42 protein-coding genes and 2 pseudogenes are annotated in these 57,671 nt (G+C 45.5%); 17 read left to right on the top strand and 27 right to left on the bottom strand.

Annotation, left to right across the window (positions count from 1 at the left end; translation table 11 throughout):
• Positions 1-337: 337 nt before the first annotated feature.
• Both RH949_RS13735 and RH949_RS13730 read left to right on the top strand, forming a co-directional pair.
• Positions 338-691: a PadR family transcriptional regulator gene (locus RH949_RS13735; protein ID WP_044207592.1), complete on the top strand. Its 354-nt coding sequence runs from the start codon at positions 338-340 to the stop codon at positions 689-691.
• A 335-nt stretch (positions 692-1,026) separates the two neighbouring features.
• Positions 1,027-1,572 carry a cofactor assembly of complex C subunit B gene (locus tag RH949_RS13730; protein ID WP_446353815.1) on the top strand — a complete coding sequence of 182 codons (546 nt, stop codon included), beginning with the start codon at positions 1,027-1,029 and terminating at the stop codon, positions 1,570-1,572.
• Between the two features lie 166 nt (positions 1,573-1,738).
• Here RH949_RS13730 and RH949_RS13725 read toward each other — a convergent pair whose 3' ends face one another.
• From RH949_RS13725 to cobU, 15 genes and pseudogenes are all read right to left on the bottom strand, one after another.
• Complete coding sequence (locus RH949_RS13725) at positions 1,739-3,397, bottom strand: ABC1 kinase family protein (protein ID WP_446353813.1); 1,659 nt, start codon at positions 3,395-3,397, stop codon at positions 1,739-1,741.
• A gap of 310 nt (positions 3,398-3,707) precedes the next feature.
• Positions 3,708-4,274: pseudogene (locus tag RH949_RS13720) on the bottom strand (AvaI/BsoBI family type II restriction endonuclease); the annotation flags it as partial.
• Positions 4,274-5,674, bottom strand: a complete 1,401-nt coding sequence (locus RH949_RS13715; protein ID WP_006101338.1) for a DNA methyltransferase — start codon at positions 5,672-5,674, stop codon at positions 4,274-4,276. The pseudogene RH949_RS13720 and the gene RH949_RS13715, both read right to left, overlap by 1 nt.
• A 195-nt stretch (positions 5,675-5,869) precedes the next feature.
• Positions 5,870-7,453 (bottom strand): B12-binding domain-containing radical SAM protein, encoded by a 1,584-nt coding sequence (locus tag RH949_RS13710; RefSeq protein ID WP_446353811.1) that lies wholly within the window; start codon positions 7,451-7,453, stop codon positions 5,870-5,872.
• Positions 7,401-7,601, bottom strand: coding sequence for a hypothetical protein (locus tag RH949_RS13705; protein ID WP_446353809.1), 201 nt, complete (start codon positions 7,599-7,601; stop codon positions 7,401-7,403). The genes RH949_RS13710 and RH949_RS13705 overlap by 53 nt, the downstream gene beginning before the upstream one ends.
• Positions 7,598-9,133, bottom strand: coding sequence for a DUF4335 domain-containing protein (locus RH949_RS13700; protein WP_446353807.1), 1,536 nt, complete (start codon positions 9,131-9,133; stop codon positions 7,598-7,600). The genes RH949_RS13705 and RH949_RS13700 overlap by 4 nt, the downstream gene beginning before the upstream one ends.
• 100 nt (positions 9,134-9,233) lie before the next feature.
• On the bottom strand, positions 9,234-9,824 hold the full coding sequence (locus RH949_RS13695; RefSeq protein ID WP_446353805.1) for a DUF3038 domain-containing protein: 591 nt from the start codon (positions 9,822-9,824) through the stop codon (positions 9,234-9,236).
• Between the two features lie 220 nt (positions 9,825-10,044).
• Positions 10,045-14,052 (bottom strand): TIR domain-containing protein, encoded by a 4,008-nt coding sequence (locus RH949_RS13690; RefSeq protein ID WP_446353803.1) that lies wholly within the window; start codon positions 14,050-14,052, stop codon positions 10,045-10,047.
• Positions 14,053-14,695: 643 nt separating this feature from the next.
• Positions 14,696-17,161 (bottom strand): endonuclease MutS2, encoded by a 2,466-nt coding sequence (locus tag RH949_RS13685; protein ID WP_446353801.1) that lies wholly within the window; start codon positions 17,159-17,161, stop codon positions 14,696-14,698.
• A 178-nt stretch (positions 17,162-17,339) separates the two neighbouring features.
• Positions 17,340-17,558, bottom strand: a complete 219-nt coding sequence (locus RH949_RS13680) for a hypothetical protein (protein WP_006101415.1) — start codon at positions 17,556-17,558, stop codon at positions 17,340-17,342.
• A 323-nt stretch (positions 17,559-17,881) separates the two neighbouring features.
• Positions 17,882-20,473: a tetratricopeptide repeat protein gene (locus tag RH949_RS13675; RefSeq protein ID WP_446353799.1), complete on the bottom strand. Its 2,592-nt coding sequence runs from the start codon at positions 20,471-20,473 to the stop codon at positions 17,882-17,884.
• 139 nt (positions 20,474-20,612) lie between these two features.
• On the bottom strand, positions 20,613-20,795 hold the full coding sequence (locus tag RH949_RS13670) for a hypothetical protein (RefSeq protein WP_052307484.1): 183 nt from the start codon (positions 20,793-20,795) through the stop codon (positions 20,613-20,615).
• 272 nt (positions 20,796-21,067) lie between these two features.
• On the bottom strand, positions 21,068-22,942 hold the full coding sequence (locus tag RH949_RS13665; protein WP_446353796.1) for an adenylate/guanylate cyclase domain-containing protein: 1,875 nt from the start codon (positions 22,940-22,942) through the stop codon (positions 21,068-21,070).
• Between the two features lie 551 nt (positions 22,943-23,493).
• The gene (locus RH949_RS13660; protein WP_006101466.1) at positions 23,494-24,105 is read right to left on the bottom strand and encodes a hypothetical protein; all 612 of its coding nucleotides are present in this window, start codon (positions 24,103-24,105) and stop codon (positions 23,494-23,496) included.
• Between the two features lie 54 nt (positions 24,106-24,159).
• The gene (gene cobU, locus RH949_RS13655; RefSeq protein WP_446353794.1) at positions 24,160-24,744 is read right to left on the bottom strand and encodes a bifunctional adenosylcobinamide kinase/adenosylcobinamide-phosphate guanylyltransferase; all 585 of its coding nucleotides are present in this window, start codon (positions 24,742-24,744) and stop codon (positions 24,160-24,162) included.
• Between the two features lie 167 nt (positions 24,745-24,911).
• On the opposite strand from cobU, the gene RH949_RS13650 reads away from it, so the two are divergent.
• The 3 genes from RH949_RS13650 (at position 24,912) to hpsU (ending at position 27,763) form a co-directional block, all read left to right on the top strand.
• Positions 24,912-25,631, top strand: coding sequence for a hypothetical protein (locus RH949_RS13650; protein ID WP_006101385.1), 720 nt, complete (start codon positions 24,912-24,914; stop codon positions 25,629-25,631).
• Between the two features lie 394 nt (positions 25,632-26,025).
• Positions 26,026-26,982, top strand: a complete 957-nt coding sequence (locus RH949_RS13645) for a glycosyltransferase family 2 protein (RefSeq protein WP_446353792.1) — start codon at positions 26,026-26,028, stop codon at positions 26,980-26,982.
• A gap of 172 nt (positions 26,983-27,154) precedes the next feature.
• On the top strand, positions 27,155-27,763 hold the full coding sequence (gene hpsU / locus RH949_RS13640) for a hormogonium polysaccharide biosynthesis acetyltransferase HpsU (protein WP_446353946.1): 609 nt from the start codon (positions 27,155-27,157) through the stop codon (positions 27,761-27,763).
• An 88-nt stretch (positions 27,764-27,851) separates the two neighbouring features.
• Here hpsU and RH949_RS13635 read toward each other — a convergent pair whose 3' ends face one another.
• From RH949_RS13635 to RH949_RS13620, 4 genes and pseudogenes are all read right to left on the bottom strand, one after another.
• Positions 27,852-28,664: a Uma2 family endonuclease gene (locus RH949_RS13635; protein WP_006101473.1), complete on the bottom strand. Its 813-nt coding sequence runs from the start codon at positions 28,662-28,664 to the stop codon at positions 27,852-27,854.
• 318 nt (positions 28,665-28,982) lie between these two features.
• Positions 28,983-30,263, bottom strand: coding sequence for an ABC transporter substrate-binding protein (locus RH949_RS13630; protein ID WP_446353789.1), 1,281 nt, complete (start codon positions 30,261-30,263; stop codon positions 28,983-28,985).
• A 214-nt stretch (positions 30,264-30,477) separates the two neighbouring features.
• Positions 30,478-31,122 (bottom strand): pyridoxamine 5'-phosphate oxidase, encoded by a 645-nt coding sequence (gene pdxH / locus RH949_RS13625; protein ID WP_446353787.1) that lies wholly within the window; start codon positions 31,120-31,122, stop codon positions 30,478-30,480.
• Positions 31,123-31,177: 55 nt separating this feature from the next.
• A pseudogene (locus tag RH949_RS13620) lies at positions 31,178-31,878 on the bottom strand (RRXRR domain-containing protein).
• A gap of 349 nt (positions 31,879-32,227) precedes the next feature.
• Here RH949_RS13620 and RH949_RS13615 point away from each other — a divergent pair.
• The 3 genes from RH949_RS13615 to RH949_RS13605 all read left to right on the top strand — a co-directional run bounded on the left by RH949_RS13615 (position 32,228) and on the right by RH949_RS13605 (position 35,134).
• Complete coding sequence (locus RH949_RS13615; protein ID WP_006101442.1) at positions 32,228-32,596, top strand: LapA family protein; 369 nt, start codon at positions 32,228-32,230, stop codon at positions 32,594-32,596.
• Positions 32,597-32,783: 187 nt separating this feature from the next.
• Entirely contained in the window at positions 32,784-33,584 is an 801-nt protein-coding gene (locus RH949_RS13610; protein ID WP_006101577.1) for a segregation/condensation protein A, read from the top strand.
• A gap of 383 nt (positions 33,585-33,967) precedes the next feature.
• Entirely contained in the window at positions 33,968-35,134 is a 1,167-nt protein-coding gene (locus tag RH949_RS13605; RefSeq protein WP_446353784.1) for a sugar phosphate nucleotidyltransferase, read from the top strand.
• Between the two features lie 195 nt (positions 35,135-35,329).
• Here the strand turns inward: RH949_RS13605 and speA are convergent, their stop codons facing one another.
• Positions 35,330-37,429 carry a biosynthetic arginine decarboxylase gene (gene speA, locus RH949_RS13600; protein WP_446353782.1) on the bottom strand — a complete coding sequence of 700 codons (2,100 nt, stop codon included), beginning with the start codon at positions 37,427-37,429 and terminating at the stop codon, positions 35,330-35,332.
• A gap of 190 nt (positions 37,430-37,619) precedes the next feature.
• Here speA and RH949_RS13595 point away from each other — a divergent pair, with 190 nt between their 5' ends.
• Positions 37,620-38,327: a hypothetical protein gene (locus RH949_RS13595; RefSeq protein WP_446353780.1), complete on the top strand. Its 708-nt coding sequence runs from the start codon at positions 37,620-37,622 to the stop codon at positions 38,325-38,327.
• A gap of 96 nt (positions 38,328-38,423) precedes the next feature.
• Here the strand turns inward: RH949_RS13595 and aroH are convergent, their stop codons facing one another.
• Together aroH and sppA are read right to left on the bottom strand one after the other, a co-directional pair.
• Positions 38,424-38,819: a chorismate mutase gene (gene aroH, locus RH949_RS13590; RefSeq protein ID WP_006101418.1), complete on the bottom strand. Its 396-nt coding sequence runs from the start codon at positions 38,817-38,819 to the stop codon at positions 38,424-38,426.
• A 235-nt stretch (positions 38,820-39,054) separates the two neighbouring features.
• Positions 39,055-39,879, bottom strand: coding sequence for a signal peptide peptidase SppA (gene sppA / locus RH949_RS13585; RefSeq protein WP_006101454.1), 825 nt, complete (start codon positions 39,877-39,879; stop codon positions 39,055-39,057).
• Between the two features lie 297 nt (positions 39,880-40,176).
• On the opposite strand from sppA, the gene RH949_RS13580 reads away from it, so the two are divergent.
• From RH949_RS13580 to RH949_RS13570, 3 genes are all read left to right on the top strand, one after another.
• A complete protein-coding gene (locus RH949_RS13580; RefSeq protein ID WP_006101365.1) occupies positions 40,177-41,277 on the top strand; it encodes a DMT family transporter in 1,101 nt (366 codons plus the stop codon).
• Positions 41,278-41,423: 146 nt separating this feature from the next.
• Positions 41,424-42,704: a peptidoglycan-binding protein gene (locus RH949_RS13575; RefSeq protein WP_446353777.1), complete on the top strand. Its 1,281-nt coding sequence runs from the start codon at positions 41,424-41,426 to the stop codon at positions 42,702-42,704.
• Positions 42,705-43,008: 304 nt separating this feature from the next.
• Positions 43,009-44,241: a DUF1501 domain-containing protein gene (locus tag RH949_RS13570; RefSeq protein WP_446353775.1), complete on the top strand. Its 1,233-nt coding sequence runs from the start codon at positions 43,009-43,011 to the stop codon at positions 44,239-44,241.
• 295 nt (positions 44,242-44,536) lie between these two features.
• Here the strand turns inward: RH949_RS13570 and petL are convergent, their stop codons facing one another.
• Complete coding sequence (gene petL / locus RH949_RS13565; RefSeq protein WP_044207473.1) at positions 44,537-44,638, bottom strand: cytochrome b6-f complex subunit PetL; 102 nt, start codon at positions 44,636-44,638, stop codon at positions 44,537-44,539.
• Between the two features lie 85 nt (positions 44,639-44,723).
• On the opposite strand from petL, the gene aroB reads away from it, so the two are divergent.
• Positions 44,724-45,818 carry a 3-dehydroquinate synthase gene (aroB, locus tag RH949_RS13560; RefSeq protein WP_446353773.1) on the top strand — a complete coding sequence of 365 codons (1,095 nt, stop codon included), beginning with the start codon at positions 44,724-44,726 and terminating at the stop codon, positions 45,816-45,818.
• 128 nt (positions 45,819-45,946) lie between these two features.
• Here the strand turns inward: aroB and RH949_RS13555 are convergent, their stop codons facing one another.
• Entirely contained in the window at positions 45,947-46,513 is a 567-nt protein-coding gene (locus RH949_RS13555; protein ID WP_006101593.1) for a hypothetical protein, read from the bottom strand.
• Between the two features lie 732 nt (positions 46,514-47,245).
• On the opposite strand from RH949_RS13555, the gene RH949_RS13550 reads away from it, so the two are divergent.
• Entirely contained in the window at positions 47,246-50,443 is a 3,198-nt protein-coding gene (locus tag RH949_RS13550) for a PAS domain S-box protein (protein WP_446353770.1), read from the top strand.
• 120 nt (positions 50,444-50,563) lie between these two features.
• Here RH949_RS13550 and recQ read toward each other — a convergent pair whose 3' ends face one another.
• From recQ to RH949_RS13535, 3 genes are all read right to left on the bottom strand, one after another.
• The gene (gene recQ / locus RH949_RS13545) at positions 50,564-52,693 is read right to left on the bottom strand and encodes a DNA helicase RecQ (protein WP_446353944.1); all 2,130 of its coding nucleotides are present in this window, start codon (positions 52,691-52,693) and stop codon (positions 50,564-50,566) included.
• 53 nt (positions 52,694-52,746) lie between these two features.
• The gene (locus tag RH949_RS13540; protein ID WP_446353768.1) at positions 52,747-54,021 is read right to left on the bottom strand and encodes a DNA cytosine methyltransferase; all 1,275 of its coding nucleotides are present in this window, start codon (positions 54,019-54,021) and stop codon (positions 52,747-52,749) included.
• 144 nt (positions 54,022-54,165) lie between these two features.
• Positions 54,166-55,227, bottom strand: coding sequence for a DNA cytosine methyltransferase (locus tag RH949_RS13535; protein WP_446353766.1), 1,062 nt, complete (start codon positions 55,225-55,227; stop codon positions 54,166-54,168).
• A gap of 240 nt (positions 55,228-55,467) precedes the next feature.
• On the opposite strand from RH949_RS13535, the gene RH949_RS13530 reads away from it, so the two are divergent.
• The 3 genes from RH949_RS13530 to RH949_RS13520 form a co-directional block, all read left to right on the top strand.
• Positions 55,468-56,658 (top strand): AAA family ATPase, encoded by a 1,191-nt coding sequence (locus tag RH949_RS13530; protein ID WP_446353764.1) that lies wholly within the window; start codon positions 55,468-55,470, stop codon positions 56,656-56,658.
• The gene (locus tag RH949_RS13525; RefSeq protein ID WP_446353762.1) at positions 56,652-57,272 is read left to right on the top strand and encodes a DUF4276 family protein; all 621 of its coding nucleotides are present in this window, start codon (positions 56,652-56,654) and stop codon (positions 57,270-57,272) included. The genes RH949_RS13530 and RH949_RS13525 overlap by 7 nt, the downstream gene beginning before the upstream one ends.
• A 75-nt stretch (positions 57,273-57,347) precedes the next feature.
• Positions 57,348-57,671, top strand: a 324-nt coding sequence (locus tag RH949_RS13520) for a DUF2442 domain-containing protein (RefSeq protein WP_446353760.1), incomplete at its 3' end; no start/stop codon positions are given.

Here is a 57,671-nt window from a genome sequence, read left to right as displayed (position 1 = left end):
AATGCGATCACGCACTCAGGTTGCACACTAAGGGGACGATTTTCCCTGGATCTGGACTTGGAAGCCTCGATGTTTTTGGAAAAATACTCCATGACTTAGCTAAAATTGATGGAGATTATTCAGTGCTGTTGCATCTGCCGTAACCAAACTAACGAGTGCATTAGACGACCTCAATACTTTGAGGTTATAAAGTACCAGAGGAATGAGCAAGCCGAGATTGCTCATTGCTGATCGATACATTGCACCGAACTTTTTCAGGGTGTTGAAACCATGGTTAGTTTTAGGAAAACTATCCCATGCAAATCTGACTTACTGGGATATTCAGCGGACTATGCAGATGAAATTTGAGGATATCTATCAGTTTTTTCAAGACCCTCCTCCCAACTATCTCAACAAGGAATTAGCCGTATGTTATGTGTTGTCTGTCCTCATAGAAGGGGAATCCTATGGCACTCACTTGATCCAACAACTCGAACACGAATACCCAACCTATCGACTGTCTGATACAGTTCTTTACAGTGCCCTCAAGTTTCTGGAAGAAGCTGGGGCAATTACTGGGTATTGGAAAAAAGTGGAAGGACGAGGACGCCCCCGTCGTATGTATCAGATCTCTAGCGATTGGCGGGATAAAGCCCGCGAACTAGCAGGGTTTTGGCGTAGGTATATTACTCAGGAGAAACAAGCAATATAGCACATTTCGGCAGAATTACACCATCAGTGACCACCCAAACCAACTCAAGTCCGGTGCAAACACGGGTTTGTCGGGAAAACTGATGGTCTGCTTCTGCCGTCATGGATTGGGTTTCTGGCGTTTAGGAGTTATCATTGTCAATGACAGAGATAGCTGTTGATCCTTTTATGGCTCAACGGTTGAATCATCATTGGTTCACCTTAGTATGAATGGCAGAAAAAATAAAGTACCAGTAAGGGAAGCTGTATTGATTTCAGCCACACTGCATAGGTACATAATTAAACAGCTAGTTCCTAAGGTGGTTAGCTAAGAATATCTGTTGTTGGTCAATATCTGTGAGTACACCCATTCTGTCTTCCACATTCCTGCTGACTCTATTGTTAGCAGCAGGTTTGTTCTTTTTCATCCGTGCTTCGGTTAAAGACCGAACTCAAAAAGTTCAACTCATTGCCCAAGAACCTGAATCTTCTCTGCTAGAACGATTGCAGAACTATTTTGATCAAAGGGCATACCGGGTAGCTGCTGTTGACCCAGCTACGGGTCAAGTGACATTTCAGGGTTTTGTCCGACCCAGTTGGTTTCTAGCTATCTTTTTAACGGCACTTGCTGCCTGCGGTATTCTTTGTCTATCATTAGTTCTCTCTGTACTCTACCCAGACCTATCCCAGGTTTTCCTTGGGTTAGTTTTTCTGGCTCCTGTGGCTGGCATTTTTTACTGGAAAGGTGCGGGACGCGATGAACAGGTGTTCCTAAAAGTTGAACCTTTGCCGAATCCACAAACGGATATGCAAAGCTTAGTTACTGTTATCGCCCATCGCGATGAACTTGCCCAACTCCAACAAGCCTTGAAACTTCAACCCTCTTCGGAGGCGGGGGATTAAGGGAAGCTGGGGGAGTTATCAGTGATCAGTGATCAGTGATCAGTGATCACTGATCAGTGATCAGTGATCAGTGATCAGTTATCAGGAGCAGGGGGAGCAGGGGGAGAAATTTTCTATAGCTTATTACTCTTTGTCTATTCCCTGTTGACTGTTAACTGTTAACTGTTCACTTCAATCGTCCTGACTTGAGGATGCTGACAATTAACCACAACCCTAAAAAACTGGCAACACCGAACAGGATATTACTTATTAGCGAAAGCTGACTCGTTCGCGCTCCTGTCGAGATAATCGCTGCGCCCATAATCAAAGAACCCACCAAAATACTAAATGAAAGCCGATTGGCTGAATCATCAAGACTGCGGCGCAGAGGGTCAATATCTCGAATTGTAATATTCCACTTTAAAGTTTCTGACGTTATTCGGTCAAGCAGTAACTCCATCTGGCGGGGAGATTGAAGCGAGAGACTTTTAATATCCAGAGCGGTTCTGAGAAAGGTTTGCAAGGGATTTGAACCCAAAAGCTGACGCCGAAATAAATCGGTCATCAGGGGTTTGATTTCGTCGAGGAGATTCACCTCTGGATTAAAAGTACGAGCCACCCCTTCTAGGTTGGCGAGACACTTGGAGTATAATCCCATATTGCTGGGTAAGCGGACTCGGTTATTTCGGGCAAGTTCCAAGATTTCATAAAAGATCTCACTGAAGTTGATTTGTGAGATGCTGAGGTTGTAGTATTTTCTCAACATGCGATCGTAGTCATTTTCCAACCGTGATAAGATAACGGGTTGACCTGACTCAGATAGTTGCAGCGTTAACTGGGCGCAGCGTTGAGCATCTAAATCCACGATCGCGAGTAACATTTCGGTTAAAATTTGTTGGGTACGTGGGTCTAAACGCCCAACCATTCCGCAGTCCAAAAGCGCCACGCGACCATCCTGGAGGTAGAATAAGTTGCCCGGATGAGGATCAGCATGGAAAAAACCATCCACATAGAGTTGCTGAAAAAAAGCACGAAATAACAGCGTAGTAATTGCTTTGCGCTGTTCCTTCTCAGTTTTGCTATCCGCGCCATTTTGCTCTACCGGAAACTGGGCTTCGAGAATGGGTTTACCCTCTAACCATTCCATCACCATCAGTTTCTCCGTCGTCAATTCCCAATAAATAGCGGGAACCATGATTTGCGTTGGGTCAAACCAGCGACTTCTGGAAAGATTGCGCCGTAATTGGTCAGTATAGCTGGCTTCTTTGGTAAAATCGAGTTCGGCTTCCAGGGCGTTGGCAAACTCCTCCGCCAAAGCCACCACATCATAGTCTTGTCCAAAATCGGTGCGCGAGACTAAATCGGCTAAACTTTTAATTATCGCGATATCCTGAGGAACAACCTTATCAATTCCTGGACGCTGAACTTTCAGCGCTACCTCCTGACCATTTTTTAAGGTAGCTCGATGGGTTTGGGCAATAGAACCAGCAGCAACGGCTCTGGGATCAATTTTGGCAAAGGTTTCTTCTAAGGGTTGTCGTAGTTGTTTTCGCAGCAACACTTCAACCTCACTCCACGCCACAGGGGGTACTCTAGCTTGGAGTTCCGAGAGAGCATTAATGTAATCGGCGGGTAACAAATCGGGACGAGTACTCAGCAACTGTCCCAGCTTCACATAAACCGGTCCCAATTCTGTTAGCACGTTACGCAGCACCTCTGGGGGAGGCAATTGTGGTTTGTCAGCCTTGCTACCCGTCAGCAGTCTTCGCATGTACTCCCAACCATTGCGGAAGACGACTTCTAGAATTTCGCGTTGTCGTGAGCTGTTTTGAGTTAAGGAGAACATAGTTTATACCGATAGGCTTGGAACAGAGGTTAGTCTAGGAGTCAGGTCAGTGGTACTCTAATCCCTCAACTGAAGGATACTGTATTTAATATAAGAAATAATTTAATCATTGCAGGAGTTTCGCTATCTGGCAATCCGTCTACTGGATTAAGTTGGGAATAGTAGGTTGGGTAGAGTGTAAGCGTTACCCAACAAAATCTTTTATGAGTTGGGTTTTTTTCTCAGATTTCAAAAGAAGGTATGCGGTTTTAGTCCATGAGTCATAAATGCTTGATTGATGCGCTGTAGTGTTGAACGAGCTGTTTTGCTCATTACTTTTCCAGCTTAGTCCTTTTAAGTGCAATTCAATATCTGAGTCTTCATCAGTCATTGACGCCCACCGATTCATGCTTGAATGCAGCCATTGATAAGATTTACCTGCAACTGTCAAAGTAGATAGCAGCATTCGTGTTAACTTACGTTGTGCTAAGACTCCACCAACATTTCGCATTGAACCGCCTAGGGTATCTCCTCGTATGAGCAGAAATCGAAAGACTAATTCTTCAATGAACTTTGCGCCTGCTGGCTCAAGAAAATTTTCAATCAATCCCCGAATCGCTGCTATTTTATCGTGAATATCTAGATATCTCGCTGCTTTATCCGAAACCCCTGCTGCTGTTAATAGGGCTGGTTGTATGTCCTCAAGATCAACCAATTCCATAGGGGTTTTGATTCTAGATGCAGCCGCTTTTAAAACTCTTGCTTGCTCAACAAACGGTGTAGCACGTCTATTCTTCTCTAAAGCTAAAGCGACAAAACCGGCTCTTACTGCTGCATAAGGAGTCACTAAATCATTACTGGCATTCAAATGCTGATAATAGGGCTTATCCGTTGTCATCAGCGTTTTCTCCACACATAAATACATTTCCGCAACGGTTCTCGCCCATGAGCGCCCATTTGTTGACTACTATTACCTTTACCATTGGGTAACACGAGGATAGTTTCCACAAAAAAGCCCAATTTTTCGGCTAAGTCTGAAAGAATAAGATCTACGGAAATACTCGCTCCAGCATAACGAACATTATCATTTACCATGATCAAGGGAGCATTGGATTGCAACACTCGCGCACATTCAGCGATTGTACAAGCCATTTCATAGAAGTAACCGCGAACCATACGCGGAATTCCTTTGTTATTTAAAATCCCTTGGGCTTTCTGGTTATCTAAATAGTTCAGGATAGCTTGTAATAATTCCTGTTGATCCGCCGCCGCGATCGCGGATTTCCAGTGAGGGTTTATCTGAAGTAAATCTTTGGGGCGATTTTCCACAGTACAACTTAGCATTTGTTGCCTTAAGTTGACTAATTCTTGCTGATTGATTCCCAACAATGCTAATTCTAAGGCATAGGTTCTGGTATAATCATAGCGATTACAATAGGGCGGTGATGTGACAATGGCATGGTAGGAACTATCCGGTAAGGTTGGCATTAAATCTAGACACGAACCCTTATCAAGCTTAATCTCACCTCGTTTCTGTTCTACCGAAAAAAGTTCAAGCTGTTCATGTTGAGGCTGCAAGTCAGCCACAATTTGATCAAGTTTACTGCAAATTGCTTCAGCAAAACTGAGAATTTTTCCTTTATTAAAAACCTTCTTTCCGGCTTTTCGGTTTGAGCGATAATCCCAGCGCAAATATTGACCATCCTTGCGCGTGTAACTCACGGATTCTAAAATACAAAGTAAGGCAAAGCGTAAAATAGCCTGAACTCGTTTATTCTCACCTTGCCATGCGCTCATGTATTGTTCAATCGCGTTTCGAGTTGCTTCGGGATAAGCTCCTTTAGTAATTCGTAGTTCGGGAAGAGAACAAATATTCTTAACGTTTTCCCAAGGTCGTGTCGTTGACCAATGGGTTAAAATAGCGATATCATCAGTGGTAATTTCTGAGGCTAATAGTTTCCGAATTGTAATGATTTCCTGACCAATCGGCAGTAATTCAATGCCTTGGGCATTGATGCCTATTTCACTCGCGACAAATAGGGCTGTACCACTCCCAGCGAATGGATCTAATATTGTACTGTTAGTAATCCCATAACGCTGCAATAGATAGTCCACTAAAGCAGCAGAAAACGCTTCTTTATATTTGTACCAACGATATATGGCGCGAGTTTTATTGGCTTGATAACTAACCAATGAACGATTAAGCTGATCATCGACAATTAACTTGCCATCGAAGTGTTTTAATAATTTAGAGTCTAGGTGTTCAATTTCACCTAAGCTGGGTTGAACTGATACCATTTGCACTATGTACGGGTAAGCAAATTTTCATGTATAGAATTACGGGGATACTTTAGGACATCAGTTGCTCCCCTCTCCCCCGCATGGGAGAGGGGCTGGGGGTGAGGGGTTTAGTTGACACCAATGACAGACGTGCGCCCGATTCAATCGCCAAATCTAATCTACAATTTTAGCTATACCACGCCAGTAATTAATCTAGCTGACTAATTCTTTTTGTTTCACTTCAGCAGAAAGCTTGGCTTTTTCGGCTAAATACTCCGCTAATTGTGCTTCAATATTATCCCGAACAATTTGACGGTACTCCAGAAAATGTTCTAGATGAGCGCAATTGACGATATAACGCTCAAAAATGCGGGGATTTTTCCGCAAAATCGAGAATAATTGACGCCAAAACTGGAACCGAGTGTAACGCTTGACTCCCTGTCGCCACATAATAATTAATAGCGCCCGCAGAGTCATCCAGTCTGGTATCTTAAATTTACGTTTATGCGGCGTGGGTTGCATCTGGAGGAAATGGCGATGCACTCGCCCCAAATAGCGGTGCGGTTCGTACAATTCCCAGAAACAACTGACATATTCGCGAGCGAGTTCTTCTACAGGACGAGTGGGGATAAAATTAATTAGGGTTCCTTGGTGAATATTGGCTTCCTTATCTTCTTCTAACAGACGCTCCTCTCGCTTGAGTCGATGCCATAAAGCTGTATTGGGCAGAGCCTGAAGCATACTCACCATAGCTTGAGGAATGGCTGTGGCTTCTACAAACTCGATGATGCGATCGCCTGCTCCGGGTTTTTCCCCATCAAAGCCAATAATAAAGCCTGCCATCACCCGCAGTCCAGTCTTATTTATTGTTTGTACGGCTTCCATCAGGGAGTTGCGAGTATTCTGGAATTTTTGAGTCAGGGATAAACTCTCCGTATCCGGTGTTTCAATTCCCAAAAACACACCCGTAAAGTTAGCCGCTATCATCAGATTCAGCAATTCCTGATCCTGTGCCAAATCGACGGAAGCTTCTGTGCTTAAGCGGAACGGATAGCCGCGTTCCGCCATCCAGGGACCCATTTCTCGCAGTAATAGCTTGACGTTCCGCTTATTGCCAATAAAATTATCATCCACTAGGAAAATCGAACGCCGCCACCCCAAGTCATAGAGTCGTTGTAATTCGGCGAGTAGTTGTTCTGGGCTTTTCGTGCGCGGCTTGCGCCCATACAGGACAATAATGTCACAAAACTCACACTGAAACGGACAGCCTCTAGAAAACTGTACCGACATATCACTGTAGTCACTTAAATTCAGTAAGTCATAGCGAGGAATCGGGGTATTGGTGACATCCGGCTTTTCTCCATCAGAACGGAGTACACCAGAGGTTTCTCCTCGTTCTAGCGCTTCGACAAATTTGGGTAAGGTAATTTCTCCCTCATCCAAAATTAGAAAATCGACCCCCGCTTGTAATGCTGTCTCGGGTACAGAGGTAAAATAGGGACCTCCGGCTGCAACTGTCTTCCCGCGCCGCTTGGCTTCACGAATGATGTGCAGCAAATCAGGTTTCTGCACAATCATCCCGGAGACAATGACTAAATCTGCCCAATCCCAATCGGCTTGAGTTTCTAACCTTGCATTCCGGTCTACCAAACGAAATTCCCACGTCTGAGGCAAGATCGCTGCCACTGTAATCATACCCAAGGGTGGCAGAGTTACCTTGCGTCCAACCAGTTCGATGGCTTTGTCAAAAGACCAGAAGGATTTGGGAAACTGGGGATAGAGGAGTAAAACGCGCATTGTAGTTTAGGTAGTGGGCAATGGGAATCAGGGAATTCTCCGGTTTAGGGTCTTCCACTTCCCAATTCCCAATAGTATACGCCTTGATGGGCGATCGCGATTCTTCCGGTGGGGGTAAAGTTGGTTTTCCCCCAATCCATTCTTTCATTGCATCTCCTCCAAAAATGTCTCAACTTGACCATCCGGATTCAGGACAACCCGAATTGTGGGATTCTTGTCTCCTTGAATGGGTGAAACAAAGGGTTTACCTACTAACGGAATACCAGTTTTTTCAATGTGAACTTGTGAGGCTTGTCCCAGAGGAATAATCCGTTCAATGGAACCATCTGGCGCAATAAATAGCTGATACTCTAGCACTTTTGTCAAGTCCTCTGGCGGTTGCCATCGCTGTTGCAGATAGTTTCTCGCCTGTGCGACTTGGGGAATCGTATCAAAGAGTCTACCTGTGGCTGCATCATTATTACCCAACGTGTTTGGCTCTGTATCTGTTGAGGGAGAAGGACGACGGGTGATAACGGGCAGACGATTTGTCGATTCTGGGCGTTCAGGTGTAGCCGGAGTGACATCGAGAGGAGGAAATATGGGTAGAGGTGGGGGTGTTGTTTGCGCTTGAGGACGAGATGAACCTTGGGTAGTGCTAGGAGGCGGCGCTGGAGGGCGACTAGGCTGGGTAGGGAGTGAAGTTGACGGAGAGGCTGGTGTACTTGGCGCAGGTTGAGCCGGAGGGCGCTGGGGTGCGGGTGCGGGTGACGAACTCCGAGTTGATGGTGCTGGGGGTTTAACGGGTTTGGGGGGAGGTACTGTGGGCGCGTTGGCTAACGAGGGTGGTACCGTTGGCGTCGGAATTGGCGAAGGTGGCGAAGGTAAGGGGGATGGTGTTGGTGTGGGCAGTTCTTGAGCCAGGTTGGAGGGAACTTCTTCGGCTGAATCTGAGGCTGAACTGAGGCTTGCGGTTTCCTGAGTTAATTGGGATTGATTGAACCATCTCACACCCGCCGTCGTTACTCCTACGGCTAACACAACGGCGGCGGCGGCTTTTGTCCACAGGGGTAAAACTTTGGCTTTACCAGCGCGATTCAGATTGGGTAAGGCTAAAATTTCTGCGACATAATCATCTAAAGCGGTGGCTAAGTCGAACAGTTGGAGGACACTTAAGTAAACAACTGATCCAGAGTCTTCGTTTGCGAGTTGACCCAGAATTAATTCATGGGTGACTAACCCTTTGGGTTGTAGCGTAATACCTAATGGAATTGCCCACTGTTTTAAAGGTTGTAATTTTGTGGATGGTAGCTTCGACTCTTGATTGTCTTGGGGTTGATCAGAGGTAACTAATGAAATAGGAGAGGCGGGTTCTGGGATATTAGATTCAAATTCACTTGGATTATCAGGTTGTACAGAAGAGGTTAGATTAGTCCAGGATAAGGGTTGGGGAGAGGTGTTGAGGAAGTTTTGGACGTAGTGACTTACTGCCTCATATAAGACATCCAGTTCTGTGCGATCGCCTTTTATCGTCACTAGCTTTTCGTCAGGCTGTCGCGGATCATCAAAATGTAATTCAAACCGTAAGTCTTTAACAACAGACTTCCCCACCCAACGCGACAGGGGTGACGTTTTTGCCACGATTTCCAGAGTGCAGGTGGGTGGCGTATAGCGGCGTAGAACTGAGCTAGATAAGGGCATAGTAATTGGTCATTTGTCAAATAATTCTTGCCATTAAAGAAAGGGCGGGTTTTGCAGCCAAGCTAAGGAGAGCGATAAATATTAGTCCCTAAACCCGCCCCTACGCAGACGCTGAACCCAATAAGGCTAACCAGAGACGCCGATGACCATGAGAATCACTGTAGAAGAGTAAATCAATGAGTAATTTGAATGCCAGTTGATTGAGTACATCCATGGATACCTCGTCTCCTTGCTCCATCCGTTCCTGATAGGTGTTAATAAATGTATCCAGATAATCGCCTAACAAAGCAGTACGATGGGGCTCACTATTTTGTTCGGTCATTTGTTCTAATAGGGTTACAGCCCGACGGATGAGTTCCTGATGCTGTTTAGCTAAATGGCAAATAATCAAAACCAGCGATCGCGCTTCTTCCACATCCAACTTTTTGCGCCCCCCGGAACTTTTACGCTGGGGGTTAGACTGACGCAGACGCCATAACCCGACGCGATCGGACACCACTGACTCTAAATTCAAGTCAGCCGCCGCTTGCAGCATGGCTTCAGAACCAATCCCCGCCAAGGCTTCCAGCGCCAGCAAGATTAAATCTAACTGGGTTTTAATATTATCCAGTTGCAGAGAGTCTGGCGCTTGAGCCAAGGGCAAATCCTGCCAAGCGTGAGACGATGTTGGCGTCTTTAGGGTAGAGCGCATAACGTTAGAGTAAGAAATTTAATCAGGCGGGTGGATGTAGTTACGAATCTAGAAACACGACTTTTAGAGTGTACCCTAAGTTTCCTTGGCGCAGAATTGAGGAGCAGAATCCCCTTTTGAGGAGGCGATTGAAATCGCTGCTACACAAACAAAGTCCGCCTGCGCGGACTGGGTTATAACGGGAGTAGCTAACTCGGATACGGATTGGTAACTACCTTAACTATTTCTCAATTTCCTCCGGCGTGAAAGGATTCTTCCCTGCCTTGAGGGCATCAATCCAGCCTTGCCGTTTTTTTATATCCTCCTCATAAATCTCCGAATCAGCCCACTCTGCCCACTCTATAGATGCCTGAAAATCTTCAATCGCTCCTTGTTTATCCCCCGTCAGCGCCCTGGCAAGCCCACGATTATCCCGAAAGTATCCATTTTCAGGCGCAAGTGCTACAGCCTTTTCACAAGCATCCATAACTGTAGCCGCCTCTTGGTGCAGACTCCCATCCCAACAAAGGGTATTCCAAGATTCAGCAGAAATTTCCACGGTTGGATCTAACTTTTGTGCTTTATTGTAGGCAACCAGCGCTTCTTTGAACTTCTTCTCTTTAGCTAGCTTCTCGCCTTTGTTGACCAAACCCTCAGCCACCCACCATCCAAGTTGTTCTGAGGTGGGAATATTAATCTTGGGAGCTAATTTCTGGGCTTGTTGGAACTTAGTATTAGCGCCTTCTCTATCCCCCTCTCGTGCCATGGCTCGACCTTGGTTGACCAAAAATTGGGCATTTTCCGTTTGGTTCCAGACCGAGGTTTGACAGATTTTCCGAGCATTTTTAGCCCAGTTAAACTTTTCTGATTCCTCGTCAAGCAGCGTTTCCGGAGCGACGAAGATGGGATGATTGATTAAATTATTGCACGCCACCTTGAGCCAATCCTGCCAATTGCCACCGCGCCACAGGCGTATTGTTTCGTCACTACTGCCACTAACAATGGTTTGACCATCCGGGCTAAATGCCACTGAGATGACCTGAGCCTGATGTGTTTGAAAGGGTTGACCAATGGGGTTGCCTGCTGTGTCCCACAGGCGTATTGTCCCGTCAAAACTGCCACTGACAATGGTTTGACCATCCGGGCTAAATGCCACTGAGGTGACCGTATCCTGATGTCCTTGAAAGGGTTGACCAATGGGGTTGCCTTCTATGTCCCACAGGCGTATTGTTTTGTCATCACTGCCACTGACAATGGTTTTGCCATCCGGGCTAAATGCCACTGAGTTGACATCAGCCTGATGTCCTTTAAAGGGTTGACCAATGGGTTTGCCTGCTGTGCTCCACAGGCGTATTGTCCCGTCAAAACTGCCACTGACAATAGTTTGACCATCCGGGCTAAATGCCACTGAGGTGACATCAGCCTGATGTGCTCGAAAGGGTTTACCAAGGGGTTTGCCTGCTGTGTCCCGCAGACGTATTGTCCCGTCAAAACTGCTACTGACAATGGTTTTGCCATCCGGGCTAAATGCCACTGACATGACCCCATGCTGATGTGCTCGAAAGGGTTGACCAATGGGGTTGCCTGCTGTGTCCCACAGGCGTATTGTCCCGTCAACACTTCCACTGACAATGGTTTTGCCATCCCGGCTAAATGCCACTGAGTAGACCGTATTCTGATGTCCTTGAAAGGGTTGACCAATGGGGTTGCCTGCTGTGTCCCACAGGCGTATTGTACGGTCAACACTTCCACTGACAATGGTTTTGCCATCCCGGCTAAATGCCACTGAGGTGACCGTATCCTGATGTCCTTGAAAGGGTTGACCAATGGGGTTGCCTGCTGTGTCCCACAGGCGTATTGTTTTGTCAAAACTGCCACTGACAATGGTTTGACCATCCGGGCTAAATGCCACTGAGGTGACCCAATCCTGATGTCCTTGAAAGGGTGGACTAATGGGGTTGCCTGCTGTGTCCCACAGGCGTATTGTCCCGTCAGCACTGCCACTGACAATGGTTTGACCATCCGGGCTAAATGCTACTGAGATGACCTCAGCCTGATGTCCTCTGAGCTGATTCCGTTCTCTGACATTGCCGATGGCATCCCGTAAACTAGACTGCACTTGAGGGAGAACGTTCTTTGGTGTAAATAACCAGGATTGGCTCTTACCAGTTGCCTGAATTGCTAAAGTGAGTGCTTCTACTGGCTCAATGGGCATCAACAACTGAGCGCGAGCCGCATTCTCCCCCAGCTTCGCCAGAGTAGCAATCCTTTCCGCCCTCAACCAAAAAGCCGTCACTAGCCCGATTACACCAACAACTGCCCCGGTTAACACCAGCCGATTTCTACGCTTATGCCCGCCACTTTTGCCAATATATGCCTTCTGTAACTCCGTCGCGGTGGGCTGTTTCTTCTGCCCTTGAGTCTCCTGCAACCATGCCTGAGCGACTGCCAATTCACTCCCCCGCAACAGCAAGTCAGGATTCTTTCCTTTCTCCTGCCATTCAATCGCTCGTTGTGACCATTTGGTATGATGGTGTAAATGTTCTCGGTCAGTATCCAGGGTTCTGACTAATTGTCGAAAATTGACCTGAAACTCTTGCTGATTCTGATTAAAATCAATCCACTGCACTTTCCCTAACTCTGGATGCAGTTCATCTGAATTTACGGGCTGATGCAGCACGGTGACAAAGCGCTTATTCAAAGAAGCCGCATACTCCACCTCCGCCGCACAATAGGGTGAATTCACGGAACGAGGGGAGAGAATAAATAAGAAATTATCACAGGCTTTAATACCGCCATGAATCTCCTGAGCAAAATCCGCCCCCGATGCAATACTTTCCTGGTCAAACCACGTCCGTTTCCCCTGTAGTTGTAGTTCATCATTCAGTTTTCTGGCAAAATCGGCATCGGTACGGGAATAGGAAATAAATACATCTAGAGATATAGCTGGCGGTTGTCGTAAACTTTCATCAATAAACTCTTCAATTAACGGTGTTGGTGGATTCAGGGTTCTCTTGTTTGCCACTTTCAACCAGGTTTCTGCACTGCGTAAGTTATACCCCCGCAACAGAATGCTGGGATTCTCATGCTGCTGTTTCCACTTCAGGGCTTTAGTCAGTAATATTTTATGCTCGTTATAGTAAGCCGCATCCTGATGCACAATCTTCAACAGTTGGCTTTCATCCAGATAATAATCTTCTTCCTTTACATTGTCTGTCAGATCAATATACTGTAAATCCCGCAGCACTAACGGTATCTGTTCCGGTGGTGTTTCTCGCACTAACAAAGGAATAATCCGTTTATTCAGCGATACAGCATAGTCGAGTTCACGCTGAGCATAATCTGAATTTACTGAGTCAGGCGAGAGCAGATAAACCACATTATCTGCCTGTTCAATTCCTCGCTTAATTGCCTCCTCAAACACTTCTCCCGTTTGAATATCTGTCGTATTCGTCCAAACTGTAAGACTTTCCCGCCTCAAGCTATTGCGAATTGTCTCCATTGTTGTCCTATCCTCATCGGTGTAGGAGATAAACACCTGAGTCATCAAGTTATTGGCATTCTTGATACTTTCGGTAATATATTCGCAATGCAAATCAGTAGGGATACAAGGCGATTGCTCGTGTTTAAACCGTATGCTCAGCCAAGCTTCGGCTTGCTGTTTTTCTTCCCCAATAAGCAGGCACTTGGTTTGTTTTTGATTTCGTTCCCATTCTAGGGCTTGGACTAAAAACCGGGTATGCTTGTCTACATAATCCTGATGGGAGTGGAGTAAATTAATTAAATCGGCTAAGGATTTATCAAAATCGTTGATTCCGTCTTGGAAATACACCCAGTTGAGTTTACGAATTGTCGGGTGCATATTCTGATAGCTTTCATGTAATCCCTTTGCTTGATAAGCTTCCCATTCGGATTCTGTGCCATTGGGGTTTCTTTGCTGCCAGGTTTCCTGGCTAATTTCCATGACGTGTAACAGGGGAATAATCCGTTTATTCAGCTTAATTGCGAGTTCAATTTCCTTGAGACAATAGGGCGAATTTACGGAATGAGGGGCAATAATAAATAGGAAGTGACTGGCTTTTTCAATGCCATCATCAATTTGATTCTGGAAATCGACGGCTAAGGGTATATCATTGAAGTCAAACCAGACTTTAAATCCGGCTTCGTCTAAACGAGCTTGCAGTTGTTGGGCAAATGCCTTACTATCTGCGCGTCCGTAGGAGATGAAGGCATCGAATAATTGGGTCATTTTTTTGGGTCTAAATCGAGTAAATAATTAGGGGATTCTGAACAAGTCTTGTGGTGGGGAGAGGCAATAGGCAATAGGCAATAGTTTCACCCCCCTGTTAAGGGAAAATTCTGTGAAAAATTAAAGGTTGGCTGAGTCTTTAACCCACTGACATGATCTAGTTATAGCAAGTGGCTAGGCGTGTATTTACAACTCCCGTACCTGAAACTGAGTCCTGATGGAGTGTTTGTACAAACAAAGTGTAACTAGGGTCTGCTGAATAAGTCTTGTGGTGGGGTAGGGAGCAGGGGGAGCAATGATACATTTTCCCTGATAGCGGTGCAAGGGTATGAAAGGGTTTTACCTTATGTTCTTGAAAATGAGCCAATGTCCATGCTACTCAAAGCCTTGATAGATAAGGGTTTTGGAGTTGTGCAGCAAGCCATAACTAGACCAGCGCGAAGCGCGATAAAATGGCGAAATAGATTTGACCATTGAATTGGGCGCACGTCTGTGCGCCCCTACAGGTTTTGGGTATGAGGCAATTTATCAAATTAAGTGTGCCACGCCAATACGATGGTGATAATAGGGTACGGCAATGCCGTACCCCTACTGAGGGATAATTGATTGAGTAGAGATACGATACTATCGTGATCTGATCTAGCTATTTCAGGTAAGCTACTGTTACCCCTGATCCGCCTTCGGCTTGCTTGGCTAATTCAAACCGATCAACCAGGGGATGGCGTTCTAAGAATTCATGGACTCCAGCCCTTAATTTTCCAGTTCCTTTACCATGAATAATCCACAATACCCCAGAGGCGATCGCTTTGGAAATGGCTTGTTCTAACTCGACTTCAGCATCAGCAACACGCGATCCGCGTAAATCAATTGTATTTTTCTCGGTGCGAATCGGGGGAGTCGGTGGCGATGCGGCGGCGGGTGCTGGGGTGGATGCGGGTTTAGATTTGACGGGGATATGCGCCTTTTGACCCTCTAGGGATTCTATATCCGCTAAAGATACCGTCATCTTCATTAAGCCAAAACGCACGGTGAGTTCCCCATCTTCATCCGCAGGCGTCAAGACTTCCGCCGTTTGATTCAGGCGAGGGATGCGGATGCGATCGCCCACTTTGGGTTGAAAGGCGGGTTTTGCTTTAGCCGGGGGTTTGGGGATGTGACGCTGCTCAATTTCCTTTAGCGCATCGGTGGCTTTTTTGGCATTTTGAGCGATTTGGGGTCCCTGCTGCAATTTGCGAATCACCTGGGCAATTTCTGCTTTGGCTTGCACGATCGCCTCTTGTACCGCCTGTTCTTGGGATAGTTTCAATTCCCGTTCTCTCTCCTGCAAGAGTTTAGCTTTACTGGAGACTTCTTGATGCAAACGTTCGGTTTGTTGGAGGAGTTGGTTGGCTTCTTGGGCTTTGGTTTCCTGATCCCGTCGTTGGGCTTCGAGTCCAGAAATCACCTGGTTTACGTCTTCCGAACTACCCCCCACTAAGGTTTGGGCAAGGGATACCACATCTGATTTTAATCCTAACCGTTCGGCAATCGTTAACGCATTGGATCGACCCGGAATTCCCCAGAGTAGGCGATAGGTGGGGGAAAGGGTGACATCATTAAACTCAACCGAGGCGTTTTCAAATCGTTCATCTTGATATTTCAGTGCCTTAAGTTCACCATAGTGCGTCGTGGCTACAGTAAGCTGAGCATGATCCGCCAGATAGTTCAGGAGTGCGATCGCTAAGGCACTTCCTTCGGCTGGATCAGTTCCCGCACCAATTTCATCCAGTAAGACTAGGGCGGATGTAGGATGTGGGGTGTCTGGTTCCCGTTGTGCTAGATCATCTTCTTCCCCATCTGTAGAGACGTTGCATGCAACGTCTCTACAATTTTCTAATTCCTCTAAAATCCGACTAATCCGGCGAATATGACCGGAAAAGGTAGATAAACTTTGCTCTAAAGACTGTTCATCACCAATATCTGCCAGAATTTGCTCAAACCACGGCAGTTCTACGGGTTCTTTGGCGGGGACAAATAACCCCACTTTTGCCATGAGTGCGGCTAACCCTAATGTCTTTAAAGTAACGGTTTTACCGCCTGTATTCGGACCGGTAATCGCCACAACTTTTATATGGGGCTGAATCTGGATGGTAATGGGTACAACTGGGGCATCTTCTTCATGCTGATGCTGCCAGACTAGGAGGGGATGTCGTAGCTGGCGCAGGGTAATCGATTCTCGTTGATTCGGATCAATGAAGCGCGGCGGATTTGCCTGTAACCAGAGGCTATATCGGGCTTTGGCTGTGGCTAAATCTAACCGAGTGGCGACGGCTAATACCTGTTCGAGATCTAGCTTAACGGCGGCGACTTGTTCGGTTAACACCCGGCGCACGGCTTCGGCTTCGGCTTGTTCCCGACGTTGATAGGTTTTGAGTTGATTTCCCAACCCGACGATCGCATGAGGTTCGATGTACAGCGTAGCACCCGTACTGGAAGCGTCATGAACGATACCCGAAACCGAGTCTTTCTGGGGAGCTTTCACCGGGAGAACAAAGCGATCGCCCCGTTGGGTGATTAAGGGTTGCTGGAGAGCGCCGCCTTGACGCTGTACAATGTTTTGGAGCGTTTGATAGATGCGATCGCGTAGGGATTTACTGTGCTGTCGAATTTCTGCCAGTTTCGGACTCGCGCGATCGGTGACATCCCCGCGTTCGTCGATACAACGGTGAATTTCTTGTTCTAATTCCGGATAGGTACGGATATCAGCAACGAGTTGGTTGAGAACCGGGATATCCTCTTGATCGTCGATGAGACGCCGTAAACGCCGGACACCTGCTAGAGTTGTTGCGATCGCGAGTAAGTCTTCCCCGGATAATATCCCTTGTCGTTCAGCGCGTTCTAGCGCATCACCAATATCCTGAATCCCCTCAAACGTCCAGCCACTGGTTAACTGGCATTCAAGTTGATAGACTTCTTTTGTCTGCGCCAATAGATGCAGACTTTCTTTCAAAGTAGCGGGAGGATGGAGATGGCGAGACGCGATCGCGCCTAGTTTGGTGGCGGCGAAGGTTGCCAGATGTTGGCACAGGCGTTGCCATTCGAGTAGTTCTAACGTTTCAGATTGAATCAAAGCCCAATATTAAAGGTTACCCTTATGTTTATTATTAGACAATTTTCCAGCAGAGGCGAGTGAGCCTAACCGTACTCTATCGGAGAAATCCTGTGGAGTTGTTCTCTGGTGGAAGGAAATAGTCGATCAGTTCTACCAAAAGGAGAAGTAATTTATATACACCCAGTCTACCCGTTAACTATGCCGTCGCTTCCCTGGGGATAGATAGGGAGCTATTTATGACCCAGCCTTGTTCTTCCCAGGGTTCAAGCGGAGTGATGGAATAGTAGGATGTCATTTGCTCAAGCTGACGCAAATCCTCAACCTGTACGCCCTGAAAGAGTTTGTCTAAGGCGTCGCGATCGGCTGAGGTTAGCGGAACTCTGGGGTATATACGAGTTTGTGTCTGTTTTGCCATAGTTTAATCCTGAATCAATTTCTAAATGGGGCTGTTACGAATAAATATTACAGAAGCTTTACATAAATACATCCGTCATTTTACGGAGATTGTCTGATCCGGGATTCTGACTAGAGATGCACTCATAGATTGCGTCTTTTGTCAATATAGTTGTGAATTGTATAAAATTTAACTAAAAAGCTGTTTTAAAAGTTGGTTGTCGGGTGTGTCGGGACAGGTTTAGACACAGATGCCATAAAATTAATTGATAACTTGAGGACACAACTCGCCCCCACTAGAATTCTGCGAAAATGCAATATCCTCTTGCTTATTCATCGGTTTAGTCAATTGATGTCACCTTGAATCAAAGCCTGAAACTGATTATCTCCTCGAAGATTATCAAAAGCTGAATCGGTTTTGGCAATCTCTCGATACTCTTCAGGATTCAGCTTAATGGCTTGTTTCAAGCTTTCAACGGCTAGGTCAATTTTATTTTGCAACGCATAACAGCAAGCTTTGCTATAAAAATTATCGGCATTATTCGGTTTAATTTTTGTAGCTTCTTCAAAGCTAGTGATCGCTTCTTCCAACCGTCCCAAATCATAAAACGCAAGACCTCTGATGTACCAGTTATCATGGAAATCCTGTTTTATTTGTGTGGCTTTATCAAAGGATATAATAGCTTGTTTGAGGTATCCTGACATCGCTAGTGCAATTCCTTTATTGTACGAGGCTTCGTAATAGGTAGGCTGGATTTCCAGAGCCTTGTTACAGCTAGTAATAGCTTCCTTGAACTGTCCTAATTTCCGTAACACAATGCTACGATTATTCCAGGCTTGGTGGAGATTGGGTTGGATTTGTATGGCTTTATTGAAACAAGTGAGTGCTTTATCTAAGTTTTTCAACTTTAGCAGTACAGTTCCCCTGTTGTTCAACGCTTCCCAGGAGTCTGGTTTTAATTCCAGAGCTTTATCAAAGCAGGCGAGAGATTCATCTAGACGTCTCAAGTTTAACAGCGCATCACCTCGGTTATTCCAGGCTTCGTGGAAGTCTGGCTTTATTTGTATAGCCTTATCAAAGCTGACGATTGCTTCCTCCAGAAGTCTCAACTTCAACAATACAACGCCCCGGTTATTCCAGGCTTCGTGGAAGTCCGGCTTTATTTGTATAGCCTTATCAAAGCTGACGATTGCTTCCTCCAGAAGTCTCAAGTTCAACAGCGCAATACCTCTATTATGCCAAGCTTGGTAGTAGTTAGATTTGATTTGTATAGCTTTGTCGTGGCTAATAATTGCTTCTTTATTGTGTCCTAAATCTCGTAGCGCACTACCCCGATTGCTCCAAGCTTCATAGTTATTCGGTTTTAATTCAAGACCTTTATCGTAGTTAGTGATCGCTTCTTTGAGGTTTCCCAACTTGTGCAGTGCATAACCCTTACCCAAATAAGCATAGCCTTCTAAGTTCTCCAGCACATATTCTTTACCAAAGTTAGATTTGCATAGCTTCTGGGTTGTTTCAAGAGTTTTATTTATGCTAATAATACCTTCTTTAGAGTATCCTAATTTTATAGCATTAAAACCAAAAATAAGACTTGAAACTAGCATTTTTTTGGAGTGTTTAGTAGCCAGTTGTAAGACAAGGCTAGACAAAGGTGAAATATATTGTATCGATTCCACACGCCTGCCCTTCGCTTCAATTTGTCCATCACGCGGTTCGAGAATATGTTCTTTACTTATCAGATAGTTCCAAGCATGGCGAATTTTCCTCCAATGCTGTAAGCGCTGTAGCAAATTTCCATCTGCAATCAGCAGGGCTGTCGGCTTTACAGTAAAGGGGTAAAGCGAAATGCCCACCATCTCCAGCAATTCCACTGCATCGTAAATGTAGGGAGCAATAGGATATTTCTTAACTACCTCTTGATACCGTTTTTCCCAAGTTCCTTTCAGTGTGTCGCGGAAGGTATCTCTTGTCAAAGACTGGCGATTATTTTTCGCGCTGCGAAGATTCTCGACAATATTTCTAAAAGTATGGTCATTTCTCTGGGCGAGACAGGCATAATCATCAGGGTTTGCTTCAATCTTTGCCTGGGAAACAGCCTCTCTCAAAACGCTAATAATAGCTGATTCTTCGGGTTCTGTTAATTCATAGATAGCAAAGCGTTTCCACAGCGCTGGATATTTATCAAATTCCAATTTTTCCCACTCACTTGGTTCATCCGTAAATTCTCGTTCCTTTTCATTACGAGCCGTGGCAATAACCCGAATATCCTCTTTACGGCAAGATTTTTCATAAAATTCGATTGCTCGAATTAATCGTTCTTGTAGTGGCACATTTAACCGTTGTAATGGCTCATCGGCTTTTGGGGATTGCTCAATGCGCCCACCGTAAATTTTGCTGTTCAAGTCATCAAGGAAAAACAGCAATTTCCTATCCGTACCAATCTTATCCTCTGGAAATCTAGGGAGTGCATCCAACCATTCACCCCGCTTCAGGTGAAGAATTGTCCAGCCTTCGGTATTCAGTCTCTGTGCTAAATTTGCCGCTTCCCGTGTTTTCCCGATTCCAGTCGGTGCGAGAATCAAAACCCAGCGCGATTCGTCCAGCTTTTGTTTCAATTCGTCGTGAATGCTACGCCCAGAAATTCGCTCCTGATATGGGATTTTGTAATCAGCTAGCGGATCATTCGTATCACCACCGAGAATAGCTGGCAATACCTTACTTTGTGGTTTTATGACATCAAAAGGAAAAGTGTCAGGAAGAATTTGCCGCTGGCGACGTTGCTGGAGCATCCACCAGAATAAACGCACAGTTAGAGGTACAATTCCAACGCCAAGGATGACGATGAAAATATCCTTGTTTTCACTGATTAATGTCAGACTGGTTTCCAGTAAGCCTTGCACCTGTCGTAGCCAAACGTAGAGAACCTGGTTAATCATGCATGGGAGGAGTAAAATGATTAAGATGCGCTCCTTAGCATCGCACTCTTTCCCAAATTTTATCTTAGGAACTTTAAGTTAGCAGGCGTGCTGTTACTGAGTTTATGCCTTTAACCCTACATTCTACCTTCAAGGGACTTCAAACTTTAGAGTTGTGACAACCCGATAAGCAGCCACCGCGCACCCATCCTTTCTCTTCCCAACGATCTAAGGGTGCTACAGCATAGTAAGAACTAATCGTTTCTATTTGATTAACGAACTCACCATCTAATCCTGAAAAGATTTTATCTAACGCCGCTGTGTCTTTGTGATTTAACGGCATTTTTGAATTTCCCCGATTTCTTGGCATCGTTCTTCCCCTATAATTTCAATCCACTTAGATGTTCTTTTTTTAGTTTATTAAGAAAAAGCAATAATGATCAATTTTTTCTATAGAGATAGCTTATCACTCCTATTGCCATCTTTAGCTCTGATCGGCAACTGATGATGATTCTCGGTGATTGTTGATCCGTTCTATGTTAAGCCAGTAGATATACTTAAGTAAATATACTCAAAGTTGGTGAACCGGGAACGGGGAACAGTAAGGATTTGAGGCTAGTGAATCTTCCCCTTAAGAAAATAAGTTGTCATCTTCCCTTTTCCTTTAACCTGAATAGTGCCTCGTTCCTCAAACAGATAGTTATCCTGCAACTTTTTATACGTAAACTCAGTAACCTGAATTTTATCAGGAAGCCCTTGGGATTCCATGCGTGAAGCGATATTAACCGTATCTCCCCACAAATCATAACTAAACTTTTTGATGCCAATGACTCCAGCAACAACGGGTCCGGTATTGATCCCAATCCGAATACTTAAGGTTTGATTATTCTGGTTATTAAATTTGGTAATTACCTGTTGCATATCTAGCGCCATATTCGCCGTAGCTTCAGCATGATCGGGGCGAGGAGTGGGGAGTCCCCCTACCACCATATAGGCATCCCCAATTGTTTTAATTTTCTCTAATCCATAATAATCACTCAATTCATCAAACGCCGAAAAAATTCGGTTAAGTAATTCAACAACTTGGGCAGGGGGGAAGCGAGCCGATAATTCGGTAAAGCCAACAATATCGGCAAACAAAACTGTGACTTCCTCAAAATTATCTGCGATTGTACTTTCGAGTTGTTTCAAGCGTTGAGCAATTACTTTGGGTAAAATATTTAGCAGTAGGCGTTCGCCTTGCTCTTGTTCATAGTGCAGTGCTTCTTGCCATGCTTTACGTACCGTAATATCTTCTACGGTTCCTTCATAGTAAATAAAATTACCGTGTTTATCGCGGACAGCTCTTGCCTTCTCCTCAATCCAGATTTTTGTGCCATTTTTCCGGTACACTTGCGATTCAAAATCCGAAACTGATCCATATTTCTCCAGAACGCGGATTAATTCATCGTGACGGTTTGGCTGAACGTAAAGCTGACGATTAAGATTAATTAAATTGTTACACAGTTCTTCAGCAGAAGCATACCCATAAATCGTTGCCAATGTGTTATTTGCCGTTAAAAAACGTCCACTTGGAGTAATTTTAAAAATTCCTTCTACGGAATCATCAAAACTAATCCGATATTTTTCTTCGCATTTTTGCAGATTTTTGGTTAGCTGTTGAGTTTTGGCGATAAGCACAATAAATAAGGTTGCCGCTATCAAACCAGAAACGACATAAAATAAAATTCGATAAATTTTAGTTTTCCTGAGAAATACTTGATAAGAATGCTGATAAATGTCCAGGATCTGTTCACTTTGTTGCTCCGTGGGTAATTCCAGAATTTGCAGCACCAGACTATCCACCTGAGATTCATGGGTCACAATAATTTCGGCATAGATTAGGGCGGCATCGAGTTCAGAAAGACTCAGGGTAGACGATGCTGTCAATACATCGACACGTTGCCGAATTGCTGCCATTTGTCTCTGGATTTTGATAATTAATTCATCACTAGGAGATAGGGTATAAATTAAAACATCATTCAACAGAGTATTCAACTGATTGATTAACTGATCAGCGTCTGGTTCCGTTGCGGCTTGACTCGATAATTTTTGAATCGTATTAGGCAGGAATTTTAAAGATTGATTGAGAATAGTTTCTTGTTCAATCAATTCTTCGATTAAAACCTGCTTATCTTGAAAAAGTGAGCGATTCTGTTGTAAGGCTGACTTAAGTTCTGGATAATACTCTCTATTAACAAAATCAGGTATATCTTCTAAGTTATGGTGTAAGTCGTCAATCTGACTTAAATCATTAAGAATAGTTTCAGGATCATTGAACGACTCCTGTTGAGCCTGCAAGATATCTGTATTTAAAGTTGCGTCAGTTTCCTGGAGTTGGTGTAAGTTTGACAGATACTGATGGTGTTGACTAAAATTGATAGTCTGAGCTTTAATGAATAATATAACCCATAAAAAAGTTCCGCCTGCAGCAATTCCTATATTTCGCATAGCGGAGAACTTCATAATCAGCTCAGGTTCAATCGATTTAACAGACCTTACACCTAAACAGGCGACTCGATCGGGATAGATATCCTATCCACTCTTTTCAGGGCGTGAAAGGGCTAACAAAGACATCGTTTGCAAAACTTTGCGAACATGATGATCCATCAGCCGGAAAACTGCTCCAGCTAGGATGTTGGCTCGGTTTAGGTTATGTCTTGTTGGATACCTTCAACCTAGAGTCGGCAAAACAGTTTAAATTCATCGCCCCACCTAGGTGGATGTCTCGCTCTGCTCTCCAGGTGGGACATACAAGGGTCTGCCTGATTCTGCTCAAAGCCGATCGCCCGTCTATACTGACAGCGACGGAGTAGCCAAAAAAACATGTCAGACCAGAATGGACTTCTCCGTCACCTTTGGGTGAAGACGTTTTACTCTCAACCAGATAATATAGAAACACGCTGCACTGGGGTGTAAGTTCTACTTAAAATAACTTCCGGTTCCAATCCAGTCCGGAAGAGTTACCCCAGACAACAGCGTTAAGTTTTATTGAGAAATTATTAATCGGTCGCGGATTTCTGGTTACCAGATGCCAAGGAATTCTCAGGTGATGCTGACAAAGGTTTCCTGAGACAAGAGGTGCGATCGCGCACCAACCGCAGATAATCTTGCTGATTTAACGATTCTGGGGGGTGAGGAGATTCTCTGGTCTGATTTTTGGGATCGGGAGAAGCCTCTCGATCACTACCATCTGGATTCTCACCCTGACGCAGGCGGTGGTGAATCGCCCTCAAGCGATTCTGATTATTGATCGGTTCTCGCGGTTTGGGTAAATCCGTATTGGGCCAATTGGATAAATCGCTACAGGCGCAAGACTCTGGCGGTAATCCCACGTTGAACATAGGAACAGGCATATCGCAGCGGGAACAGGGTTCAAGATCCCACTTGGATGTCAACAACTCAGAAATCGTCTGGCTAGTTCCGGTGAGATAACAATCTCCGCTTTCGGGGGAAAGCAGATATTGCCAGAGTTCCTCAAACTCTTGACTGTAGCGATCGCCAGCAATGATTCGCTGTGGTTGCAGCACCTTTTCACCATTGTGGACGACAATTGTTTTGCCAACCTGAAACCAATAGGCTAGGTAGCGTTTGACTTGTTGTTCAGATGCCATAGAATATATAAGACCTCAGCAGCAAAAGCTGCTTTATTGTTACCGTCTGTATTTCTATGGTAGCGATTCCCGCGATAGCGGTGATCCCAGGGTGCTGAGATTAAGCACATGACCACCCGTAACCAAATACACGGGATTGGCAATCATACCGAACTGACGCACGACTTGACCGAGGCGATCGCGAAAAGTTCTGCCTAGGGGATAAGCCGGAACCACACCCCAACCCGTTTCTTCAGCAACCAGAATGATGGTGGCGGAGCTTTGGTTAACAGTTCGCCAGAGGGTGTCTGTGGTATCCTGCCAAATCCCATCCTCTTGATCTAGGCAATTCGCCACCCAGGTTCCCAAGGAGTCAATTAACAGACAATAATCCGGTTGATCCCACTCCAGAATCGTCTCGACTAAATCTATCGGCGTCCACACCAACGTCCACTCGGCAGGGCGTCTCTGTTGATGCTTCTCAATCCGGGCAACCCACTCTAAATCATTGGGATCAACCTGTGCCGTTGCCACATAAACAACCTGCTTATCTGTCTTATCGGCTAATTGTTCTGCCCATTCACTTTTTCCAGAACGGGCTGGACCCGTGACCAGGATAAGCTGACCCATCGATAGTATGGTTCCCGCGATCGCTTTCATCTGCCGTGATCAAGTTTAATCGACAAAGATCAAAAATTAGCGATTTGCCGAATCTCTTGCCAGATTGGGTCAAAATTGAATAGGTAGGTGGCAATGTCCCAAAACTAAACCCTAGGGACTTCATCTGCTGCAAGAAGCGTGATTTTTGCCCAGTGACATCAGAAACGATGAAACCAGAACTGCAACGGATCGAAAGCACTCTATCTCAATTAGCTCAGGATGACCAAACCCCATCCACGGCTGTGGCGTCCCCAGTGGACTCAACTGGGGATCAGTCTAGCGACTCCGCCAAAGGGAAAGAACCTTCATTCTCGATTAGTGTGACGCCATTCCCGGCTCAAAAGCAGCAAGATAAAACCCCAACACTGCCGAAACTCAAATCCGCTAGCTTCAGTGAACATCGCCATAGCGCCAATCCCGCCTTGGCAATGAATCTGCTCAAAGAAATTGAAGATATTGTCTCGGGTTGGCAGAAACAACTGCACACTATAGTCCGCCAAATTCAAGATATTTATATGGATGGACCAATCGTTGAGGGGTGGTTAGAATCTCATGCTCGTCAACCGGAAGCGGATCACTCAGGAGTACGTCGTGCTGAGGTGGATCGACTCATGGACTATGTAACCCAACCGTGGCATCAATCCCAGGGCGATGAGAATGTTACCTGTGAATCCCCCCGTGCAGGTTATCGCCTTTGTGGATTAGATGCAGATGGTCAGTTTTGGGTGCGTACCTGTCCAGCGGATCAAGTGCCTAGTGTCAGTTTAGCGATCGCACGTTATCAGAAGCTACGACAACTGCTGAGTCGAAAAGATGATCTGGAAACGCGCCTAAGTCAGCTTGCAGAAACCCTAGCGGTATTGCACGCGCACCTCGGTAATGATTGAACATTCAACCGAAAGTTGGCAGGTTAGTGAGTTAGGAAGTTATAACATTGATGGAACGTAATCGCACTTATGTGTCTGTTTCCCATCCCTTATCCCGTTCAAATTCTTTAATTGAGAATGGTACTGTAGCCTATCCCACCAGAAGAGAAACGATCAAAACGCTAAACTATGAATTGGAGCATCTAGCCAAACGTTTGTTTAACCAGTAGAAATGGTATGGTCAAAGTGACAAAATTTCATAATCCTCTCCAGGAATCGAGGGAATGCTACGATTGGCGCTATTGATCACAGTTCCGCCTGCCCCAACTCGAACACATTTTGAATCCTATTCATGATCAGCGTTCAAAATACAAGTAAACCGTTCCCGTTCTCACCGATTCAATCTTTTTAAAGTATGACTAGTCTTGATTCTAAAGTTCCCGTTTCGGTTCTAATTCCGGCAAAAAACGAAGAAGCTAATCTTCCGGCTTGTCTGGCTAGTGTGGCTAGAGCCGATGAAGTATTTATAGTGGATTCCCAAAGTAGCGATCGCTCTATCGAAATTGCCGAAAAAACGGGTGCGAAAGTCGTGCAATTTTATTTCAATGGGCATTGGCCCAAAAAGAAAAACTGGAGTTTGGAAAATCTGCCCTTTCGTAATGAATGGGTGCTGATTGTGGATTGCGATGAACGCATTCCCCCAGCGCTTTGGGATGAAATTGCTACGGCGATTAAAAATCCCAACTATGAAGGGTACTATATCAATCGCCGCGTTTATTTCTTAGGCAAGTGGATTCGCCATGGGGGAAAATATCCAGACTGGAATCTGCGCTTGTTTAAACATCAAAAAGGTCGCTATGAAAATCTGGGAACTGAAGGAATTCCCAATACAGGAGATAATGAAGTTCACGAACACGTTATCCTGCAAGGGTTAGTTGGTTATCTCAAAGCAGATATGGATCATATAGACTTCCGAGATATCTACCATTGGTTGGCACGACACAATCGCTATTCTAACTGGGAAGCCCGGGTCTACCTTAATATGCTCACGGGTCATGATGAATCAGGTACGATTGGTGCTAATTTATTTGGGGATGCGGTACAGCGTAAGCGTTTTTTGAGAAAGGTTTGGGTGTGGCTACCCTTTAAACCAACCTTGCGATTTATTATCTTTTACTTTATCCGATTTGGCTTTCTGGATGGTAAAGCAGGTTATATTTACGGACGCTTGTTGAGTCAATACGAATATCAAATTGGTGTCAAACTCTACGAATTACGCAAATTTGGCGGTCATCTCAATCCAGAGGCGGAAACATCAACCGTATCATCTGCGAAATCTCCGGCTACTTCTGTGGTTTCTCCCAATTCCTAATCGGCTGTTACATTGTTCAGATTGCTGATTAAAATTTGGTCAAAGGAAAGAGGAAAAAGGGAATTTTATTGATTTGACAATGAAAAAAATAATAATTGATTAGCCAAAGCGCTAAAAAAATAAAATTTTTGCCATTATTGATATTAAGGTTTAAATGCCGAACAGCTTATCTATGAGCCGAGACTTAGACACCAACGTTCCAGATTTCACCGAACCTCCTGTTTTGGATGACACCCCGTTAGTTGATTTGCGAAATTATGACCAGTCCAATTTTGACCGGGGGCGTCCAAGCTGGTTCATTTTACTCTGGTGGTTGGTGCAAGCTGTTGCTTTTCCGATAAGTCCACATAATTTTAATGGCTTTCGCTGCTTTATCCTGAGGTTATTTGGTGCAAAAATTGGTCGAGGCGTACTCATCCGTCCAACCGCTCGCTTTACCTATCCTTGGAAGGTAGAAATTGGGGACTATAGCTGGATTGGGGATGATGTGGTGTTGTACAGCTTAGAGCAGATTCACATCGGATGTCATTGTGTGATTTCTCAAAAAAGCTATCTTTGCACCGGAAGTCATGATATTCAAGATGCGGCTTTTAGTCTAAAAACGGCGGGAATTAGTGTTGGGAATGGAGTTTGGATTGCGACGGATTGCTTTATTGCTCCTGGTGTCCAAATTGGAGCGAATGCCGTTATTGGCACCCGCAGTAGTGTTTTTAGTAATATTCCGGCTCAACAGGTGTGTTGGGGAACACCCGCTCACCCCCGTTATCTACGGCAGATTTAGGTAATCAGGTATAAATAAAAAAATATAATTTCCGGTCTGATGCAGTACCTTAGTAAGGGCGAAGACAGGGCAACTACAAACCTAGCACCTATTCCAACTCATCGGGATCAACCCCTAATTCCCGCAATCGTGCCGCCAATCGTTCTGCCCTTTCTTGTGCCGTAACCGCCCTTTCCTGTGCCGTAACCGCCCTTTCCTGTGCCGTAACCGCCCTTTCCTGTGCCTCTACAGCTTCCTCCTCTGGCGTTAAAATTAACTCACCCTCAATCGTCATCCACCGCAACCACAGACGATTAATTCCCCGAAAACTCCCCTGCCATAATCCTAAACTTAACTCTAATTCCGGCATCAATAACCGATTATCAATCAGATTCATCGGTTCATAATGACCCCCGACTAAATGAAACCCCTGCACTTCATTGGTATAACGACTAAACACAATTGAGTAAGGAATCCGCAAAATCTGCTCGTAAACTTGCCACTTTGTTGGCGGATTTCCTGGTGTTTGCACCGTTCTACCTAAATCTTCCTCTTGTGTACCGGGCGATAATAATTCCACAACGACAAAGGGATTCACCTCTTCTTGCCAAACCACGTAACTTAATCGTAAATCCCGCCCTTCATACAACCGAGGTACACCTACCACACCAAACCAATCTGGACGTTTGTACCACTGAGGATGGGTAACACTATAGTAAAGATTCAAATCACAAGCAGAAAATACCAACTCCAGATTCCAGTTAGCTGGTTGAAACGTCAGAAGCAACAATAAGGGTTGGAAAAAATGAAACTCGTCTGGCAATCCAGGTTCCTCCGGGTTATCACTCGGTAAATCATACATCGTCGGTAAGGTTTGCCGAGGTGAAAGCGGTGGATCTGATTGAGTTGAAAGGCGAACCATGGTGATTTATTGCGGTTTTCCTTTAGGGATTAGTTTTAGGCTAGCACCCAATACCACCATGCTCCACGGATCTCCCCGATGCTTGGGATATTTGGTATCTTATATGTTACCGTTTTTCCGGAATACTCCCATCGATTTCGATTACTAGACTGGTGTTCTAGAGTTTAACGCCTAATACCTAATACCTAATACCTAATCCCACATTCCGCACTTCATAATGTACTACGTAATGATTACGCCTTTTGGGATTTTTGTACTACTTTGCATACTACAACTTGACGTGCGGAATGTGGGTTATATTGTCCCTACTTACTTAGATTATCTATCTGACCAACTCTCCTCAATCCTATTCAAAACACTATCCACCTCTTCTCCACCCACATAATCTACAATACCTGTCCAAAACGTACCCGTTCCCACTGCTCCTGGCATCATATCTGAACCGTCAAAGCGCACAACTTTTGCATTAGATAAAATCTCAACTTGTCGTTTCGTTACCTCATCCGGATACGCCTCTAAACTCACTTGTTGATGCGGAGAGAGATAACCACCAATACCTGCCAAGATTTCATGAGGCTTTGATGTTGCTAAATATTCCATTAACTTTCGCGCTTCTGGAGTATCATTAAACATGGCAACGATTTCTCCTGAGACCAATACAGGAGCATCAATGTCTTGATTAATAGTGGGAAAGGGAAAAACATCAACATCTTTACCCATCACCACATTATCCGGAAAAAACGCTGTAATAAAGCTACCCTGATGATGCATATAACAACTGGGTGATTGTTCAAAAAGACCCTTCGGTGAGTCTCCAAATGGGGTACTTAGTACACCCGTTGTACCCCCAAGAACATATTTAGGGTTAAGGGCAATTGTGCCAAATTTTTCAAACGCTGTCTTAACGGTGGGATGATTGAAGGGGATTTCATGAGTAATCCACTGATCATAAACCTCTGCCCCAGCCTGATGCAGCATGATATCTTCTACCCAATCTGTCCCCACCCAACCTGTAGCACTACCATTTTCCATACCGATACACCAAGGAACACCACCATCGGCTACAATTTTGTCTGACAATGCGATCATTTCATCCCATGTTGTCGGAACTTCATAGCCCTTGGCTGTAAAGGCAGTTGGGTTATACCAAACTAAGCTTTTGACAAATGCCCGATACCAGATACCATAGATTTGGTCATCAACGCTAGCTAAATTCAACCAATCCTGAGCATAAGCATCAGATAGCTGTGTCATATCCATAAAGGAATCAATCGCCACCAGCTTTCCTTCGCGGGCAAAGTCAGTCATCAAACCCGGTTGGGGAAACATGGCAATATCTGGCGCATTCCCTGAATCAACCCGCACGGGTAATAGAGTAGCAAACTCACTCGTGCCTTCGTAAACTACCTTAATTCCTGTTTCTTCAGTAAATGGTGCTAGGGCTTTTTTAAGTTCCTCCTCACCCTTGCCTGTACCAACTCCCATAATGGTCACGGTATTGCTTTGAGCAGACTCATTTTGAGCCGGACTACAAGCGGCTAAAACTATTGGTAAGCTCAATAGTAAAGTCAGTTTTTGACTAACTTTTGCTGTCAACATTTCTATTTTCTACCCAATGGGAATAAATTTAATCTAATGATGCACCCCACTGGTTTAGTTTTAACAATTAGTATTCGTATTGGTGCTGAAAAATCAACATCAAGTTCTGGCGTCATAGTCCTTCTAAGATAACCTTGATTTTGGCGATCGGCAATAGCTGATGACTTATAAATTTTAAATAATGAATTATGAATTACCTGTTCTCTGTTCCCTGCTACGGAGATAAACGTTGTATCATCCAGCCACCCTCTTCTGTACGTTGATAGAGCAACCGATCATGTAACCGACTTGGACGCCCCTGCCAAAACTCCATGGCGACAGGAATTAATCGAAATCCTCCCCAGTGAGGTGGACGGGGTATGGTTTTAGTCTCATACTCTTTTTTAAGCTGTTGTAATCGTTGCTCCAGTACCTCGCGGCTGTCAATCACCTGACTTTGCTCAGATGCCCAAGCCCCCAGTTGAGAGTCTTGGGGACGGCTATGAAAATAAGCATCTGACTCCTCAGCCGACACCTGCTCAATCTGTCCCTCAATCCGCACTTGTCGTTCTAGCTGAGTCCACCAAAAGGCGATCGCACCCCAAGGATTTGCCAATAACTGCTGTCCCTTGTGACTTTTGTAGTTTGTATAGAAGACAAACCCCCGCTCATCGTATCCTTTAAGCAGTACCATTCGCGCCGACGGTTTCCCATCAGGTGTTGCCGTCGCCAGAGTCATCGCATTGGGTTCTGGCAACTTCGCGGCTACCGCTTGGTCAAACCATACGGTAAATTGCTCGAATGGATTGGGATGAGCATCTGTTTTATTTAACCGTTGTAGGCTGTACTCTTGCCGCAAATCGGCGATGCTTTTACTCATCGTATACCTCGTGAGACTCCGGCTAAGAGCGAAGCAAGCCGGAGAGGGATAGAGGTCAAATCTTGCCACATCGAGTAGCAAGATTTGACAATCCAGTTGAAGGCACGACAATTAACCCCGTGCTTCGCTGCAACAACTGGACTTTTTTGGCGCTAAACTGCCCTAGTCGCTTCCAGTTTTTATCGGAAACAGAAACTTGTTTCTCTGTGTCTCCAGAACACCAGCCTATGTAAACCTTTCCTGCTTTTTGGGCTACAACCTTGTCTCCCTTTCTGAAGCCATGGCGGGTAACTGTACCACCATATTTGCGTCGTACATCACCTTTAGATGGGACACACAGATGTAATTGTCTACGGCTAATTGGTGGTCTACGGACTATTGCAAAGGGTGCAGGTGTAATCTGAACATCACCATACCAGTTGCCATATTTAGCCTGATTAGAGTGCCATTCTCGCCATTGGGTGAACTCAAACGCCGCCAAGGTTACACCGTCAACAGCGTGTGTGCCTGGTGTCTGATTGGCAGGGTAGCAAGGCTCGATTGAACCCCAATCCCCGAATAACATTTGCCGGGGTCTATACCCAAAGCTATGGGTTGAGTATTCTCTCCTGTTTCAAAGGTCAACTGGATGGCAAAGCATTCTAAGTCGTTGTGTACAATTTTGGCTTTACCTTCTTTGAGCCAACGTCTAGCGCGGCTAGGTTGGGTTGGCATTAAAGGTTTGCCTGACTTCGATAAAACTGGTACTCGTAACATAGCGATAAGCCTCCGAGTAAAGTATTTATATTGAGCGACTTGTATCGAGCGAAGTCGAGATAAGTCGAAATGTAGTCCCTTCCCGCCATCTCGGTTAAGATGTCTTAACTTAACAACAACCCGACAAAGGGTTTTAGAGGTGTCTGGACTAGGGAAACATCCAGAGGTCTGTACCAAACCGAGACTCTATGCGGTATTCAACGTTTAATTGCCGTTTGTCCGGCAATCCCTAACAGAGGAGCGATAGCTAGGTTAGGGTTGTTGAATTTCTCAATTTTTGCTCCAGACAAAAGGTTTTAGCATCTCTTGCTAAAATTATCAAGACACTGTAGACTGAAAGGCTAGCCGAATGCGACAACTCAATTTTCTGCTCATCTTTGCTGTATGTTTAGCGTTAGTTCTATTTAGCTTGCAAAACACGCAGCCCACGTCGATTCAAATTATTGAAGGCATTGATGTTGAGGCTCCTCTAGCCCTAGAACTGATTATAGCCATGGGACTAGGTTCTGTATTGGCATGGCTTTTTAGTGTTTGGGCGCAGCTACAGCGACAGCTAGAGTCCTGGAAAGCCGCTCGTCAGATCCGAGCGAAAGAGGAACGCATTGAAGAATTAGAGCAAGACATGGAACGGTATAAGGCAGAAGTCGAAGAACACCAATTACCCGCACTATCGGCATCTGAAACGGTAACAGAAGGTACTATCGTTGAGCAAGGGTGAATAGATTTTGGGGCAATGTGAGAGTGTTAACCCTTCACTTCTCCTTCATTTCGTTTGAGGACATGGTTCGAGGGCATGGTGCGTGAGTTAACTTCCCCTGCTTCCCCTGCTTCCCCTGCTTCCCCTGCTTCCCCTGCTCCCCCTGCTTCCCCTGCTTCCCCTGCTTCCCCTGCTCCCCCTATCTCTGATGAGACAAACGCCTGCTACCGAAGCGATCGCGCTATTAATTGACCTAGCCCAACGTGGAGAAATCGATCCCTGGGATGTTCAGGTGATTGAAGTGATTGATCGCTATCTCAGTAGTCTCCCCTGGGGGAACGATGCTCAACTCAATCCCCATGACACCGATTTGTCCCAATCCGGACAAGCTTTTTTATGGGCGTCAATGCTTGTCTTACTCAAAGCAGACACGCTACAACGTTTAGAGGAACCCGAAGAACCGGAATTCAGCGACATCGAAGCGGAAATCGAACCCACGAATGAACCGCGCTTACCCTTATATTTGGAACGCCATATCCGTCGTCGCACGGCTGCACCCCCGCCCAAAAAACGCCCCGTCACCCTAAACGAGTTGATCGAGCAATTACAGCAAATGGCAGATCAACTCGAAGCCACCCCCACACCCATTCGCTCCACCCGCCGCCAATCTCTATCACGAGGACAAGCAGCACAAGCTATCACCCAGCTAGCTCACGATGAAAATCTAACCGACATTGCTAAACGCCTAGAACAGTTTATTTCCGGTCATTGGCATGAAATAGCAGCAGGAAAAGATTGGCTGAATCTAGAGCAATTGCTAGAGTGGTGGACGGTATCACCAACAGTATCGACGAATGACAATCGCCCAAGGGCTGTTGATACCACTAAACCCCTAGTCAGCGATCGAGTCGGTGTGTTTTGGGCGCTGCTCCTGTTATCGGCTCAGTCTAAGGTGGAATTATCCCAAGAGGAATTCTACCAAGACTTAAAAATCCGGACGCTGGGGTAAATCAATCAGGGGTGTTATCTGGGATTCCGATTGGCAGCTTAATCGGCTGTTCAACACTTGACAGAATGCACCAATACCAGTCGAACGAACCGCATCTTGCCGTTTTGCCTCTTGGCTTCAGGCAAGAGCATTCAGATACTTATGTATAGGGTATGTAGCCTCCTACATACTTACCCAGGTCAGTGGTGCATAGTGATTGATTAGGTATCGGTAGTCACTCAAACTTTTGTGAACCTACCCCTTTGTCACCTGATCTCTGTCATTTTTCCCGGTATATAGGATGAGTCTTGACAACGGTTCAAAGTCCTTAAGGGCAACCACTGAGCATCAGACTCTATTGACCAACTTGAACATTTGTGGCATAGCTTGAGGAAGATAATTTTATGAAAGCCATGATTCTGGCAGCCGGTAAGGGGACTCGGGTTCGCCCCATTACCTACACCATTCCCAAACCATTGATTCCCATCCTGCAAAAACCTGTAATGGAGTTTTTATTAGAACTTCTAAGGCAGCATGGTTTTGAGCAAGTTGTGGTTAACGTCTCTCACTTAGCTCATGAAATTGAAGGCTACTTCCGGGACGGTCAACGATTTGGTGTCGAAATTACCTATTCATTTGAAGGTCGAATTATCGATGGTCAACTGGTTGGAGAAGCCTTGGGTTCTGCCGGTGGCATGCGTAAGATCCAAGACTTTTATCCCTTTTTTGACGACACCTTTGTTGTCCTTTGCGGGGATGCTCTGATTGATCTTGATCTGTCTGCTGCTGTCAAGTGGCATAAAGAAAAAGGTTCTGTGGCTACGATTGTGACCAAACCCGTGCCGCGAGAGCGAGTCTCTAGCTATGGTGTGGTGGTGACTGACGAAAGCGGTCGGATTAAAACTTTCCAGGAAAAACCCTCGGTAGAAGAAGCTCTCAGCACCAATATCAATACGGGCATTTATATTTTTGAACCCGAAGTCTTAGATTATATTCCATCTGGTCAGGAATATGACATCGGTGGCGATTTATTTCCCAAATTAGTGGAAATGGATGCGCCCTTTTATGCCGTATCAATGGATTTCCAGTGGGTGGACATTGGCAAAGTTCCCGACTATTGGCATGCGGTTCGGGGTGTTTTGACGGGAGACATCAAAAATGTCTCGATTCCCGGTAAACAAGTGGCTCCCGGTGTTTACACCGGATTAAATGTGGCGGTCAATTGGGATAAAGTGGATGTCAAAGGACCGGTTTACATTGGCGGTATGACCCATATTGAAGATGGAGCGAAAATTATTGGTCCATCGATGATTGGTCCGAATTGCTGGATCTGTAAAGGCGCAACGGTTGATAACAGCGTTATTTTTGAATATTCCCGCTTGGGTGCAGGCGTTCGCTTAGTCGATAAGCTGGTCTTTGGACGCTACTGCGTGGATAAGACGGGTGCAACAATTGACGTGCAAGCGGCTGCCCTCGATTGGCTGATTACGGATACCCGCCAGACACTTCCATCCCAAGATCCCGAAGAAAAGCAAGCGATTGATGAAATTCTTCTGGGTCAAAATGGTTAGTCCATAACCTCTGAGTTGCTCACCCAACCATTCATGTTGTTGGTTGGGTGGGCAATTCCACCGTATTTAGGGTCGGCTGAATAAGTATTGTTGTGGGGTTAGGGAGCTCTTGAAGCAGGGGAAGCAGGGGAAGCAGGGGAAGCAGGGAGAGAATTGTACTTTTCCTGATTCCAACACTTATTCCGCAACTTCTCGCTAAGAAGACAGATAAGTATAACTACTCAGACTCTTCTGGTAGTTTTGCAGCAACCGTTGGGATTCTGCCAAGGTAATGCTATTGTCTCGTAGAGCTTGTTCGGTGCGACGACGAATGCTTTCAACTAAGTCCTCAGCGTCGTACTGAACATAACTCAATACTTCTGTTATGGTATCTCCCTTAACCAGATGCTCAATTTCATAGCCTCTGGGTGCGAGTCGAATATGGACAGTATTGGTGTTGCCAAACAGGTTGTGTAAATTGCCCATAATTTCTTGGTAAGCTCCGACTAAAAATAAGCCGAGGTAATAGGGTTCTCTGGTTTGAGGATGAGAGGTTGTTTCTGATTCCTCTAGAACAGTCGATTGAGTGTCCTTATCCGTAAACTCCCCGCCGCTACCCTGGTTTTCCTGTACTTTCGCTTTTCTTAACGGATGCAGTTCCAGCACGGATTTAACATCCCGCAGGTCAATAAACTGGTTAATTTTGCCGTCACTGTCACAGGTCAAATCGGCTAAGATCCCTCGACAGGTGGGTTCCTCATTCAGCCGATGGATGGGCATAATCGGAAAGAGTTGGTTCATTGCCCAGGAATCGGGAACTGATTGAAAGACCGATAAGTTGACGTAATAAATTGACGCCATAATTTTTTCTAAGTCTTCGAGATCGTCAGGTACATAGTCCTGAGTCCTAACAATGTTGAGAATTTTCTCACAGCACGCCCAGTACAATTGTTCGGCTCTAGCCCGTTGGGTCAGGCTGAGATAACCGAGATTGAAGAGGCTTTTGGCTTCTTCATTAAATTGAATAGCGTCGTGGTAAGCTTCTTGGTAATTTTCGACAGTGATATTTCCGTAAGTTTCCCAGAGGTTACGGATAATCAGATGTTCGTTCTGGTGAGCAGGTGCAGGTTCTCCAGAGAGAACATCGCTGGTATTGAGGACATCAAAGATGAGTACGGATTGATGAGAGGCGATCGCACGACCACTTTCACTAATTAACACCGGGGCGGGAATCTGGCGGGCTTCACAGGCTTCCTTCACCTCGGCAACGATATCGTTGGCATAATTCTGCATGTTGTAATTTTTCGAGGCGTGGAAGTTGGTTTTAGAGCCGTCATAATCAATGGCTAAACCACCCCCCACATCCAGATAGTTCATATTAGCGCCCAAGGCACGCAACTCGACATAGATTTGACTGGCTTCTCGAATCGCATCTTTAATCACGCTAATCGCAGAGGTTTGAGAGCCAATATGAAAGTGCAATAACTGCAAGGCGTTGAGCAATCCAGCATCCCGGAGTTGATTGACACCCGAAAGGATCTCCGGAAGCGTCAGACCAAACTTAGCGCGATCGCCTGTGGATTCTCCCCAACGCCCACTCCCTTTTGTACTCAGTTTGGCTCGTACACCGACTATCGGCTCAATACCGAGTTTTGCCGAAATGTCAATCACAAGCTGGACTTCTTCGAGTTGCTCAATCACAATAATCGGTTTTTGTCCCAACCGCATGGATAGCAGTGCCGTTTCGATATATTCTCGGTCTTTGTGACCATTACAGATAAGCAGAGCGCCATCGGTTTTTAAGGTGGCTAGTGCAATCATCAGTTCCGGTTTAGACCCCGCTTCTAAGCCAAACTGATAAGGGTGTCCAACCTGCACCAACTCTTCGACCAGATGTCGGTGCTGATTACACTTGACCGGATACACCCCCTGGTAACGACCGGGGTAATTATAGCGAGCGATCGCCTTGGCAAAACAGGCATTTAAGCGCTCAATGCGATCGGCGAGGATATCGGAAAAGCGAATTAATAACGGGAGTTCCAGATTACGTCCTTTGAGCGCTTCGACTAATTCAAACAAATCCAGGGAACCGCCGCGATCGCCTTTGGGGGAAACCGTCACATGACCGACGGCGTTAATCGAAAAGTAGGGTTCTCCCCATCCCTGAATCCGATAAAGTTTCTCACTCTCCTCAATCGTCCAAGTTGGGCGTGATGATCTGCCATGAGGTAAGCGAGTGTGAGCAGGAATATCCGGGTGATGCGGTTGCTGCTTTTGCTCGCGAATGCTAATTGTAGATGTTAGCTCTCCTGTCATATCTGTTCGATCACCCTTTAAATTACGCCTTGCGATTGTTAATGCTAGCGCATCTCGGTAATGGCATTGAGAGGATTTTTGTCATGTTGTCCAAGAAACCATGTTAAAATTCCTTCAGCATAGTGGTTTCTCTACTCTCAAGGCGCAAAGCGTCACGTTTTCAAGTTGATCCTGACTGTAAAGGGCGTCAATGCTCAATTCATCTGACCATTCTTCCGAACAGCACAATTACCCACAGGTATTACAGCAGCTCGTTAACAGGTATCCCTTTGTCTTTTGGGGAACAATCTGGGGCTTTCTCGTCTTGATTGGCACTGTGGCAGCAGTTGGTTTACTCAATCCTGGACGGATTGAGTCAGATAAATCTGTGCCGAAACCTTTGGTCTCAACGATTTTGGAATCAACCGCAAGACAGACACCCTTATCGAACTCTCCGATAACCTCCTCGCCAGAAAACTCTTCACCAAAAGAAGGTTTACCCCTTACTTTATTTTTGGGTCTAGCCTTTGGTTGTGCCGCCGGTTCTTGGTTAGTCACTCAGGCGTTTAGGCAATCTACTCAACGTCGTCAAGTTATCAAACCGTCTAAACCAACCCGGCGCAAAAAACGGCGACGCCCCGTAAATCACAGTCAAGTTTCCCAACCCCCACAATCGGAGGAGAAGAAACAAGCAATCCAGACGTTGGACTCTCCCCAGCCCGTTGCTTATGATTCAGACACTGAAGTAACCGTCGTACCTGATCAAGAAAAAAATCCCTTAGATCAGGAGGAACAGAGTCTTGCCGAAATGCTGGATTTACGCAAACGTGAGTCTCTAGCGTCGATAATGCGGCGAAGTTTGTCTACAGGGCGAGACATTTCTCTGAGTCAAACATCAAGTTATTTAAATAACAAATAAATTCTGGATTATCCATTAGAATTTTCTGTTCCCTGTTTCCTGTTCCCTGTTCCCTGTTCCCTGTTCCCCGAAATGATAAAGGACAAATGACACCCCTTATACGTGGGATGAGCTTAATTGAGCTAGACTCCAATCGGGTCTTAAGTTTTTTGCTTGACGCAGATAAGGGTGATAAATCTCGGTTTGGCTCACTGGGGTATTAATGTGGATGAGGCATCGGATACAGCGTTCCAGGCTTCCTTCTACATGCATTTGCTGGAGATCGAGTAATGCTACATTATCCCAATTAGGACGTTCACGAGCGATCGCGGCAGGAAAAATCGTATCCAAATCCCGTGTCGTTGTAAAGATTACACTGATCATTTCCTCGTGGTCGATCTGATTATGGGTTTCTATCTCATCTAAAAGTTCTGTTACAGCATCTCGAATTGCTGCAACCGTATTTTCTGACACCGTTGTTGCCCCACGAATCGCTCGAACACGCCACTCCACTGTTAATATCCTCCTAAAAAGTTTTGAGTTTTGACCCTTCGCTTCGCTCAAGGGAATCTGGTTTGTAGGGGCGGGTTTAGGGATTTTCGCGCCAGCTATTGATGGTAACCTTTGTACAAAACCCGCCCTGACTAGGTTTTGAGCTTTGACCCTTCACAACCTTCGAGGGCATGGTGCGTGAGTCAACTCTTTTATCTTCCCTGCACCACCGTTGTCCCACTCTCCTGCTAAACCCCTAAGGTCGATAGAGCCAAAGCGGTTGACCACTGGTCGATAGTTCAAATTCTAACCAATTTATCCCTGCCGATAACCCAGAGTTCATCCGACCCGTATTGCCAGGAATCAAACGACTCAAGAGGCGCTTAGGTTCCTCAATCGTCTCACATTTTGTTTTCTCTGGGTCAAGACCCACCAGTTCGGCTGCCCAGCGACGGGCATCTTCCTCCGTTCCGAGGCGATCAACCACCCCTAAATCCAAGGCTTGCTGACCCGTAAAAATTCGACCATCAGCAAAGCTTCTCACCGTTTCCACCGCCAGGTTTCGTGCTTCAGCAACGGTTTGCACGAACTGCTGATAACTCGTATCAATCATCTCTTGCAGAATCGTCTTTTCGGGGTCAGTGAGTTCGCGGTCAAACCCCAGAATATCTTTGTAGGGACCCGATTTAACAACTTTGAAGGAAACCCCAATCTTATCCAAGAGGCGTTCTAGATTATTACCGCGCAGGATAACGCCAATGCTTCCTGTAATCGTACCGGGGTTGGTCACGATCTGTTCAGCTCCCATACCAACGTAAACTCCCCCAGAGGCGGAGATATTCCCAAAACTGGCAATAATTTTCACCTTCTCCCGCAGGCGCATTAAGGCGCTGTAGATTTCCTGAGAGTCACCAACGGTGCCGCCAGGACTGTCAATTCGCAACAGTAAGGCAGGAAATTTCTTTTCTTCCACGGTTTTGAGCGCGTCTAGTACCCGTTGGCGAGTATTACCAGCAATCAAACCCGTGATTTCGATGCGAGCAATTTGTTTACGCGATTTAGGCTTAAAGGGCCAGGGCATATCGTTTCAAAAATGAGGGATGTAGACACGAAGCGGTGTCCCGCCACGTTAAATACGTTAGCCAGCGTGAGAACCGCTATATTACTTTACCAGTTTGCACGATCTCAGACTTTTTGTCCGAATCATGTTTTCAGCACAGACCTGTCGAATGACGAAGGACGAAGGACAAAGGACAATAACCCATGACATTTTTGTCTCGTATGCTTAACATAAAGTAAAAATTTAGTACAATCTATGTAAAGAATCGTAAAAAAATATATCGGGTTGATCCCCAGCGTTGATAATAAACACGATCTTATGCAGCTCAAAATAACCAACCAATCTCCTTTTGCCCCCTTACTCTTGATTGCACCGTTTTTCCTGTGGGGGACGGCGATGGTCGCGATGAAAGGTGTCATTCCCGATACAACTCCTCTATTTATGGCAGGAGTGCGTTTAGTCCCTGCTGGAGTGCTTATCCTAATTGCCGCGTCGATGATGGGGCGTCCTCAGCCTAAAGGGTGGGCAGCTTGGTTATGGATTAGCCTGTTTGCGTTGATAGATGGTGCTTTATTTCAAGGATTTTTAGCCGAGGGCTTAGTGCGAACCGGGGCTGGCTTAGGTTCGGTGATGATTGATTCTCAGCCTTTAGCTGTCGCCTTACTGTCAGGTTGGCTTTTTGGTGAAATTATTGGTCTGTGGGGTGGCATAGGACTGGCAATTGGTATTGTGGGCATCAGTTTGATTGGGTTGCCCGATGCCTGGATTTTGAGCCTGCTCCATGGCAATATGGCAACGGTGGAATTGAGTTGGCAGCATCTGTTTCAAAATGGGGAATGGCTGATGTTACTGGCGTCCCTGTCGATGGCTGTGGGAACGGTACTGATTGGCTTTATCTGTCGATATGCCGATCCGATTGTGGCGACAGGTTGGCATCTGATTTTAGGCGGATTACCCTTGTTTGCGCTGTCGGGTATGTGGGAATCTCAACAGTGGGTGAATATTGACTTAAGTGGCTGGATGGCACTGGCTTACTCAACAATATTTGGTAGTGCGATCGCCTATGGGTTATTCTTCTATTTTGCCTCTAAGGGGAATCTTACCAGTCTCAGTGCTTTGACGTTTCTGACTCCTGTGTTTGCTCTGCTATTTGGCAATCTGTTTTTAGGGGAAGTCTTGAGTTCCCTGCAATGGGTAGGCGTCAGTTTGACGTTAGTGAGTATCTATTTGATTAATCAGCGTCAGGAAATTGCTCAGGGATTAACATCATTCCGCCAAGCCTGGACGAGTGTCAATCAAACGGTTACCGCCGAACCCTTAACGACGAGCGATCGCATTATCCGCAGCTTGAAGGCGATGGGGTTAATTGCTTTACCGATCAAACTCCAGGATTCTGAAGTAGAAGGATTACCCCGCTAACCTATTTCAGCTTAGGAGTACGTCACAAGTAAGGATCTGAGCTATCTTGGAGTGAGACTACAATAGGCAAACTATCATGGCAAACCCTTCAAGTTCCTAATTTCCCTATGACTTGCCATCGCTCCCCCGTACTTCTAGCTGCCTACATGACCTGCCTGGGCGGGTTTATGGGTATTGGCTCTTTTGTGGGATTAAATCCTGCGATCGCCCATTCTTCGGTTAACCTATCCCAACCCCTACTCCTCGCCCAATCCCCTAGTCCCACAGGGATTGAGGAATTACCCCTGCAAGTGGGTAGTCGAGGCGAAACCGTGCAAGCCTTACAGACTCGGCTGAAAAAGCTAGGCTACTATGAGGGCGATACTGATGGCGTCTATGGAGACACTACCAGGCTTGCCGTTATTGAATTTCAAGAGTCAATCGATCTCAACGCTGATGGTGTTGTTGGTTTAACAACATGGACTAAGCTGCAAGCAGCGGCGGCGGAAGTTCCTGAACCTGATAATTCTCCGGCGGAAGTAGAAAACGCCCAGGAGAACAACCAAAATGCTGAAAAAGCTCAATCCAACAGCAAGCGCAAGCAACTCTTGTGGATACTCGCAGGTTTGTCTGGAACCTTAGTCGTATTTGGTGGAGGCTTATTCTTTTTAATCAAGGTATTGGATAGTCCCAAAAAAGGGCAAGCCTCTGCCAAAGCCGAGGATTCTCCGCCCTCTTCCCCTCCAGAGGAACCGGAACCGCCTATGGTAATGTCGAGTAACAATAGGCTAGACTCATCACCCGCCGAATCGGTTGACACCCCAATTCCTCCCTCTGAATCCTATACCAACGGGTACAATCCTTCAGCGTTGAGTGTTACTGATTCCCCATCGATTAAACCGCCATCCCATGTTGAACCCTCAACTAACGCATCACTCACGAAATCGAAGCATCGGCTGGCTAAGAAAAATGGGATTAATCAATTAATTAAAGACATACAAGACTCTGATCCAGCCAAACGACGTAAAGCAATTTGGGAACTAGCACAACGGGGAGATTCCAGGGCGGTACAACCGTTGGTAAATCTAATGCTAGAGTCTGATTCTCAACAGCGCAGCTTAATTGTAGAGGCGCTATCCCAAATTGGTATGAAGACACTCAAACCAATGAATCGAGCATTAGCGCTTTCCCTACAGGATGATAATCCCCAAGTGCGTAAAAACGCGATTCGGGATGTGACCTTGATGTATGAATTAGTGGCACAAATTAGTCAGTTATTATCCTATGCCTTAGATGATCCGGAGGCTGATGTTCAGGAAACAGCGCGTTGGGCATTGAGTCAGCTAGAACGAATTCGCACACCTGCAACCGTGAATAGTTTACCTCCTTCCCCTAGTCCCCTCAGTTTTTCGGAAAATCAGCTTAAAGAACCGCCCATGTTTGAATAGGATTTTCGAGGAGTGGCGTGGCACACCTAATACCAAATCCGCCTTTATCCCCCCCTTTTGAGGAGGCGATTGAAATCGCTGCTACACAAACAAAGTCCGCCTGCGCGGACTGGGTTATGGAACAGTCGTCTAGTCAGCTAAAGCTGACTAGACGTTTTAACCCGTTTTAGCGGGTTTTAGCTTTAGGTTCCGGAACTTGAGTTCACGGCTTAGTGCTTTTTACCCTGTGATTAATGATATCCTTTGTCTGTGGAATAGCTAAACCGCCCCGACTTTCAATCCTCCCTTTCCGTCACTTATCCCCATGAACCGACGCAAATTTTTACAATACGCTAGCCTTTTGACGGCTGCTGGACTTACTCCGATTGGGTTGCATGGTTGGGCGGCTAGAGGAATGGCTTCCACGACTACCAACAAGCGACTTATTGTCATATTCCTGCGCGGTGGTATCGATGGATTAAATGTGGTGGTTCCCTATCAAGACCCAGACTACTACGAAGCCAGACCTAGAATTGCTATTCCTCAACCCAAAGAAAAGGGAGGAGTGCTAGATTTAGATGGTCGTTTTGGCTTGCATCCCGCCTTGGCTGACCTGATGCCTTTATGGAAACAAGGAAGTTTAGCGTTTGTCCATGCTTGCGGATCACCGGATACCACTCGCTCTCATTTTGATGCTCAAAATTATATGGAAAGTGGAACTCCTGGCGATAAAACCACATCCGATGGTTGGATGAATCGGCTGTTAGCAACTCTCCCTGAAGTAGGACCCACTCAAGCCGTCAATATCGGTTCGATGATCTCGCCTATTCTGATGGGTCAAAATTCTGTGGCTAGTCTACCACCGGGAAATCAAGCCACCCGTTCTCTGTCAGTAGACCGTTCTCAACTCAATGCAGCCTTTGAACGCCTTTACCGGGGGAATGATCCGATTCATCTAGCTTATCAGGAAGGACAACAAGCGCGGGAAATTTTGCTGGCTACCCTAGCGGCTGAAATGCGAGAAGCTGACAACGGCGCACCCCCTCCAAATGGATTTGCTAAAGATACCCGGAATCTGGCGAGGCTAATGGTTGGAGATTCCCAGACTCAATTGGCATTTATGGCGTTAGGGGGGTGGGATACTCATATTAATCAGGGAAGTAGTCAGGGTCAGTTTGCCAATAAACTGAAATCTTTGGCAGAAGGATTAGTGACTCTGGTCAAGGAATTAGGATCAGCCTATTCCGATACCGCGATCGCCATCTTATCGGAGTTCGGTCGCACGGTGAAAGAGAATGGCAATGGGGGAACCGATCACGGACATGGTAATGTGATGTGGATTTTGGGGGGTGGGATTCGTGGTGGTAAAGTCTATGGGGAATGGTCTGGTTTGAGTGAATCGGCGTTATTCCAAGGACGAGACTTAGCCGTCACCACCGATTTTCGAGAGGCGATCGCATCCCTATTAGAACAACATATACAACTTAAGGCGAATCAAGTTGCTCAGGTTTTTCCTGGCTTTACTTCTAATCATCGTTTGCAGTCAGCCTGGAAATAAATTTCCGGCTGATAGCGAAACTCAGCGAAAGCTGACTAGAGGTTTTAACCTGTTTTAACGGGACGCGAACTTGGGTTCCGGAACTTGAGTCAGCCTGGAAATAAATTTCCGGCTGATAGCTAAAGTCAGCTAAAGCTGACTAGACATTTTAACCCGTTTTAACGGGTTTTAGCTTTGAGCCGGAACTTGAGTTCACGGCTATACTAGACTCCTAGACGGGTGGTGGTAAATGAGTAGTAGGTTGGGTTGAACGACGTGAAACCCAACAAAAATTTGTTGGGTCTCATCTCTCGGTTTAAATCAATTTGACCGCTTTGAGACCAAAAAACAGGGCTAGGGCGACACCCGTAGCACCACCGAGGATTAAAAAGTAGGCAACAATTCCAGATCCAGACATTTACCGTTCTCTCAAAAACGTCTTATTAGACTATTAAATCATTAAGTGGGATAAAATACAGCCCACAGTTGCTTGAGAAAATCAGATGAAGTCAGTGATTCGGGTTGAAGTACCGCCGCAGTCTTATGATATTGCGATCGCGCCAGGAAGCTTGGATGATATCGGCGTCTGGATGAGTCGGCTGAAACTAGGGAAAAAGGTTCTCCTCGTCTCCAATCCCGCCATTTTTCGCCGCTACGGGGAACGGGCGATCGGGGCGCTGAAATTAGTCGGTTATCAGGTGTCTCATTGTACCCTACCCGCAGGCGAACGGTACAAAACACTCAAATCCATCCAAAAAATCCACGATGCCGCCCTCCAGAACCGCTTAGAACGCTCTTCAACCATGGTCGCATTAGGGGGAGGCGTAATTGGGGATATGACCGGGTTTGCGGCGGCTACCTGGTTACGGGGGATTAATGTGGTGCAAGTTCCCACCTCCCTGTTAGCTATGGTAGATGCAGCCATTGGCGGTAAAACAGGGGTAAACCATCCCCAAGGCAAAAACTTAATTGGTGCCTTTCACCAACCCCGCTTTGTGTTAATTGATCCGCACGTCTTACAAACTCTACCCCCACGAGAATTACGGGCGGGAATGGCAGAGGTGATTAAATATGGCGTAATCTGGGATGCTGAATTATTTACCAAGTTGGAGAATACTAAACGTCTCGATCAACGGCGGTATTTAGATGAGGAATTATTGTCCTTTATTTTATCCTGTTCTTGCCAAGCCAAAGCCGATGTTGTTAGTCAAGATGAGAAAGAAGCGGGATTAAGAGCCATTTTAAATTATGGTCACACGATTGGTCATGCGGTTGAAAGTTTAACCGGGTACAAAGTCGTTAATCATGGGGAAGCGGTGGCGATTGGCATGGTGGCGGCGGGTCAAATTGCTGTAGAACTTCAGATGTGGACATCCCCGGAAGCGGAACGTCAAAAGGCGTTAATTGAGAAAGCCGGATTACCGACTCAGTTACCACCGGGATTGGATATTGATGCAATTATTGATACCTTGCAAACCGATAAGAAAGTGAAAGATGGCAAAGTAAGATTTATTCTGCCCACGCAAATTGGTGAGGTAACGATAACCGATCAAGTTCCCGCCGATGTCATTCGCCAAGTTTTGAGTGATAAATTATGAATTCCCTATTCCTAATTCTCTTTTCCCTGACGAATGACAAATGACGAATGACAAATGACGAATGACGAATGACGAATGACGAATGACAAATGACGAATGACGAATGACGAATGACGAATAACGAATAACTAACGACGATAAAACCCTTGTTCCCTTGCCATAGAAAGCGCCATGTAGAGAATATTCTGGCGTTCAATGGCAGGAAAACTAATCGTATAAATCATATCATTTTGCTGCCACATCACCGTAGAGAAGGGGTAGGAGGGATTTTGCAGGGGTCCTTCAATCAAATATCCAGCCACAGTAGGCGTTAAAGTAATGCGATCGCCTAAGGTTTCATGGCGTTGGAGATCACGCCTCGCACTCGCCGACTCCTTGGGGTGTACCGAAAAGCTACCTAGTAAGCAGGAATTCGGACTGCGATCGCAGGTAAACAGACTTACCATATAACTTGGGGGGGCTTCCGAGGGAAAAACCCGGACAATCAGTTGGTTTGGATCAATATCCAAAAGATCATTCACTCGTAACTCAGTGGGTAAGCGCATGGCTAACCCCACAGGCAAATTTTTTTGGATAGATCCCATAAACGGAATAAACACGGGTGCAGGTTGGGCTTCAACCCCTATCGCTAAACTAAAGACACTGAGGAACAGTGAGACTCCCCAAAAACAACGTTGCCAAATTCGGTAGACCACTTCGACTCAATTTTAACTAGATGCTTAATTATTTTTAGTCTAAAGCTTTCTACCCTTTTAACCGTTTACCCATAAGTAATAACGATAACGATGCTACCGGACTTGATATTACCCCTCATCCCTCCACCCTAGCTGTTTTTATGAAGAAAATGTAAAGCTATCCTAAAATTGGTTAAGATCGTAACACAATGCCCCTGATCAGAAGCGGTAAACGCCTCATAAGCGTGAACTTGCACGTTGCCAAAATAGGAGAAACATGGTTAACCTCTCTTCCCCGCCCCTTTCCTGGAGCGCAATCTCTTCCTTGTTGCTATGTGATAAAACGTATTACCTTGGTGCTAACGTACCAATTGAATAGGGGAAACATTGTGAATTTTCTTTCCCAGCCTCTTTCCCAGCAGCACCTGCATAGCCAGGAAAGTGGAAGTCTGAATCGAAGTATAGACGTTAATTTGGGTAGCGGCAACCTTAACCAACGAGTAGGTTTAGGGACAAGCGTACTAACCTTGAGCAGACCAGGATTTCGTTGGGCTAACCCAAATAATACACTAAAGCCCTTCTTTAAACAAGAGTTTCCTAATGTGTTTAAGCTATGCACACATTGTCCTATCTTGAAGCCAGGATAGGGTTTGCTCAACCAGACAACATCGATCACACTGGAGTCATCACATTCATGGCAAGGACGTAACACTCGTGCATCTGGCTTTGACAAGGGTAAGGAGTAGTAAGTTAATGAACACGCTAGTATTGAGTAACACAACAGTCAACCTTGAGCAACTCTATCCAGATCGCCATATTGATGCGGCGGCTAAGGCAACATTTGAGGATTTAACTCGTTTAGCTGCTAGCGTTGTCCAAACTCCGATCGCCCTGATCAGTCTCTGTGATACCAAAGGTCAGTGGTTGCCTTCACAGGTGGGTTTAGACACCGATTTCACACCGCAATACTTAGAGTTTTGTCGCCAAATCAGCCAGGAGATAATAACAGAAAATAAGCCGTTATTAGTGGTCGAAGATACTCTAGCCTTATCTGAGTCTCAGATAACGTCACTCCCAATCCGATTCTATGCAGCCGTTCCCTTAATTACCCCTCAACATGAAACGGTCGGTATTTTATTAGTGATTGATCGAGTGCCGCGACAGTTTACGGTGCAACAAAAGGATGCTCTAGCCGCATTAAGCCGACAGGCGATCGCGCAGTTAGAATGGCAAAAGAAAGTAATCGACTTAGAATCCCAGGTTCATCAATGTCAACGGCTGGAAAAAGCCTTACAAACATCCCCACAGAACCTGGTCGATATGAAAGTAGCGTTGGATCACTCGTCAATTGTCGCGATTACAGATTCTCACGGTAAGATCCACTACGTTAACGATAAATTTTGCCAGATATCTCAATATTCGAGGGATGAACTTTATGGCGCCAATCATCGTTTACTCAATTCTGGCTATCACTCACCCCAGTTTTTTAAGGACTTGTGGAACACGATTTCTCAGGGCAAAATCTGGCGTGGCGATATTCAGGATCGCGCCAAAGACGGCAACCTCTATTGGGTGGATACCACCATCGTGCCGTTGGTTGATGACCAAGGTAATCCTTATGAATATATCTCAATTTGTAAGGATATCACCGAACAAAAACAAGCCAAGATTGAACTGGATCGCTTTTTTAGCCTCTCACCTGATTTAATGGCGGTGATTGGTTTCGATGGTAAGTTTAAACGCATTAATCCCGCCTTTCAAAAAACCCTGGCGTATAACTCAGAAGAATTCCTCTCCGAAGCTTTCCTCGATTTCGTCCATCCCTATGATCACAAGGCAACATTAACGGCTTGGCAAACCCTTTTAAAGAGTTCATCAGATATTTACTTTGAGCATCGTTATCGATGTCGAGATGGATCATATAAATGGCTGGCTTGGAACTGTTTACCTTTAGCCGAAGCAGGTGTCATCCATGCGATCGCCCGTGATATTACCAACACCAAGCAACGAAAAGCCAGTCTGCTAGAACGATCGCGTCTGTCTACCTTAGAAGCCGATATTGGCGCGGTTCTGGTGGGACAAAATGGTAGTCTAGGTGCAAGTCTTAAACGGTGTACCGAAGCCATGATCCGCCATCTAAACGCCTTGGGTGCTGGGATTTGGACAGTGACGGGCATCACAGACGAGACGCAAATGCCCTCAGTCTTAGAATTGCAGGCGCATAGTGGTGAACAGTTACCCACACACCTATTCCCTCAACGCATCCTCACCAACCAAGGCTTAATCGCCAAAGTCGCCCAAACCCTGAAGCCGATTCATCGTCCGATCTTAACGCCGGGACATGACTTGTCCAACAAAACCTTTATCGGAATTTATCCCCTGATTGTCGAATCTCATCTAGTTGGGTTTATTGCCTTACATAGTTGCCAACCCTTCTCTAAAATCGTACAAGGAGTATTGGGATGGGTTGCTAATGCGATCGCCGTCGCCATTGACCGGATTTGGGTACGCGAAGAACTCCTCAGTCGCCGGGAAGCCTTACTGTTTCAGTTAGCTAGCCAAATTCGCAATTCCCTAGAAGTCGATACGATTCTAGACATAGCCGTCACGGAAATTCGGGGATTGCTGGAGGTTGACGGCTGTCACTTTTTGTGGTTAAATTCCAACGCCGATCAACCCAGTTTAAGCGTTACCCATGAAGCACGAGATCCCAATTTACCCAGTTTATTAGGCGACTGTCTTCCCCCACAACTTACCCCCTTAGCGGACATTATTCACCGATTACATCCCCTGCGAATTGATGATGTCAGCCAAACCCAAAACTTAGCCCCCGAAACGCGATCGCTATTGGCTGATTGGGGAATTACCTCCGGATTAGTGTTACCGCTACAAACGAAAACCGGACAACTGGGGGCGATTATCTGTAGTCATTATCAGGGTTCGCGGCAATGGAGCGATCGCGAAGTTAAATTACTGCAAGCTGTCGTGGATCAACTCGCGATCGCGATCGAACATGCGGAATTATTTGCCGAAACCCGGGCGGCGGCGCAAGCGGCTCAAACCCAGGCAAACCAATTAGAACAAGCCTTACATGAATTGCGGCAAACCCAATCGCTGTTAATTCAGACCGAGAAAATGTCTACTATTGGTCAAATGGTAGCCGGAATCGCCCATGAAATCAATAATCCGGTCAATTTCATCACCGGAAATCTTAGTCATACGACGAACTATATTGGAGACTTATTACAACTCATCGAATGTTATCAACAGTACTATCCTAATCCGCTGCCTGATATTCAAGAGTTTATAGAAGACATTGAGTTATCCTTCCTCATCGAAGACTTGCCGAAAATGCTCTCCTCAATGAAAATGGGAGCAGATCGGATTCAAGAGATCGTGATTTCCTTGCGGAATTTCTCGCGGCTCGATCAAGCCGAAATGAAGCCAGTTAATATTCATGAAGGCATTGATAGTACCTTATTGATTCTTCGCAACCGCATGAAACCTTGTGGGAATTCTCCAGGAATTACGCTGATCAAAGAATACGGGGAATTGCCTGCGGTTGCCTGTTATGCGGGTCAACTGAATCAAGTCTTTATGAATATTATTAGCAATGCCATTGACGCCTTTGATGCTCTAATTCAAGCCGAGGAAAGTGCCACAGAAAAGAGCCAATCAACCCTTAACCCAACGATTTGGATTAGCACCGAGGTTGTAGACAAGAATCAAGCGGTAATTCGGATTCGCGATAATGGACCAGGAATTAGCGAAACCGTGCGCGATCGCTTATTTGATCCCTTCTTTACCACAAAACCAGTGGGTAAGGGAACAGGGTTAGGGTTGTCAATTAGTCACCAGATTGTTGTCGAAAAACATGGCGGTATTCTAAAATGTTATTCTGAACCGGGACAAGGAACAGAATTCTGGATTCAGATCCCGATTAGTGATTGAACCCTATCCTGTCCAAAGTAGAGACGCGCCATGGCGCGTCTCTACAAAATGATGCATCCTAACCGTTATGACGGTTGCTATAATACCCAATTATCTAATCGTAAACATAAGCATCAATCCTTAACTCTTCTCCCGAATCCACCACGATCGCACAAGTCGAATTTCACCATAACTATAATCCTCTCCCAACTCTTCCCGCAGGATTCTCAGGGAGTTTGTCCCAACAGTCTGAATCGCTTGCAAGATGGGTTTTTGTCGTTCTGCGGCTACTAATCGGTTTAAATCTATAGGCTGATTCTGCTCAATTAGCTCACTTAAGTGAGTAAGAATGGTGCTAGGAGCATAACCCCGTTTTTCCGCAATTTCCTCTATACTTAATCCTTGCTGATACAGTTGTAAGGTTACCATTTGGCTATTTGAAGGCAGAGGAACAGGTAACTTTTGCCCCTGACAAAACTCTCGAACCTCTGACACAAACCGCTCGCCGTACTGCGTCAACTTGTGAGCCGTTACCCCCGATATTTGGGCAAACTCCTCCAGGGTTTTAGGTTTTATTTGTGCCATTAACTTGAGGCTAGAATCAGCGAAAATCACATAAGGAGGAATCGCTTGAGTATCCGCGATTTGTTTACGTAGCTTTCGCAATCTCTCAAACAGCAATTCAATTTCCGCCGTTCTCGGATTAACATCGGATATAGCTTTTGCTACAGGGGTTTGAGTAATCGCAATATGCACCGAACGTTGTTTGCGAAGCACTTCCCAACTGCGTTTATTCAGCTTTAGTACCCGATACCCATCCGTCGTTTCATCCATTAATCCCTGATGCAGGAGCGATCGCGCCAGCATTTTCCAAGCGTCAACGCTTTTATCCCTGCCAATTCCATAAGTTGAGAGGAGGTGATGTCCATTCTGTTCCACCTTCTTTTTCCGGGAACCTCGCAGCACGTCGATAATATGAGTCATGCCAAACCGTTCCCGACAACGCGCCACACAGGACAAAAACTTTTGCGCTTCAATTGTCCAATCTTCAACGGGTTTAGGATGACAACAATTATCGCAGTTATCGCAATTTCCCTTAAACCGTTCACCGAAATATCTCAATAAAATTGTGCGGCGACAATCGGTTCCTTCAGCGTAGTCACGAATTTGCTGTAACTGTTGACGGGCAACGCGCTGTTCTTTGGGATCAGGTTTTTGATCAATCAGATAATCCAGTCTAGGCACATCACCGGGACTATAAAATAGTGTACAATAGGCAGGTTCTCCATCTCGTCCTGCCCGTCCCGATTCTTGATAATACCCTTCTAAATTTCGGGGTAAGTCGTAGTGAATCACAAAGCGAACATCGAGCTTATTAATTCCCATACCAAAGGCAATAGTTGCCACAATCACTTGCACGTCATCGCGAATAAAACGATTTTGATTACTGGATCGGTCAATATCACTCATCCCCGCATGATAAGGCAAGGCTGAAATGCCATCTTTTTGCAGTCGAAATGCTACTTCGTCAACACTACGACGACTGAGACAATAGATAATTCCAGATCCTTTATGGGATTGAACTTTTTTGAAGAGTTGGTTATAGCTTTGGCGCTGTTTGGGTTGAATTTCGTAGTAAAGGTTGGGGCGATTAAAACTGGCAATATGGATACTCGGTTGACGGAGTGTGAGTTGTTGGACAATATCCTGCTGCACCCGCTTGGTAGCTGTAGCGGTAAGCGCCAACATGGGAATATCTGGATACCGTTGACGTAACTGTTTAATCTGCCGATATTCCGGGCGAAAATCATGTCCCCAGGCTGAGACACAATGCGCCTCATCAACCGCAAACGCCGAAATTCCCACCTGCGATCGCACTTGTTCTAAAAAGGGCGCAAATCGCTCTGCCAGTAAGCGTTCTGGGGCAACGTACAGCAGTTTAATCTTACCGTTGAGGATTGCCATTTCCCGCGATCGCACCCCATCCCAACTCAAGGTACTATTGAGAAATGTCGCCCCAATGCCGTTATCCACTAAGGCATCCACCTGATCTTGCATCAGCGCAATTAACGGCGACACCACCACCGTTAACCCCGGTTTAAGTAAAGCCGGGAGTTGGAAACACAGCGACTTACCGCCCCCCGTGGGCATAATAATCAGCAAATCACGGTTCTGAAGCGCTTCTTCAACGATTTGCTGCTGTCCTGGGCGGAAGGTAGTATATCCAAAAAACTGTTTGAGGGCGTCCCCCAAGGATTGCAACTGATACATGATGGATGCTGTGGGCGCTTTTGATTCAATCATTTTGACCTCTCCTTGGTATTTTATACCACCCAGCGGGTATCCTCACGCCCTACCCCAAGCAGCACTTTGGGCTGGCGGTCAAACAGCGTAATCGACAATCGACAGGGGTTGGTTATGAACTGTTGCTTTTGACTTGGCTGTTCGTAATGCCATTCGGTTGTTGACAAAAAGTCTAGAATACTTTGAGCAATAGCCTTGGATGCTAAGTAAGGAACACCATTACCAATTGTTTTAAACATATTTGTCAGTGACATTTTATCGGGAAGGACAAAAGTTTTAGGTAACGATTGTATAGCAAGCGCTTCAGCAACAGATAAGCGACGCGCTTTATAAGGATGTAAGTGGACTTCATTATTTCCGTAACAAGCAGTAGGGGAGTAACGCCATCGGTGAAGGCGTTTGTATGACTTTCTGGAATCATCTCCCTCCGCCACAGAAAGAAATCGCTTGAGACCAGCTCTCGGTTTAAAATGATGTTGAGCATTCGCATGGTTAAGGACATCGTTTTGCCTAAACCAATATTCAACCGTTAGTTCCTGAATAATCTCATTAGAGCAAGGTAGATGGGAATTTTCCTGAAATGGATCAGTCGCAGCCCAAGGACAAGAAAAAACGGTCTGCTTTGGATATAAAATATAAGTTGTCCAGGGAAAAACCCCTTCAGGTATGAATTTTGCACTTGGCTCAACGGGGAGTTCTATATCTCTAATTAAACTCTGACGAAATCCCAGCAGGATAATCCTCTCCCTATCTTGAGGAACGCCGTATTCTATGGCATTGATCAGACGCTCTGTTAAGAGATAACCGGATTGATTTAGCTTTTCTTTAAGCTGTTCAAAAAAAAGGCGGTGTTTCTTAGTTTTCCACAATCCTTTAACATTCTCAAATAAAAAGAAATCCGGTTGATGTTGGCAAATTAATTCAACATAAGCAGCAGAAAGCTTACCATTATCGCCGTCCTTACCTCGATTTTTTCCCCCAACTGAAAAGTCTGGACAGGGAGGTCCGCCAATAAAACCGACAATATCTGTAGATTTCCGAGCATCCTGGATTAAATACCAGAGACGTAGGGCTTGTTCCCCTTCTGTAAGTTGCTCAATGTTTCCATTGTCGGCATAATGGTATCCATATTCGGGTAATGGCAGATTCAGAACTTGTCTAGAGTAACGGTAAGCCTCCATATAGGAGGGATTAATTTCATTGACATACACGATATCAAAACCACTGGCTTCAAAGCCTAAATCGAGAAATCCGGTTCCAGCAAAGAAAGAGAATAGTTTAGGGCGAATGCTCATTGATAAATCCTAAAGGATAGAAAGATTATACCACTTTAGATAATTAATAAATAATCAGGTACTTATGTGGAATGGCACTGACTTTAGAGTTTGTAGTAAGCGCTTTAGCGCTTCTGGCACTAAAGTGCCTACTACGAACCCAGCTTAAGTCAGTGACATTCTACTTCTGTGAGAAAGCAAGGATTCTGTCCCTACATTTGTGTGTATTATTAACCCTTGAGAACCACTACATTGTTTGTGTAAATAGGCTTTTACAGAACAGGCTAAAACCTTTGCCAAAATGGGAGGAACAGCATTGCCAATTTGGTTACATTGGCTTTCTTCATTACCCTTGAATTCAAACCAATCCGGAAAACTTTGCAAACGCGCTCCTTCACGAACCGTTAACCGTCGTCTACGTCCATCGGGTAAGCGAATACGCAACATATCACCTGTTGGAGCGCTTAAATTGCGGCAAGTAACGGTTCTAGACGGGGCATCAAGGTGTAAATCTCTGGGTCTAACACACTTAGAGGCTTTCTCGTATTTTTTGATATATTCATCCATGCTAGGAGTGAGAAACTTAGCGTTTAATGGTACAATCAATGCGAGTTCTCCCAGTGCTTCACCAACCGTATACGGTAAATTATTATGAGTTTTGGGATGCCATTTCCATCCGCCTCGGTGAGCCACACAAAACAGACGTTCTCTTCGCTGAGGAACACCATAATCTGCGGCGTTAAGGATTTCCCATTCAACGATATAGTTTAGTTCCCTGAGAGCGCTGACAATTTCTTCAAAGTAGGTTTTATTGCGAAATAGCATTCCCCGCACGTTTTCAAATAAGGCAAGCTGGGGGCGATAGGATTTAACCGCATCAAGAAATATGGGAAAACCATCGCGACTGTCTTTGAGCCCCCGTTGATGTCCACCAACGCTAAAGGGTTGACAGGGGGGACCACCAATGATGACATCGGCTCCATCGACTAAATCGGGTTGGCGTGCTAGCGTGGTCTGATAGCAGAAACCATGCAGGTTGTGCTGATAAGTGGTGCAGGCGTCTGCTAATTTTTCATAACCGATGGTTCTAAATCCTGCGGCTTCAAAACCGAGTGCTAGTCCCCCACAGCCAGCAAACAGATCAATCACCAAAGGTGCTGTCGCATCGATGGGGGGAAGTTGAAGTTCTTGAGAGAGGAAATCAAGGTAGGGGAGTTGGTTTCGCATTCTCCTATTTTAGGACGCGATCGCACGCTTATCTTGTCCATACCTTAACCTTGAATTGATAAGTCAGCCTTTAGAAGCAGCATAGACATCTCTACTACGACGGGTTGAGGTTTGGATAAGACAACATTCACAGCAGTGATAACAAAAAGCAATAGAAGCCGCAGAAGTTGCCAATGCTGTTGAACCTAGGGCGGAGTCGGCGTATTATGACAGGTAATAAATAAAAGCTAAACTAAAGAAATGGAAGGTAAACAGTTTATTCGCACGATGCGATTACAAAACTTACTATCCTACGGAAGTGAGGGTGAAGAAATCGAACTCCAACCCCTTAATGTACTGATTGGTGCCAATGCATCTGGCAAGTCGAACTTAATTGAAGCCATTGGACTCCTGAAGGCAACTCCCACAGATTTAACTGCCCCAATTCGTAAAGGGGGAGGTGTCAGTGATCTGCTTTGGAAAGGTCAAAAAGAAATTCCAATAGCTAAAATTGAGGTGACTATAGATTACCCAGAAGGACTGATGCCGCTTCGCTATCGCATGGGTTTAACTGTAGTTGGTCAAAAACCAGAATTAGTCGATGAAGCGGTGGAGAATGAATGCTCATACCCCGGTGAAGATGATGTCTATTTTTATTATCGCTATCAACAAGGTCGTCCAGTTTTAAACATTAAAAATCCATCTGATGGGCAAAGAAGTCAACGTTCGCTACGTCGAGACGATCTGATTCTCGATCAGTCTGTTTTATCTCAGAGGAAAGATCCAGATCAATATCCTGAACTTACCTATATATGTAATCAATTTTCCGAGATTAGTCTATATCGTGACTGGCATATCGGACGAGATTCAGAACCGAGATTGCCACAGAAAGCTGACTTACCGGAACACCCTTTGCTAGAAGATGGGAGTAATCTCGGACTTGTTTTGAACAACTTACAGCACCAAGTAGGAAGTCGAGCAATTATCGATAAACTCAAAACATTTTACGAAGAAGCAGAAGAACTATCCGTAAAGATTTATGGCGGTACAGTTCAGATATTTATCCGCGAGGAGGGTTTAATTCAACCAATCCCTGCAACTCGTTTATCTGATGGTACACTTCGCTATCTATTTTTACTGGCTTTACTTCTTGACCCAACCCCACCGCCACTGATATGTATTGAAGAACCAGAGATTGGCTTACATCCTGACATGATGTCTACTATCGCTGATTTGTTAGTCGAAGCGTCTGAACGAACTCAGTTAATTGTTACAACCCATTCAGAGGCTTTAGTTTCCTCTCTTCCTCCTGAATCAGTTTTGGTGTGTGAGCGAGATTATCAAGGAACTCATCTACGCCGACTTAACCCTGAACGGTTGCAAAAGTGGCTAGAAAATTATTCTTTAGGTGAACTCTGGAGTATGGGTGAGATTGGAGGAACGCGATGGTAAAAGAGATTCGTATTTACATAGAAGGGGGTGGAGATGATCGGGATACAAAAAGGCAAATGCGGCAAGGATTTAGCGGGTTTCTGAGAGATATGGTGCAGATAGCGCGGAGCAAGCGAATCAAATGGGATATTATTGTCTGTGGTTCTCGTAATAATGCTTTTAGCTCTTTCAAAAATGCTTTGGCAGATTATCCTGATGCTTTCAATGTCCTACTGGTTGACTCAGAGGAAACAGTAAAACAACGACCTTGGGCGCATTTGAAATCTAGGGATAATTGGGATTCACCTAGCGTTGATGATACCCATTGCTATTTAATGGTGCAAGCAATGGAGGCTTGGTTTATTGCCGATATTGATGCCCTAAAAAAATTCTATGGGAAAGGATTTAGAGAAAATTCAATCCCTAGAAATCCAAATGTCGAGAAGATTGATAAGGATTCGTTAGAGCCAAGTTTAAAGCAAGCTACTCGCCATACATCCAAGGGTGAATACCAAAAGATACAACACGCTTCAAAGCTTTTAGGATTATTGGATGTTGCGAAGGTACGTAAAGCCGCGCCGAATTGCGATCGCCTCTTTAACACTCTTGCTCAAATTATGGGAGAGACAATCTAAAAAGGTAGACTGTAAAAGTGTTGAAAATCGTAACTAAATATCAAATAGAACGGCTCAAAAAATGGGAGAAATTTCATGGTTAATTCAGGTTGGAATGAGACAACGATCAAAACCGCGATCGCAAAAGCCAGAGAAGCCGCAGACATTGCCAATGTTGTTGAACCGAGGGCGGAGTCGGCGTATTATGACCAGAGTCGCGATCGCGTGATAATTAATTTGAAGAGTGGGGCGACGTTTAGCTTTCCCCCAGCATTGGCGCAAGGATTAGCAGGTGCTTCTCCAGAGGATTTGGCTGAGGTTGAAGTGACGCCATCGGGGGATGGGTTGCATTGGGAGAAGCTGGATGCGGATTTTAGTGTTCCGGCGCTTTTGGCTGGTGTGTTTGGCACGGCGGCGTGG

The sequence above is a fragment of the Coleofasciculus sp. A1-SPW-01 genome, assembly GCF_040217205.1.
Taxonomy (GTDB): Bacteria; Cyanobacteriota; Cyanobacteriia; order Cyanobacteriales; family Coleofasciculaceae; genus Coleofasciculus; species Coleofasciculus chthonoplastes_A.
Note: the sequence above shows the minus strand (reverse complement) of the source record. Positions and strands in the feature narration are given on the sequence as shown.

Excerpts from the sequence above, each read along its gene's own strand:
- RH949_RS13735 (WP_044207592.1), top strand. The coding sequence starts at position 338 with ATGAAATTTGAGGATATCTATCAGTTTTTTCAAGACCCTCCTCCCAAC.
- RH949_RS13725 (WP_446353813.1), bottom strand. The coding sequence starts at position 3,397 with ATGTTCTCCTTAACTCAAAACAGCTCACGACAACGCGAAATTCTAGAA.
- RH949_RS13715 (WP_006101338.1), bottom strand. The coding sequence starts at position 5,674 with ATGGTATCAGTTCAACCCAGCTTAGGTGAAATTGAACACCTAGACTCT.
- RH949_RS13710 (WP_446353811.1), bottom strand. The coding sequence starts at position 7,453 with ATGCGCGTTTTACTCCTCTATCCCCAGTTTCCCAAATCCTTCTGGTCT.
- RH949_RS13705 (WP_446353809.1), bottom strand. The coding sequence starts at position 7,601 with ATGAAAGAATGGATTGGGGGAAAACCAACTTTACCCCCACCGGAAGAA.
- RH949_RS13700 (WP_446353807.1), bottom strand. The coding sequence starts at position 9,133 with ATGCCCTTATCTAGCTCAGTTCTACGCCGCTATACGCCACCCACCTGC.
- RH949_RS13695 (WP_446353805.1), bottom strand. The coding sequence starts at position 9,824 with ATGCGCTCTACCCTAAAGACGCCAACATCGTCTCACGCTTGGCAGGAT.
- RH949_RS13690 (WP_446353803.1), bottom strand. The coding sequence starts at position 14,052 with ATGACCCAATTATTCGATGCCTTCATCTCCTACGGACGCGCAGATAGT.
- RH949_RS13680 (WP_006101415.1), bottom strand. The coding sequence starts at position 17,558 with ATGGCAAAACAGACACAAACTCGTATATACCCCAGAGTTCCGCTAACC.
- RH949_RS13675 (WP_446353799.1), bottom strand. The coding sequence starts at position 20,473 with ATGATTAACCAGGTTCTCTACGTTTGGCTACGACAGGTGCAAGGCTTA.
- RH949_RS13670 (WP_052307484.1), bottom strand. The coding sequence starts at position 20,795 with ATGCCGTTAAATCACAAAGACACAGCGGCGTTAGATAAAATCTTTTCA.
- RH949_RS13665 (WP_446353796.1), bottom strand. The coding sequence starts at position 22,942 with ATGCGAAATATAGGAATTGCTGCAGGCGGAACTTTTTTATGGGTTATA.
- RH949_RS13660 (WP_006101466.1), bottom strand. The coding sequence starts at position 24,105 with ATGGCATCTGAACAACAAGTCAAACGCTACCTAGCCTATTGGTTTCAG.
- cobU (WP_446353794.1), bottom strand. The coding sequence starts at position 24,744 with ATGAAAGCGATCGCGGGAACCATACTATCGATGGGTCAGCTTATCCTG.
- RH949_RS13650 (WP_006101385.1), top strand. The coding sequence starts at position 24,912 with ATGAAACCAGAACTGCAACGGATCGAAAGCACTCTATCTCAATTAGCT.
- RH949_RS13645 (WP_446353792.1), top strand. The coding sequence starts at position 26,026 with ATGACTAGTCTTGATTCTAAAGTTCCCGTTTCGGTTCTAATTCCGGCA.
- hpsU (WP_446353946.1), top strand. The coding sequence starts at position 27,155 with ATGAGCCGAGACTTAGACACCAACGTTCCAGATTTCACCGAACCTCCT.
- RH949_RS13635 (WP_006101473.1), bottom strand. The coding sequence starts at position 28,664 with ATGGTTCGCCTTTCAACTCAATCAGATCCACCGCTTTCACCTCGGCAA.
- RH949_RS13630 (WP_446353789.1), bottom strand. The coding sequence starts at position 30,263 with ATGTTGACAGCAAAAGTTAGTCAAAAACTGACTTTACTATTGAGCTTA.
- pdxH (WP_446353787.1), bottom strand. The coding sequence starts at position 31,122 with ATGAGTAAAAGCATCGCCGATTTGCGGCAAGAGTACAGCCTACAACGG.
- RH949_RS13615 (WP_006101442.1), top strand. The coding sequence starts at position 32,228 with ATGCGACAACTCAATTTTCTGCTCATCTTTGCTGTATGTTTAGCGTTA.
- RH949_RS13610 (WP_006101577.1), top strand. The coding sequence starts at position 32,784 with ATGAGACAAACGCCTGCTACCGAAGCGATCGCGCTATTAATTGACCTA.
- RH949_RS13605 (WP_446353784.1), top strand. The coding sequence starts at position 33,968 with ATGAAAGCCATGATTCTGGCAGCCGGTAAGGGGACTCGGGTTCGCCCC.
- speA (WP_446353782.1), bottom strand. The coding sequence starts at position 37,429 with ATGACAGGAGAGCTAACATCTACAATTAGCATTCGCGAGCAAAAGCAG.
- RH949_RS13595 (WP_446353780.1), top strand. The coding sequence starts at position 37,620 with ATGCTCAATTCATCTGACCATTCTTCCGAACAGCACAATTACCCACAG.
- sppA (WP_006101454.1), bottom strand. The coding sequence starts at position 39,879 with ATGCCCTGGCCCTTTAAGCCTAAATCGCGTAAACAAATTGCTCGCATC.
- RH949_RS13580 (WP_006101365.1), top strand. The coding sequence starts at position 40,177 with ATGCAGCTCAAAATAACCAACCAATCTCCTTTTGCCCCCTTACTCTTG.
- RH949_RS13575 (WP_446353777.1), top strand. The coding sequence starts at position 41,424 with ATGACCTGCCTGGGCGGGTTTATGGGTATTGGCTCTTTTGTGGGATTA.
- RH949_RS13570 (WP_446353775.1), top strand. The coding sequence starts at position 43,009 with ATGAACCGACGCAAATTTTTACAATACGCTAGCCTTTTGACGGCTGCT.
- petL (WP_044207473.1), bottom strand. The coding sequence starts at position 44,638 with ATGTCTGGATCTGGAATTGTTGCCTACTTTTTAATCCTCGGTGGTGCT.
- aroB (WP_446353773.1), top strand. The coding sequence starts at position 44,724 with ATGAAGTCAGTGATTCGGGTTGAAGTACCGCCGCAGTCTTATGATATT.
- RH949_RS13550 (WP_446353770.1), top strand. The coding sequence starts at position 47,246 with ATGAACACGCTAGTATTGAGTAACACAACAGTCAACCTTGAGCAACTC.
- recQ (WP_446353944.1), bottom strand. The coding sequence starts at position 52,693 with ATGTATCAGTTGCAATCCTTGGGGGACGCCCTCAAACAGTTTTTTGGA.
- RH949_RS13540 (WP_446353768.1), bottom strand. The coding sequence starts at position 54,021 with ATGAGCATTCGCCCTAAACTATTCTCTTTCTTTGCTGGAACCGGATTT.
- RH949_RS13535 (WP_446353766.1), bottom strand. The coding sequence starts at position 55,227 with ATGCGAAACCAACTCCCCTACCTTGATTTCCTCTCTCAAGAACTTCAA.
- RH949_RS13530 (WP_446353764.1), top strand. The coding sequence starts at position 55,468 with ATGGAAGGTAAACAGTTTATTCGCACGATGCGATTACAAAACTTACTA.
- RH949_RS13525 (WP_446353762.1), top strand. The coding sequence starts at position 56,652 with ATGGTAAAAGAGATTCGTATTTACATAGAAGGGGGTGGAGATGATCGG.